The organism is Marinobacter sp. es.048 (assembly GCF_900188435.1).
In the GTDB taxonomy this organism is placed as follows: Bacteria; Pseudomonadota; Gammaproteobacteria; order Pseudomonadales; family Oleiphilaceae; genus Marinobacter.
Genome location: NZ_FYFA01000002.1, coordinates 863,142 through 920,812 on the forward strand (window position 1 = coordinate 863,142; position 57,671 = coordinate 920,812).

46 protein-coding genes and 1 pseudogene (2 of these 47 cut by a window edge) are annotated in these 57,671 nt (G+C 58.4%); 20 read left to right on the plus strand and 27 right to left on the minus strand.

Going from position 1 to position 57,671, the window contains the following annotated elements:
• The 3 genes in view from CFT65_RS14990 to CFT65_RS15000 are tightly spaced (at most 45 nt apart) and all read right to left on the minus strand, a layout consistent with a single transcriptional unit that may run on beyond the window.
• Window positions 1-1,201, minus strand: partial view of a response regulator gene (locus CFT65_RS14990; protein WP_088828882.1) — the 5' portion only. The gene continues 377 nt to the left of window position 1, outside the view; 1,201 of the gene's 1,578 nt are visible here — the first part of the coding sequence; its start codon is at window positions 1,199-1,201; the stop codon falls past the left edge of the window.
• 45 nt (window positions 1,202-1,246) lie between these two features.
• A complete protein-coding gene (fixJ, locus tag CFT65_RS14995; RefSeq protein ID WP_008170525.1) occupies window positions 1,247-1,873 on the minus strand; it encodes a response regulator FixJ in 627 nt (208 codons plus the stop codon).
• A 39-nt stretch (window positions 1,874-1,912) separates the two neighbouring features.
• Window positions 1,913-4,321: an ATP-binding protein gene (locus tag CFT65_RS15000; RefSeq protein ID WP_088828883.1), complete on the minus strand. Its 2,409-nt coding sequence runs from the start codon at window positions 4,319-4,321 to the stop codon at window positions 1,913-1,915.
• A 217-nt stretch (window positions 4,322-4,538) separates the two neighbouring features.
• On the opposite strand from CFT65_RS15000, the gene CFT65_RS15005 reads away from it, so the two are divergent.
• Window positions 4,539-4,916 carry a PilZ domain-containing protein gene (locus CFT65_RS15005; protein ID WP_088828884.1) on the plus strand — a complete coding sequence of 126 codons (378 nt, stop codon included), beginning with the start codon at window positions 4,539-4,541 and terminating at the stop codon, window positions 4,914-4,916.
• 15 nt (window positions 4,917-4,931) lie between these two features.
• Here CFT65_RS15005 and CFT65_RS15010 read toward each other — a convergent pair whose 3' ends face one another.
• The 3 genes from CFT65_RS15010 to pncC form a co-directional block, all read right to left on the minus strand.
• The gene (locus tag CFT65_RS15010; protein ID WP_172408500.1) at window positions 4,932-5,402 is read right to left on the minus strand and encodes a flavodoxin family protein; all 471 of its coding nucleotides are present in this window, start codon (window positions 5,400-5,402) and stop codon (window positions 4,932-4,934) included.
• A 20-nt stretch (window positions 5,403-5,422) separates the two neighbouring features.
• Window positions 5,423-6,469, minus strand: a complete 1,047-nt coding sequence (gene recA, locus CFT65_RS15015; protein ID WP_008170534.1) for a recombinase RecA — start codon at window positions 6,467-6,469, stop codon at window positions 5,423-5,425.
• Between the two features lie 163 nt (window positions 6,470-6,632).
• Window positions 6,633-7,133: a nicotinamide-nucleotide amidase gene (gene pncC, locus CFT65_RS15020; RefSeq protein ID WP_088828885.1), complete on the minus strand. Its 501-nt coding sequence runs from the start codon at window positions 7,131-7,133 to the stop codon at window positions 6,633-6,635.
• Between the two features lie 82 nt (window positions 7,134-7,215).
• Here pncC and mutS point away from each other — a divergent pair, with 82 nt between their 5' ends.
• Together mutS and fdxA are read left to right on the plus strand one after the other, a co-directional pair.
• Window positions 7,216-9,846, plus strand: a complete 2,631-nt coding sequence (mutS, locus tag CFT65_RS15025) for a DNA mismatch repair protein MutS (protein WP_088828886.1) — start codon at window positions 7,216-7,218, stop codon at window positions 9,844-9,846.
• 149 nt (window positions 9,847-9,995) lie between these two features.
• Entirely contained in the window at window positions 9,996-10,319 is a 324-nt protein-coding gene (gene fdxA, locus CFT65_RS15030) for a ferredoxin FdxA (RefSeq protein WP_088828887.1), read from the plus strand.
• 69 nt (window positions 10,320-10,388) lie between these two features.
• Here fdxA and CFT65_RS15035 read toward each other — a convergent pair whose 3' ends face one another.
• The 6 genes and pseudogenes from CFT65_RS15035 to CFT65_RS15060 form a co-directional block, all read right to left on the minus strand.
• A complete protein-coding gene (locus CFT65_RS15035) occupies window positions 10,389-11,027 on the minus strand; it encodes a LysE family translocator (protein WP_088828888.1) in 639 nt (212 codons plus the stop codon).
• Between the two features lie 56 nt (window positions 11,028-11,083).
• Window positions 11,084-12,118 (minus strand): hypothetical protein, encoded by a 1,035-nt coding sequence (locus CFT65_RS15040; protein ID WP_088828889.1) that lies wholly within the window; start codon window positions 12,116-12,118, stop codon window positions 11,084-11,086.
• A 139-nt stretch (window positions 12,119-12,257) separates the two neighbouring features.
• Window positions 12,258-13,208 (minus strand): DegV family protein, encoded by a 951-nt coding sequence (locus tag CFT65_RS15045; RefSeq protein WP_088828890.1) that lies wholly within the window; start codon window positions 13,206-13,208, stop codon window positions 12,258-12,260.
• A gap of 110 nt (window positions 13,209-13,318) precedes the next feature.
• Window positions 13,319-14,152 carry a metal-dependent hydrolase gene (locus CFT65_RS15050; RefSeq protein ID WP_088828891.1) on the minus strand — a complete coding sequence of 278 codons (834 nt, stop codon included), beginning with the start codon at window positions 14,150-14,152 and terminating at the stop codon, window positions 13,319-13,321.
• Between the two features lie 256 nt (window positions 14,153-14,408).
• Window positions 14,409-14,908, minus strand: a pseudogene (locus tag CFT65_RS15055) (hypothetical protein); the annotation flags it as partial.
• Between the two features lie 130 nt (window positions 14,909-15,038).
• Window positions 15,039-16,667 (minus strand): acyl-CoA synthetase, encoded by a 1,629-nt coding sequence (locus CFT65_RS15060; RefSeq protein WP_088828892.1) that lies wholly within the window; start codon window positions 16,665-16,667, stop codon window positions 15,039-15,041.
• A gap of 152 nt (window positions 16,668-16,819) precedes the next feature.
• Here CFT65_RS15060 and CFT65_RS15065 point away from each other — a divergent pair, with 152 nt between their 5' ends.
• Window positions 16,820-18,334 (plus strand): sensor histidine kinase, encoded by a 1,515-nt coding sequence (locus CFT65_RS15065; RefSeq protein WP_088828893.1) that lies wholly within the window; start codon window positions 16,820-16,822, stop codon window positions 18,332-18,334.
• Window positions 18,327-18,983: a response regulator transcription factor gene (locus CFT65_RS15070; protein ID WP_088828894.1), complete on the plus strand. Its 657-nt coding sequence runs from the start codon at window positions 18,327-18,329 to the stop codon at window positions 18,981-18,983. The genes CFT65_RS15065 and CFT65_RS15070 overlap by 8 nt, the downstream gene beginning before the upstream one ends.
• Window positions 18,984-18,989: 6 nt before the next feature.
• Here the strand turns inward: CFT65_RS15070 and CFT65_RS15075 are convergent, their stop codons facing one another.
• The gene (locus CFT65_RS15075) at window positions 18,990-20,405 is read right to left on the minus strand and encodes a PLP-dependent aminotransferase family protein (RefSeq protein WP_088828895.1); all 1,416 of its coding nucleotides are present in this window, start codon (window positions 20,403-20,405) and stop codon (window positions 18,990-18,992) included.
• Window positions 20,406-20,645: 240 nt separating this feature from the next.
• On the opposite strand from CFT65_RS15075, the gene CFT65_RS15080 reads away from it, so the two are divergent.
• The 3 genes from CFT65_RS15080 (at window position 20,646) to CFT65_RS15090 (ending at window position 23,650) form a co-directional block, all read left to right on the plus strand.
• Window positions 20,646-21,452 carry a PhzF family phenazine biosynthesis protein gene (locus tag CFT65_RS15080; RefSeq protein WP_088829578.1) on the plus strand — a complete coding sequence of 269 codons (807 nt, stop codon included), beginning with the start codon at window positions 20,646-20,648 and terminating at the stop codon, window positions 21,450-21,452.
• Window positions 21,453-21,495: 43 nt separating this feature from the next.
• Window positions 21,496-22,689 (plus strand): NAD(P)/FAD-dependent oxidoreductase, encoded by a 1,194-nt coding sequence (locus CFT65_RS15085; protein WP_088828896.1) that lies wholly within the window; start codon window positions 21,496-21,498, stop codon window positions 22,687-22,689.
• A gap of 91 nt (window positions 22,690-22,780) precedes the next feature.
• On the plus strand, window positions 22,781-23,650 hold the full coding sequence (locus CFT65_RS15090; protein WP_088828897.1) for a patatin-like phospholipase family protein: 870 nt from the start codon (window positions 22,781-22,783) through the stop codon (window positions 23,648-23,650).
• On the opposite strand, the gene CFT65_RS15095 is transcribed toward CFT65_RS15090, so the two are convergent.
• Window positions 23,647-24,573 carry a universal stress protein gene (locus CFT65_RS15095; RefSeq protein ID WP_088828898.1) on the minus strand — a complete coding sequence of 309 codons (927 nt, stop codon included), beginning with the start codon at window positions 24,571-24,573 and terminating at the stop codon, window positions 23,647-23,649. The genes CFT65_RS15090 and CFT65_RS15095 overlap by 4 nt on opposite strands.
• Window position 24,574: 1 nt before the next feature.
• Window positions 24,575-26,062 (minus strand): SulP family inorganic anion transporter, encoded by a 1,488-nt coding sequence (locus CFT65_RS15100; protein WP_088828899.1) that lies wholly within the window; start codon window positions 26,060-26,062, stop codon window positions 24,575-24,577.
• A gap of 165 nt (window positions 26,063-26,227) precedes the next feature.
• Here CFT65_RS15100 and CFT65_RS15105 point away from each other — a divergent pair, with 165 nt between their 5' ends.
• On the plus strand, window positions 26,228-27,508 hold the full coding sequence (locus CFT65_RS15105; protein WP_088828900.1) for an MgtC/SapB family protein: 1,281 nt from the start codon (window positions 26,228-26,230) through the stop codon (window positions 27,506-27,508).
• 4 nt (window positions 27,509-27,512) lie between these two features.
• Here the strand turns inward: CFT65_RS15105 and alkB are convergent, their stop codons facing one another.
• The gene (alkB, locus tag CFT65_RS15110) at window positions 27,513-28,163 is read right to left on the minus strand and encodes a DNA oxidative demethylase AlkB (RefSeq protein WP_088828901.1); all 651 of its coding nucleotides are present in this window, start codon (window positions 28,161-28,163) and stop codon (window positions 27,513-27,515) included.
• 112 nt (window positions 28,164-28,275) lie between these two features.
• On the opposite strand from alkB, the gene CFT65_RS15115 reads away from it, so the two are divergent.
• Together CFT65_RS15115 and djlA are read left to right on the plus strand one after the other, a co-directional pair.
• Window positions 28,276-31,101 carry an HD domain-containing phosphohydrolase gene (locus CFT65_RS15115; protein ID WP_088828902.1) on the plus strand — a complete coding sequence of 942 codons (2,826 nt, stop codon included), beginning with the start codon at window positions 28,276-28,278 and terminating at the stop codon, window positions 31,099-31,101.
• 49 nt (window positions 31,102-31,150) lie between these two features.
• The gene (djlA, locus tag CFT65_RS15120) at window positions 31,151-31,930 is read left to right on the plus strand and encodes a co-chaperone DjlA (RefSeq protein ID WP_088828903.1); all 780 of its coding nucleotides are present in this window, start codon (window positions 31,151-31,153) and stop codon (window positions 31,928-31,930) included.
• A 20-nt stretch (window positions 31,931-31,950) separates the two neighbouring features.
• On the opposite strand, the gene CFT65_RS15125 is transcribed toward djlA, so the two are convergent.
• Window positions 31,951-32,559, minus strand: coding sequence for a methyltransferase family protein (locus CFT65_RS15125; RefSeq protein ID WP_088828904.1), 609 nt, complete (start codon window positions 32,557-32,559; stop codon window positions 31,951-31,953).
• A 162-nt stretch (window positions 32,560-32,721) separates the two neighbouring features.
• Between CFT65_RS15125 and CFT65_RS15130 the strand changes: the two genes are divergently transcribed.
• The gene (locus tag CFT65_RS15130) at window positions 32,722-34,227 is read left to right on the plus strand and encodes an amidase (protein WP_088828905.1); all 1,506 of its coding nucleotides are present in this window, start codon (window positions 32,722-32,724) and stop codon (window positions 34,225-34,227) included.
• Window positions 34,228-34,354: 127 nt separating this feature from the next.
• Entirely contained in the window at window positions 34,355-36,223 is a 1,869-nt protein-coding gene (locus tag CFT65_RS15135) for a putative bifunctional diguanylate cyclase/phosphodiesterase (protein ID WP_088828906.1), read from the plus strand.
• Here CFT65_RS15135 and CFT65_RS15140 read toward each other — a convergent pair.
• Window positions 36,196-36,939, minus strand: a complete 744-nt coding sequence (locus CFT65_RS15140; protein ID WP_088828907.1) for a pseudouridine synthase — start codon at window positions 36,937-36,939, stop codon at window positions 36,196-36,198. The two genes, CFT65_RS15135 and CFT65_RS15140, sit on opposite strands and share 28 nt — an antisense overlap.
• Before the next feature lie 142 nt (window positions 36,940-37,081).
• Here CFT65_RS15140 and CFT65_RS15145 point away from each other — a divergent pair, with 142 nt between their 5' ends.
• Window positions 37,082-38,707, plus strand: coding sequence for a methyl-accepting chemotaxis protein (locus CFT65_RS15145; protein WP_088828908.1), 1,626 nt, complete (start codon window positions 37,082-37,084; stop codon window positions 38,705-38,707).
• Here the strand turns inward: CFT65_RS15145 and CFT65_RS15150 are convergent.
• Together CFT65_RS15150 and CFT65_RS15155 are read right to left on the minus strand one after the other, a co-directional pair.
• Window positions 38,704-41,787, minus strand: coding sequence for an efflux RND transporter permease subunit (locus tag CFT65_RS15150; RefSeq protein WP_088828909.1), 3,084 nt, complete (start codon window positions 41,785-41,787; stop codon window positions 38,704-38,706). The genes CFT65_RS15145 and CFT65_RS15150 overlap by 4 nt on opposite strands.
• 5 nt (window positions 41,788-41,792) lie before the next feature.
• Entirely contained in the window at window positions 41,793-42,875 is a 1,083-nt protein-coding gene (locus CFT65_RS15155; protein WP_088828910.1) for an efflux RND transporter periplasmic adaptor subunit, read from the minus strand.
• A gap of 311 nt (window positions 42,876-43,186) precedes the next feature.
• Here CFT65_RS15155 and ilvG point away from each other — a divergent pair, with 311 nt between their 5' ends.
• Both ilvG and CFT65_RS15165 read left to right on the plus strand, forming a co-directional pair.
• Window positions 43,187-44,887, plus strand: coding sequence for an acetolactate synthase 2 catalytic subunit (ilvG, locus tag CFT65_RS15160; protein ID WP_088828911.1), 1,701 nt, complete (start codon window positions 43,187-43,189; stop codon window positions 44,885-44,887).
• A complete protein-coding gene (locus CFT65_RS15165) occupies window positions 44,884-45,162 on the plus strand; it encodes an ACT domain-containing protein (protein WP_088828912.1) in 279 nt (92 codons plus the stop codon). The genes ilvG and CFT65_RS15165 overlap by 4 nt, the downstream gene beginning before the upstream one ends.
• A gap of 394 nt (window positions 45,163-45,556) precedes the next feature.
• On the opposite strand, the gene cynS is transcribed toward CFT65_RS15165, so the two are convergent.
• Genes cynS through CFT65_RS15185 form a run of 4 tightly spaced genes read right to left on the minus strand, consistent with a single transcriptional unit; the run spans window position 45,557 to window position 49,243 of the window.
• On the minus strand, window positions 45,557-46,000 hold the full coding sequence (gene cynS, locus CFT65_RS15170) for a cyanase (protein WP_012138527.1): 444 nt from the start codon (window positions 45,998-46,000) through the stop codon (window positions 45,557-45,559).
• 27 nt (window positions 46,001-46,027) lie between these two features.
• Window positions 46,028-46,936: an ABC transporter ATP-binding protein gene (locus tag CFT65_RS15175; RefSeq protein WP_088828913.1), complete on the minus strand. Its 909-nt coding sequence runs from the start codon at window positions 46,934-46,936 to the stop codon at window positions 46,028-46,030.
• 55 nt (window positions 46,937-46,991) lie between these two features.
• The gene (ntrB, locus tag CFT65_RS15180) at window positions 46,992-47,819 is read right to left on the minus strand and encodes a nitrate ABC transporter permease (protein WP_008170590.1); all 828 of its coding nucleotides are present in this window, start codon (window positions 47,817-47,819) and stop codon (window positions 46,992-46,994) included.
• A 2-nt stretch (window positions 47,820-47,821) separates the two neighbouring features.
• Window positions 47,822-49,243 carry a CmpA/NrtA family ABC transporter substrate-binding protein gene (locus CFT65_RS15185; RefSeq protein WP_088828914.1) on the minus strand — a complete coding sequence of 474 codons (1,422 nt, stop codon included), beginning with the start codon at window positions 49,241-49,243 and terminating at the stop codon, window positions 47,822-47,824.
• Window positions 49,244-49,553: 310 nt separating this feature from the next.
• Here CFT65_RS15185 and CFT65_RS15190 point away from each other — a divergent pair, with 310 nt between their 5' ends.
• Window positions 49,554-51,470 (plus strand): sigma 54-interacting transcriptional regulator, encoded by a 1,917-nt coding sequence (locus CFT65_RS15190; RefSeq protein ID WP_088828915.1) that lies wholly within the window; start codon window positions 49,554-49,556, stop codon window positions 51,468-51,470.
• A gap of 52 nt (window positions 51,471-51,522) precedes the next feature.
• On the opposite strand, the gene CFT65_RS15195 is transcribed toward CFT65_RS15190, so the two are convergent.
• The 3 genes from CFT65_RS15195 to CFT65_RS15205 are packed head-to-tail and all read right to left on the minus strand — an operon-like array spanning window position 51,523 to window position 54,658.
• On the minus strand, window positions 51,523-52,704 hold the full coding sequence (locus tag CFT65_RS15195; protein WP_088828916.1) for a thiolase family protein: 1,182 nt from the start codon (window positions 52,702-52,704) through the stop codon (window positions 51,523-51,525).
• 16 nt (window positions 52,705-52,720) lie between these two features.
• A complete protein-coding gene (locus tag CFT65_RS15200) occupies window positions 52,721-53,872 on the minus strand; it encodes an acyl-CoA dehydrogenase family protein (protein WP_088828917.1) in 1,152 nt (383 codons plus the stop codon).
• A 24-nt stretch (window positions 53,873-53,896) separates the two neighbouring features.
• Window positions 53,897-54,658 carry a 3-hydroxyacyl-CoA dehydrogenase gene (locus CFT65_RS15205; protein WP_014576485.1) on the minus strand — a complete coding sequence of 254 codons (762 nt, stop codon included), beginning with the start codon at window positions 54,656-54,658 and terminating at the stop codon, window positions 53,897-53,899.
• Window positions 54,659-54,762: 104 nt separating this feature from the next.
• Between CFT65_RS15205 and CFT65_RS15210 the strand changes: the two genes are divergently transcribed.
• From CFT65_RS15210 to CFT65_RS15220, 3 genes are all read left to right on the plus strand, one after another.
• The gene (locus CFT65_RS15210; protein ID WP_008170603.1) at window positions 54,763-55,206 is read left to right on the plus strand and encodes a MerR family transcriptional regulator; all 444 of its coding nucleotides are present in this window, start codon (window positions 54,763-54,765) and stop codon (window positions 55,204-55,206) included.
• A 25-nt stretch (window positions 55,207-55,231) separates the two neighbouring features.
• Entirely contained in the window at window positions 55,232-56,401 is a 1,170-nt protein-coding gene (locus CFT65_RS15215; protein WP_008170605.1) for an isovaleryl-CoA dehydrogenase, read from the plus strand.
• 207 nt (window positions 56,402-56,608) lie between these two features.
• Window positions 56,609-57,671, plus strand: the 5' portion of a protein-coding gene (locus CFT65_RS15220; RefSeq protein ID WP_088828918.1) for a carboxyl transferase domain-containing protein. It continues 545 nt past the right edge of the window; 1,063 of the gene's 1,608 nt are visible here — the first part of the coding sequence; its start codon is at window positions 56,609-56,611; its stop codon lies beyond the right edge, outside the window.

Below are 57,671 nucleotides of genomic sequence, written 5' to 3' on the forward strand. Positions count from 1 at the left end.
GAACGTCCGGCATAGCCTCAGGAACCGACAGTTCAATGGCACCTTTGTTGTTACGCATATCCACTTCGGCAAACTGGCGGGTATCTTCCAGCAACGCAGGCACTGACAGCACTTCTTTGCCCGTGGCCGGCTTTTTCATGAATCGACGGATTCGACGAATAATCTCGCTGGCCCGATGGGACTGCGCCTCAATCTTGTCCAGGGTCTCCTGGAGCAGACTCATGTCTGCATTTTCCTTTGCCATCATCCGCTTGGCGACGCGGGCATAATTGGTGATGGCGGTCAGCGGCTGGTTCACCTCATGGGCAACGCCGGCAGCCATTTCGCCCATGGTGGTCAGGCGGGAGGTATGGGCCAGCTGCTCACGCTGTTCCTGAACCAGTTGCCGGGCATCCTCCAGCGCCTTTTCGTTATCCAGTTCGGCGCTGATATCCCGGAACACGACAACGGCACCATGGAGCTCGTCAGAGTCCAGTTTCGGGGTCGAACGGTACTCAGCGGGAAAGCCGGTTCCATCGGCCCGCAGCATACGAATATCCCTCTGGTTCTCCGCTACCCCCTGCTGACAGGTGGCCTTTACCGGGAGGCTGTCCGGATTGTCCCCGGCAGTTGCAAAGTGAGTTTCGAAAAAATCACGGCCAATCAGCTCTTCCACCGGGCATCCTACAATCGACGCCGCCGCAGGATTTGCAAATTCGATAATGCCATTCTCATCGAGGCCGTAGATGCCCTCGCTGATGGAATTGAGAATCCGGGCCTGATCGCTCTGCAGTTCACGATTGCGGGCCTGCAGCTCCCGCTCAAGACGAATCACACTGGCGTGGGTTTTCACCCGGGCGATCACTTCCTGGGACTGGAAGGGTTTGGAGATATAGTCGGCGCCGCCGAGAGAGAAGCCTTTCACCTTCGCCTGCAGGTCATCCAACGCAGACAGGAAAACAACGGCACAGTCTGCCGTCTGGAGATCCGCCTTGAGGCGCTCACAGACTTCATAGCCATCCATCTCCGGCATCATGATATCCAGGAGAATAACTTCGGGCTGATGGCGGTGGGCAAGGTCGAGGGCCTTTTCGCCTTCGTTGGCAATGAGCAGCCGGTAACCTTTATCTTTCAGGGTCTCATAGAGGACTTTGAGGTTCTGCGGGTTGTCGTCCACAAGCAGAACCGTAACCTCCGAGTTCTCGCTGACAGGTTCAGTCATAAATGTCGGGCCGGTTAAAAAAGTAACCGTATGATGCCGCCGGGATCACCCTGCGTCGATAAGGTCCTTTACGGACAGGACCATACGAACGAGATGTGCGAGGGAATGGGTACCCATCTTGTGCATAACGCGGGAACGGTGGATCTCCACCGTGCGCTGGCTTATCTCCAGCTCAATGGCAATCACCTTGTTGGCCTGGCCGGCAATCATCCGGTCCATGATTTCGTGTTCCCGGGGGGTCAGGCTCTTGATGCGACGGATGATCTCCTGCTTCTCATCCAGTGACTTGCGCTGCTCCAGGTCCTGTTTGAGAGCTGCCTCGATTTTCTCCAGCAGCGCCTCCTCACGGTAGGGCTTCTGGATGAAGTCCACAGCACCCTCTTTCATGGCGTCGACGGCCATAGGCACGTCACCGTGCCCGGTCACAAAGATGATCGGCAGAATGGAGTGCTTTTCATTGAGCTTTTTCTGGAGCTCCATACCGTCCATGCCGGGCATGCGGATATCCAGCACAATGCAGCCTGCCATCTTGTCGGAATAGTCCTTCAGGAAAGCGGTTGCACTCTCATAGGTCTTGACCGGCTTGCCGTCGGATTTCAGCAGCAGCTCCAGGGAGTCGCGGACTGCTTCATCGTCCTCTACCACGTACACGGTTTGCTGGATATCAGTCATGGGTGTGTTCTCTCCTGTCCGTTTTCTTATGATCGCCGGTCAGTGAATTGACGGGTCTTTATGGTCGTCACGGGCATGTTCCTGGCGCTCGTGTTCCCGCATTTTTTCAAGTCGTTGCTGGATAATGCCAAAAACGCTCTGCTTGGGGTACCTGCCTTTGTCATCGGCCTTGCCCGCAGGCTTGCCAAGCAGCAGGGTTATGGCCTCTTCAACATGGGCGACCGCATACACCGCAAACTGCCCCCCGCGCACCGACTGCACCACTTCACTGTCGAGCATCAGGTTCTGCACATTGGTGGAGGGCAAAATGACACCCTGGCTGCCTGAAAGCCCGCCCTTGAGCTGGCAGGTGGCGAAAAAGCCTTCCACTTTTTCATTCACGCCCCCAATGGGCTGAACCTCACCAAACTGGTTGACCGATCCCGTAATCGCAAGATCCTGTCGAACCGGAATGCCGGAGAGGGACGAAATCAGCGCGCACAGCTCCGCCAGAGAGGCGCTGTCTCCGTCCACTTCACCGTAGTTCTGCTCGAAGGTCAGACTGGCCGACAGATGCATCGGGTCATTGACCGCAAAATGGGAAGCTAGCCAGGAGCTCAAGATCATTACGCCCTTGGAGTGCAGATTGCCACCGAGCTTTACATCACGCTCAATATCCATCACCACGCCATCTCCATAATAGCAGGTAGCGGTAACACGGTTGGAAAGTCCAAATTCAAACCCGCCCGTGGAAAGAACCGAAAGCGCATTTACCTGGCCAACACACGTACCACTGGTAGTTACGAGCGTCGTACCGTCACGGATGGAATCGTAGAACTGATCCCGGATCCGGCTGCTGCGGTATTTTGCACTTTCCAGCGCACGCTCCACATGCAGATCCTGAATCAGCTTGGCCCCGGCCTGGCGGGCCCAGAAATCGGATTCTCGCAGCAGGTTGGCAATATCCGCCGCGTGCAGGGACAGTCGATCCTGGTGCTCGGCCATACGGGCACTGTGCTCAATAATCCGGGCAACAGCCTTGTTTGAACAGTGCAACAGCTTCTTCTCACTCACCAGGCTGGCAATAAACTTGGCATAGAGCAGTTGGCTGTCATCAGAACGGTACATCTCGTTCTCGAAATCCGCCGTAACCCGGAACAGCTCGGCAAACTCGGAATCGTATTCCTGTAGCAACATCCAGGTTTCTCGATCACCGAACAGAACAATCTTGACGTCCAGGGGAACCGATTCCGGTTCAATTGAGATGGTTCCGGAGAGCGTCAGTTCCCGTTCCAGGGAATTTATCTGTATGGACTTCGAACGCAGGGCACGCTTGAGGCCGTCCCATACAAACGGTTGCTCCAGAACCTTGATGGCGTCCATCAACAGATAGCCACCGTTGGCCCTGTGCAGGCTGCCCGGGCGAATCAGGGAGAAATCCGTGAACACCGTGCCCTTGTAGGTGACGTTCTCAACGTAACCGAACAGGTTGTGGTAGGTGGGGTTATCCTCCACCACCATCGGCACTTCGTTGGTTTTCTGATGCACCAGAACATTGACGAGGTAACGGCGGGGCATCTTCTTGTCGAGGGACGCATAAGCAATCGCTGCCTGCTCCTCGTTATCGTCGAGGAATATCTCCAGGTTCTCCACAAGGTCCGCCCGAACCGCTTCAAAGTAGGCAACCACTTCCGGCAGATCCTTATATTTCTCGATCAGCTCATCAATCTGGTGGCCGGAGATACCTTCGAGAGTTTCCTGGTTCAGGGCCTGCTGTTTATCGGCGTACTCCTGCTCCCAGTCCGCCAGTTTGCGCAGGGCCTGCCGGAGCTTTTTCTCGAGTCTGTTGATGGCATCTTCGAACTTGTCGCGCTGCTCCTCGGTAAGTGCCTGGAACGATTCTGCGGTATGAGGCTCATCCCCGTTCATGGCAACCAGCCGGTAACCACCCGGCGTGGTCACGGTCAGGCTCACCTTTTTGCGCCGGGCCTGGGCTGCAACCTTCTCCAGCTCGTCTTCCTGCTTCTTGCCGTACTCGTTCTTTAGCTGTTCCGAGCGTTCCAGAAAGCTGTCACTGTCAAAGGTCTGGGGAATCACCTTGACCAGACGACTCATCAGCTTTTCCATATCCTGCTTGAGCTGGGTTCCCTTTCCTGCCGGCAGCTGCAACAGCTTCGGAATACGCGGCTCTTCGAAATTGGCCACATAGCACCAGTCATGGCTCTGTTGATCGGTATCCACATGGTGCTCCAGGTAGCGCAACATCATGGTGCGCTTACCCAGGCCATTTCGGCCAACGGCATAGACGTTGTAACCGCCATGGGGCATTGCCAGGGCAAAACGCACAGCTTCCTGGGCGCGGTTCTGGCCGACGATTTCAGCCAGCGGCTCCAGTTGTTTGGTGGTTTTGAACGGCAGATCTTTCAGAACACAGGCTTTGTAAAGCTGGTGCAGAGACAGTGACTTCAAGGTTTGGTCCTGTAACGGTTAACACATTGGCCGGTCATTGTAGATTCTGAGGTCGGCTCTGTCGCGTTCAGCACGAAGATTTCTGGAGTTGCGCACAGTGCGCGGTATTTTGTTAGGCAGTTCACAATTCCGTTGCCGGTTATTTTTCAGCCAGTCTTTGCGGAACTACACTTCACTTCCCAACTATAAATACAATGCACGCAACGGACGCCAGCGTATGACCAGTGATTCCGCGGAACGCAGAATCAAGGATCGTTACCCCGCCTCCTGCCTGAAGGTTCAACTTCGGGAGCGTGGCTTTCTTGGTCGTGGCAAACAGCCCACACCGGTGACTTGTCTTGATCTCAACCGGTACGGAATGGCAGTGCTTTGTCCCAGACCGGTAGAACCGGGAGTCCGTCTGTTCATGGATTTTGACGGCAAGTACATCAACGAATCGCGGGTTTGCGCCCGGGTGGTGGAGTGCCAGCCTTACCAGACCGGTTATCGCGTTAGCGTCCAGTTCAGCTATTGCCTAGACAAGAAAGGTTATTCACGCGCGGTCGACAACGCACTGTCGCGGATTGAAGGCCTCTACAACCGGTTTGCGAGCTGAGCCAGTCCCTCAGGCTCACACCAAACCGGCGTCAAGGCTGGCGGCGACATACATCCCCAGCTCACGGCACTGCCCCTCAAACTCATCCCGATACTCGCCCCTGCAGATCAGGGGTTCCTGCATCAGTTTCCAGCGCAACCCGGTGGTAATGCTTTCGATGGCCCGATTGGTACCGGTGCCGTCATGTCCAGCGCGGATATAGCAGGCAAACGGCAACCCCTGGGTTTTCTCGAGGCAGGGATAGTAGCTGCGATCAAAGAAGTCCTTCAGGGCACCGCTCATATACCCGAGATTCTCAGTGGTACCGAGAATAATGGCGTCGCAGGCGAGAACGTCTTCAGGGCCAGCGTCCAAAGGTGCCAGAACGGTTACTTCAACGTTCTCGATGTCTTCGTGGCGGGCACCCTCCTCCACGGCTTCTCGAAGGCGGAGGGTGTTCGGGGAGGGGGCATGGGCAACAATCAAAAGTTTTTTCATGTCATCCATACGTCCTCCCTGCATCAAGCTTAGAGCAGTTCGCCGTTGGCTTCGGCGGGCTCTTCTTTAGCGTCTTTCTTCGGTTCAGGCTTGGGCATCAACTTGTCCCGAACCTTGGCTTCGATCTCGTTGGCAATGTCCATGTTTTCTTCCAGGAACTTGCAGGCGTTGGCCTTGCCCTGACCGATCTTGTCGCCATTGTAGGCGTACCAGGCCCCGGATTTGTCGACAAAGCCTTCCTTAACGCCCATATCGAGGACTTCGGCCATGTGGTAAATGCCCTTACCGTACATGATCTGGAACTCGGCCTGCTTGAACGGCGGTGACACCTTGTTCTTGACCACTTTCACGCGGGTCTCGTTACCAACCACTTCATCACCGTCTTTCACAGCACCGATGCGGCGGATATCAAGGCGAACAGAGGAGTAGAATTTCAGCGCGTTACCACCGGTCGTAGTTTCGGGCGAGCCAAACATAACGCCGATTTTCATACGGATCTGGTTGATGAAAATCATCAGGCAGTTGGCGTGTTTGACGTTACCGGTCAGCTTACGAAGCGCCTGGGACATCAGTCGCGCCTGCAGACCGACGTGGCTGTCGCCCATTTCACCCTCAATTTCCGCTTTCGGCGTCAGGGCGGCAACCGAGTCGACGATGATGACGTCAACCGCATTTGACCGAACCAGCATGTCGGCGATTTCCAGGGCCTGCTCACCGGTATCCGGCTGGGACACCAGAAGGTCGTCCACATTGACGCCCAGCTTCTCGGCGTAAACCGGATCAAGCGCGTGCTCGGCATCCACGAATGCGCAGGTTTTGCCGGCTTTTTGTGCTTCGGCAATCACCTGCAGGGTGAGCGTCGTCTTACCGGAACTTTCCGGACCGTAGATTTCGCAAATTCGACCATAAGGAAGACCGCCAATACCCAGGGCAACGTCCAGGCCGAGGGAACCGGTGGAGACCGCAGGAATGGCTTCGCGGGGCTGATCGCCCATTTTCATGACGGCGCCCTTGCCGAACTGGCGCTCAATCTGCCCAAGTGCTGCGCTCAATGCTTTCTTGCGGTTGTCTTCCATCAGTGCAAACCCTCTGTCGCCTGGCCGCCATCCTCAGGAAAAGGCTGGCAGCGAAATAGTGAATCGGGAATCCGTACAGCTCAAACAGTCAATTCCCTGTATATTTGAACAGTATTAAAACATAACCCGCAGAGGAGACCAACCCCTCCGGATGTGAAAGCCGTCAGACTTCGCCGACAAAATCGTTAACCTCTTGAAGGGCAAAGAGAACGGCTTGCCGACGAACCTGATCGCGATCGCCATCAAAGTGTTTTACCACCGCCACAGTGGAGGCCGGACTGCTACCCCAGGCAAACCAGACGGTGCCCACAGGCTTGTCTTTGTTGCCACCGCCGGGCCCTGCCACACCACTGATCGCAACGGCAACGTCAGCATCTGTTGCCACCAGGGCACCGGCAACCATTTCCCGTACCACCGGTTCGCTGACCGCACCGTGTTCATCCAGCGATTTCCGGGTTACGCCCAGAAGCCCCTGCTTGGCCTCATTGCTGTATGTGACCAGGCCACCCAGTACATAAACCGAGGAGCCGGCACGATCGGTCAGTACCTTGGCAACCCAGCCGCCGGTGCAGCTCTCCGCCGTAGCAACGGTACGGCCGGTTCTCAGCAGTCGTTCACCAAGGCGATTGCCTGCCTCTTCCAATTCCTGATCACTGGCCAGCATAATGACCTCCTTCGTTTCATCACGGCGGTTATTTTCTTACAATTCACGCCTTCATCCAAAGCAAGGCTACCCGGACCCGTTCATGTCAGCAGCTCAGACCGATCTTTCCAAGCACACCCCAATGATGCAGCAGTACCTGAAGATCAAGGGTCAGCACCCCAACGAACTGGTGTTCTACCGCATGGGGGATTTCTACGAGCTTTTTTACGAAGACGCCAAGAAAGCAGCCGAGCTGATGGACATCACCCTTACGGCCCGGGGCCAGTCCGGGGGCAACCCGATCCCCATGGCAGGCATCCCCTATCACTCATCTGAGGGCTACATTGCCCGGCTGGTTCGGGCAGGTCAATCCATCGCCATCTGCGAGCAGATTGGCGACCCTGCCACCAGCAAGGGACCGGTTGACCGCCAGGTGGTCCGGATTGTCACACCGGGCACCCTGAGTGACGACGCCTATCTGGAGGATCGCCGTGACAATCTGCTGGTGGCTATCTATAACCACCGGGAGCAGTTCGGTTTTGCCTCGCTCGATATTTCAAGCGGGCGTTTTGCCGTGTCCGAGCTGGAAAACCTGGAAGCCCTGCAAGGGGAGCTCCAGCGGGTACGCCCGGCGGAAATTCTGATCAGCGAGGATTTTCCTTACCAGGAAGTTCTGGAGGGCTTTACCGGAATAAGGCGCCAGGGTCCCTGGCTGTTCGAGTCCGATACCGCACGCCGTGTGATCACCCAACAGCTGCAGGTGAGGGACCTGACCGGTTTCGGCTGCGAGGACCTCAATCTGGCCGTCTGTGCCGCCGGCTGTCTGCTGCAGTACGCAAAGGAAACCCAGCGCACCGCCCTGCCCCACATTCGCAAATTGACCCGTGAACGGCGCGATGAAGCGGTGATTCTGGATGCCGCCAGCCGCCGCAACCTGGAAATCGACACCAACCTGATGGGTGGCCACCAGTACACCCTGGCCTGGGTGATGGACCGCACCGCTACCTCCATGGGAGGCCGGGAACTTCGGCGTTGGCTGAATCGCCCCCTGCGGGATGTGGACATTGTCCGCCAGCGTCAGCAGGCAGTGTCCGCGCTTCTGGACGGGTTTCACTACGAACCGGTACACGACCTTCTGAAAACCGTTGGCGACATTGAGCGGGTACTGGCACGAGTCGCCCTTCGGTCAGCGCGCCCGAGAGACCTGGCACGGCTTCGGGATGCTTTCCAGGCCCTGCCAGACCTCCAGGAAACACTGAAACCTGTCAATTCCCACCATATCGTCAAGCTGGCGACCACCATTGGCGAATACCCGGAACTGGCGGATCTGCTGGAGCGCTCCATTATCGACAACCCTCCGGTGGTGATCCGTGAGGGCGGTGTAATCCGGGAAGGCTTCGACGAGGAACTGGACGAGCTGCGCAATATCAGCGAGAACGCCGGCCAGTATCTGCTGGATGTGGAAACCCGGGAGCGGGACCGCACAGGTATCAGCACTCTGAAGGTCGGATACAACCGGGTGCACGGTTATTACATCGAAATCAGCCGGGCCCAGTCCGACCAGGCGCCGGTGGACTACATTCGCCGGCAGACCCTGAAAAACGCCGAGCGATTCATTACGCCAGAACTGAAAGAATTCGAAGACAAGGCCCTGAGCGCCAAGAGCCGAGCCTTGGCCAGGGAAAAAGGCCTGTACGATGAGGTACTGGAAACAGTGGCCGAACAACTGGCACCACTGCAGGATGCCGCGCAGGCTCTTGCCGAACTGGATGTGCTGAGCAATTTCGCCGAGCGGGCCACCTCCTTGCGCTTTTCGGCGCCGGAATTCAGCGAATCTCCGGGCTGCGATATCGAGGAAGGCCGCCACCCGGTGGTTGAACAATTGCTCGATGAGCCTTTCGTACCCAATGATCTGTTGATGGATACCCAGCGCCGCATGCTGGTGATCACCGGCCCGAACATGGGCGGTAAGTCTACCTACATGCGCCAGGCCGCGCTGATTGCATTGCTCGCCTACACCGGCAGCTTCGTTCCCGCCAACCGCGCGGTGATCGGCCCGGTAGACCGGATTTTCACCCGGATGGGCTCCTCGGATGACATTGCCGGCGGGCGGTCAACCTTCATGGTGGAAATGACCGAAACCGCCAACATCCTGCACAACGCCACAGAGCACAGCCTGGTATTGATGGACGAGGTGGGTCGCGGCACAAGCACCTTTGACGGCCTGTCCCTGGCCTGGGCCACAGCCGAACACCTGGCCCGGGAAATCCGCTGCTACACCCTGTTTGCCACCCACTATTTCGAGCTGACTCAACTGGCCGATGAGCTGCAGCATGCCGTTAACGTGCACCTCACGGCCACCGAGCACGACGACAGCATCGTGTTCCTGCACAACGTGCACGATGGCCCGGCAAGCCAGAGCTACGGGCTTCAGGTGGCCAAGCTGGCAGGCGTGCCCCAGGATGTGATCCGTAACGCCAAAACCCAGCTTTCCCATTTGGAAGGCAGTGCCTCGCCAGCGGCTCCGGCAGCTCCAACTGGTGAACAGAGCACTGAGACGCCCCGGGCCAAACCGGCCACTCAGGTTAACGAACCCGTCTACCAGGGCGATATGTTCGCAAGCCTTGAACCCAGCGCCGTGGAAGAGGCCCTTAAAGAGATGGACCTCGACGGACTTACCCCCAGGGATGCCATGAACCAGCTTTACGAGCTGAAGGCGCTGATGAAGAAATAGCTTAGAATTGATCTGTGTAATAAGGTTATAGCAGTCGAACGCTTGCGGCTGTGCGGGTCGCTCCCTACAATATCGCGCACTAAAATATAACGGCGGCGCCAGACGGCGCTCCTGATGAGACTGACCACCACTGGACCAGGGATCTGACTATGGCGTTTATCGTTACTGATAACTGCATCAAGTGTAAATACACAGACTGCGTGGAAGTCTGTCCGGTAGACTGCTTCTACGAAGGACCGAACTTTCTGGTAATCGACCCGGACGAATGCATCGACTGCGCCCTGTGCGAGCCTGAGTGTCCGGCCGAAGCCATCTTTTCTGAAGACGAACTGCCTGCCGATCAGGTCCAGTTTGTGGAGTTGAATGCCGAGCTGGCCGCGAAATGGCCGAACATCACCGAAAAGAAAGATCCGCTGCCAGACGCTGAAGAGTGGGATGGCAAACCTAACAAGCTTCAGTATCTGGAAAAGTAAGCGTCCGGAACTGGAATAAAAAGGGAAGCCACGGCTTCCCTTTTTCTTTGTCTGAATGTTTTTATCGAGTCAGTTACTGGCCAGCTTGGCGCCCATGGCCACGAAAAACCCACCGGTCAGGCCGTTCAGCATCCGCTTCATCTTGGCGTTCATGCCAAGGCTCCGGAAGGTGACCACCACCCACGCAAGACCGCACTGCCAGAGCATGGCCAGCAGAAAATGCACGCCGGCCAACATCAGAGACTGTTGAAAGGCGTTACCGGCCGGATCCACAAACTGTGGCAGCAACGCCATATAAAACAGGGCGGTTTTTGGATTCAGAACATTGGACAAGAGTCCCTCGCGGAACGACGCCACAATGGGGACCTTCCAGCGAACAACCTTTTCCTCTTTTGCCTCAGGTGTATCGCCACGGCGAAGGGCCTGGCGCAACGAACCGATGCCGAGCCAGACCAGGTAACAGGCGCCCGCCCACTTCAGAGCAAAGAATGCCCAGGCAGTTTCCACCAACAGAAGAGAAATACCCAAAGCCGAGAGCGTGGCATGAATGAACAGCCCGCTGCAGATGCCGACGCTGGTGACACAACCATCCCGCAAACCACCCCGCCCGGTATTACGCATCACAAGCAGGGTATCAACACCCGGCGTAATGGTAAGCAAGGTAATGGCAACCAGATAGGCCCAGAACAGGTCCGAGATCAAAATCATCCCCTTTCAAACTCTTCAACGAAACTTTCCAGAAGAGCCCGACCCGCGTCGAAAATTCAGGCCTCTTGCTGGAGAATCTTGCGCGCGGCGGCGGATTTATAGAATGGTGCAAGCCGCCGGCGAATCAGTGCCTCAACATAGCCCTCTTCACGCAATACGTCTATAACCGGAATTGCGTAGGCATCAATCTCCGCCATGACGACTTCACGGCTTACCCCCATATCGCCCAGCAGGTCCGTGAGCGGCCGTTCGCCATATTTTACAAACAGATGGGAAACCACTGCCCGGGCACAGTTCTCGAAGTATCCAGTCTTGCGAAACTGCAGCCAGAACTCATATCCGAGCACCACAAATTCCTGCAGTTCCACGTCGCCGAGGCCCTCGCGCAGTTCCGCAATAGTGCGACCTTCCAGCGAAACCCAGGCGGCCATAACGCTGTCCCGCAGCTCGTCGTCAGACAGGGCACTGTGCAGGAACTGCTCACTGCGGCTGATCAAACCGGGCAGGCTGTCAGACAGCCAGGCCTTCAGGCGCCGCTCCAAGGTTTCATCCAGCCCCGGCACGGCCCTGTTGGCCATGCGCTTGCCGAACTTCATCATTGAACCAACGCCCGGTACAGACTTGGCGACCAGATTGTCCTCGTAGAGGTAGTTCATCAGGCCGTGGTAAACCACATTGGACACCAGCTCCTGATAAACCGGGTGCGCCATAATTTCACTGATCACCCGCTCCCGCTGCTGTCGGAGTTCCAGAGCTTCCTCCAGAAAGCCGGTGGCCTGTTCGCGGTTAATGATCTCACCCAGTGTGGTTTGCGACTGCACGTCGGCATTGAGCACCTCGGTCGCCATTTCCGCCGCCAGCTCCGGAATGCCTGCGTCCAGCTCCATATCCATTACGATGCGCTGGATAACGCCCATCACCTGCTCTTCCGAAGTGACCCGGTTCAGGGTTATCTCACCGGCATAGCCCCATAGCTCATCCAGCTCCTGCTCGAGAAACCTGCGCAGCTTTGCACCCTTGAGCGAGGCCAGTTCATGTTTCACGTGCTGTTCCAGCAGCTGGTTGGCGAGATCCGCTTTGCCTTTGGTCATGGCGTCAGTTGTCCTGTTGTTGAAATGAAACACGCTGACCAGAGGCTAACATGAAGTACAGGCTGGAAGGTTTGCCAAAACTACAGGTGAAGGGATGCGGCCGGGCCAGTCCGGTTCAGCCGCGAACTCTATGGGGGAATTACTGAAAATCGTTGAAGCTGTGCAGTTCCGCGGCCAGGGCCAGGCAGAGACTGCCCGGGCCGACATAAATACTGCTGGTGATGCCCATCTGGGATAGCAGAAGTTCCACACCGTTACGCTCGCAAGCATCCCGCAGGCGATTGAGCCCGGGCAAATCCTCGATTTCGGTCCAGGTCAGGCCACAGGAGAGACTGACATAAGGGGTCAGAAGCCCGGCTTCCACGCGGGCAGTGGCATAGTTCATCACCTTTTCCACGGCCACATCGAAACTGCGGGTTTTGGCCGCAGGCTGGCCTTCAGCGCCCTGTCCGAAAATGACCGGTGTAATGTTCAGTGCTTTACCAAGAAAGGCCACCAGCGCCGACACACTCTTGTCACCACGACGCCGTGCCCGCTCACGTATGTAGTGCAGATCTCTCGGAATCACGCAGGTGTAGATCTTGTCGCTAAAGGTTTCGACCTCATGGCGCAGAGCATTTTTGGAGACCTTCTGGTCGATCAGCTTGAGGGTGTGAGCGGCCAGCAGGCCCTGTCCGGCAAAGATCTGCTTGCTGTCGATCACCCGCATGAAAAACCGGCCGTCGCGACCAGCGGCTTCCCGGGTACCCTCATAATTCGCCAGGACACTGTTCATAGCCTCAGTGGCGTTCTGGAAAATCAGGCTTCGGTTTTTCGTGACCGTCTCACAGATAGCAACATCAAACTGGGTAACGATCTTCTCCATGAACAGGTCGTGGATCTGTTCAGCGGTGAAGGCGCGGGTCTCAGCCTGGTGCCCTTTCTGTAACAGACCGCTCTGGTAAAACTCCTGGGTCCGAACCGGATCATGCTTGTCTACATAGGTCTGGCCATCGATTACAGCGGTTACCGGCAGGACGAACAGGTCGTGCTTGCGGCTGAACTCGTAGGGTAAATCGCACGCAGAATCGACGATCAAACCAACTCGCATGGTGGGCCTCCAGCTCCGGGCAGCTTCTCGACCGGAAGCCCCCTTTATTGTCGTTATTCTTTATGCCACACAGTCTTACACACCGCGTTCAAAATTTCAGCAACCCGGCCCTATCGTGCTGCCGATGTCATATCCAGCTCACGAAGATTCTGCTCGAGCAGCTCGCGGTTGTCCTGCTGCCAGGGGTGGAAGCCTTTACGGAAATAGGCCAGGAATTCCGGCAGACACTTGCGGAGCACTCCGGGCTTGCCCCAGAGAAAATTAAACCCGCCAACCCAGGTGCGCAGGCTCCAGAGTTTGCCATCGGCTTTCAGCAGGCTACAGGTATTCAGAAAGGTGTACTTGAAGAAATTCAAGGTAACAAAGAGGAAGACGATCCGGCGAAGCCGTTCGTTGCCGACACATTCCCGGTAAACATCAAAGGCGACGGATTTGTGTTCGGTTTCCTCAATCGCATGCCATCTCCAGAGCTTTGCCATGGTCGGCGTGGCGCCCTCCATCCACTCCGGGTGGCTCAGGATGGCATTGGCGAGGACAGCGGTGTAGTGCTCGGCCCCACAGGTACCCGCCAGCTGGCGGCTTGGTGGCAGTTTACCCACCCACTCCATATGCTTGCGGAACCGTTGGTCCAGGGCATCAATATCGTAGCCCCGGGCCTTCAGGGCCTCGTTGTAATCCTTGTGCTCCCTGCTGTGCAGGGCTTCCTGGCCAATAAATCCGCGGATCTCCGCTTTAAGCTTTGGATCCTCGATCTTGTCCCGATAGAGCCTTACGGCATTAATGAACTGCTGCTCACCATCGGGAAATTGCAGGGAAAGGGCGTTGAAGAACGCGGTCCGGAAAGCATCGTTGCCATGCCAGAGCGTTTTGAGATCTTCACTGACATCGAACCGAAGATGCCTCGGCTCAACGGACACACCCTCGGGCGTGGAGCTGATGGTCATGACTGCCTCCTGTTTTTGTAGTGTTGTTATCGGTAATGAACAGCGGACAAAAATTCATCAGTCAAGGCAGTTTAAACCCGAAAACCTGAGGGAAGGAATACCTGAAAGGGAAAAATTAGACAGATTGTCACGAAATGACATTCTGTCAACAACCATGTTTCGGGGAAAAATTCAGGCATAAAAAAGGGAGGCACGAGGCCTCCCAAGGACACACAGGGGGTCAGCGCCTTCCGGTGCAGAGCCGGAAGACGCAGGTTTAGTGCTCTTCTGCGGCTTTCGCGCCCAGCGCTTCCGGGTCGGCGGTAAAGCCAAGCAATTTGGTGCGTTCAATCAGGAAATAGAGAACAGCGCCGACGGCCAGGCCCCAACCCGCACCGTATACGGCCAGAACCACGCCCATGGTGGCCGTGACTGCGGTCCAGATGGGTCCCGCCAGCCCGGGATAAGGCGCGAAGAAAGCGTGGCACCGTTACGGATAGCGGTTACCAGGTGCACGCGGTCGATGCTGTTGTCGATGTCTTCGTCTTTGCGCAGACGATCAACACGATTCATGAGGGACTGGCCAACCACGATATCGCCGAAGGCAATCACATAGGCGATCACTGCCGTGGGAATGGCGTACAGGCAGACGTTGGCATCCGGGAATCCGACGGCGAACGGCAGATAGTTCCACAGCTCATCAAACGCGGGTTTGGTGATGCCCCACTCCACATTGGGCACCTCGTATTCGCCAGTGGCAAAGCCAACCAGCATGGCTGTTCTTCCCCGTTCTTTCGGTGAAACATTTGCATAAAAAGGTCTCCGGGCTCACGCGGCGCGTGGGCCTGGCAGCGTTGTTTTTCCGGTTAAAGCCGGCTGCGCCGGAATGGCGCAGCCGATCGGGGGATCAGTCCAGCTCTTTGGCCTGATCCCTCAGCACGAACTTCTGGATCTTGCCCGTGGAGGTTTTGGGCAGCTCCGAGAAGACGATGGTCTTGGGTACCTTGAATCGTGCCAGGTGCTCGCGACAGAAGTTGATAATGTCTTCCTCGCTAACCTGTCCAGCTTCAGGCTTAAGGGTCACAAAGGCGCAGGGGGTTTCGCCCCATTTCTCGTCTGGCCGGGCAACCACAGCCGCTTCAAGAACAGCCGGATGGCGGTACAAGGTATCCTCCACCTCAATGGTGGAAATGTTCTCACCACCGGAAATGATGATGTCTTTCAGCCGATCCTTGATCTCCATGTAGCCGTCTTCGTGCCAGACCGCCAAGTCACCGGTGTGGAACCAGCCGCCCCGGAAGGCTTCTTCGGTGGCCTTGGGGTTTTTGAGGTAGCCCTTCATTACGGTATTACCGCGCAGGAAGATTTCACCGATGGTCTTGCCGTCTTTCGGCACCGGCTCCATGGTATTCGGATCGCCGACCATGGTGCCTGCCAGGGTGTGGTACCGAACGCCCTGGCGAGCCTTTTTCCGGGCACGATCGTGCAGCGGAAGTGCATCCCATTCAGTCTTCCACGCGCAAACGGTCACCGGGCCATAGACTTCAGTAAGGCCGTAAACGTGAGTCACCTGAATACCCATCTCTTCGATGGCACCGATAACCTGTGCGGGGGGCGCCGCACCGGCCGTCATGGACTTCACGTCGTGATCGATGCCCGCCTTGGCGGATTCCGGCACGTTCAGCAGCGCGTTGAGAACAATCGGAGCGCCGCACATGTGAGTAACCTGATGGTCGCGGATCAGCTGAAGAATCTTCTCCGGATCAACCCGGCGCAGGCAGACGTGAGTGCCGGCCATGGCGGTAATGGTCCAGGGGAAACACCAGCCGTTGCAGTGGAACATCGGCAAGGTCCACAGATAGACCGGGTGCATGTCCATGGACCACACCGCCTGGTTACCAATGGCATTGATGTAGGCGCCACGGTGGTGGTAGACCACACCTTTCGGATTGCCGGTAGTGCCGGAGGTGTAGTTCAGTGAAATCGCATCCCACTCATTGTCAGGGAAGCTCCACTCAAATGCCGGATCGCCCTCCTGCAGGAAGGCCTCATAATCGAGATCGCTTACCTGGACACCTTCGCCATACTCGGGATCGTCAACATCGATCACCAGGGGTTTCGTGTCCAGACGGCTGACGGCATCTCTGACCACCTCACCAAATTCCCGGTCGGCAATCACAACCTTGGCCTCTCCATGCTCCAGCATGAAGGCAATGGCCTCGGCATCAAGGCGCACATTCAGGGTATTGAGAACCGCGCCGATCATCGGTATCCCGAAGTGGGATTCCACCATGGCCGGAATATTCGGCAGCATGACCGCAACGGTATCGCCGCGTCCGATGCCCCGCCCTTTCAGGGCCGACGCCAGACGGCGGCAACGTTCGTAGGTCTGCGCCCAGGTGTAACGAATCGCCCCGTGAATAACCGCAGGGTACTCCGGGTATACGGTGGCGGTACGTTCGATAAAATCGATGGGAGATTGGACGGCGTAGTTGGCGTCAACGGGCGCCAGGCCCTGATCAAATATCGAGGTCATTGCGTGGTCCTCTTGAGTGCTGTTGTTCTTATGGCGTATTCAGGAATATCGCTAAACTAGCTATACTTCGGGCTGGCCAGAATAGTATTTGATAGAATAAATACTAGAAATTATACCAACGTATTATAGTTAACTTACTATAAAGATCAGCCATGAACGATATTTCCCCTTCAAGTGTATTTAGTTTGCACGACGCCGACCCGCAACCCGGATTGGTCCTGGACGGGGCGGGTAAAGTCCTGGAGGGGAACCGAGCAGCCTGGGATCTGTGCCAGATAGCCGGTCTGACTTCGCCTCGCTCGCTTCTGCCAATCAACGCCCAGGCACTGGTGAACTCCTCATTGGATCAGAACCGGGCTATTGAAAACGTGGAATCCCGGATTCCCTCGGAGCTTACCGAAACCATCCTGATGTGGACTTTCATTCCCGATGTCGGAGCCGCCCGGGTTCTGGCACGGGCGCGGGACGCCACGCAGGATGTCCTGACCCAGGAAGAGGCAACCCGCTCCAATCGTCTTTACCGGCTGATAACTGAAAACACCACTGACCTCATATCCCGCCATGCGCCGGACGGACGCTTTATCGACGCCACGCCCGCTTCCTGGCGGCTGCTGGGCTACTGGCCGGAAGAATTGCGGGGCAAACCGCTCGAAGAGGTCTTTCGCGGCAATCATGTAACCCAGAAACTGGCGGAGACCCGTAACCTGCTCCGGGATGACGGCTACGCCACCATGACCCTGGAGATCATCCACCGGGACGGATCCCGCCGCTGGTTCGAGATTGCCAGCCGGGCCATCCGGGAGACCTACACCGGCGCCGTGATTGAGGTCATCAGCGTATCCCGGGATATCACCGCCCGAGTGGAATCCGAGGAGAACAGTCGCCGGTTGGCCGACGAACTTGCCCACACCGCCAGGCTTGCCACTCTCGGGGAGCTTGCCTCCAGCATTGCCCATGAGATGAATCAGCCACTGGCCACCATCGTCAACTTCGCGAGCGCCAGCCAGCGTTACCTGAAAAGCGCCCGCACCAACCCTGAATGCCTGGACCGTGTGGACGATGGCCTACAGAAGATCGTTCACCATGCCAACCGCGCATCGGAAGTGATCAAACGCCTGCGGGCTTTTTTACGCAAAGGGCAGAAGCGCACCGCGCCAATTGCCCTGAACGATGTCGTGAGCAACGTCGCCCGCCTATGTCAGTGGGAGGCCGAGAAGAACAATGTGGAGATCCGCGAGAGATTGGCCTGCTGCGCGCCGGTCATCACCGCAGATCCGGTGCTCCTTGAGCAGGTATTGATCAATCTGATCCGCAACGGCATTGAAGCCACAATCGAAGCCCGTGATGAAAAAATCCAGGGCCCACCTGCACAGATTGTCATAACGACCTGCATCAACGATCAGAATGAAACCCTTATCGAAGTCACTGATGAAGGCCCGGGGCTGGACGAACAGGGCATCCGCCAGATGTTCCAACCGTTCTACACCAGCAAGCCCCAGGGACTGGGCCTTGGCCTGTCCATGAGCCGATCGATTATTGAAGGCTTTGGTGGCTTTCTGGATGCCCGCCCGGCCGCAACTGGCGGCCTGTCCCTTATCTGCCGTTTCCCGGCGAGCCAGAACCAGAAGTACAAAAACACAACCATGGAGAACCAGCCCGATGACTGACCACGCCGTCCCGGAAGCTACCACCGTCTATGTTGTTGACGACGACGCGGGCATGCTGGAATCCACCCAATGGCTGCTGGAATCGGTCGGCCTGAGTGTGGAGGCGTACAGCGACGGTCGCAAATTTCTGGACGCCGTTGGCAACACGAAAGCCGGCTGTGTGGTTCTGGATGTGAGGATGCCGGGGCTAGGCGGCCTGAACGTTCAGGAAGAGCTTCAGAAACGAGGACTGGACCTGCCCATCATCTTTGTCTCTGGGCATGCCGACGTGCCCATTGTGGTCAGGGCGTTCAAATCCGGCGCTTTTGATTTTATCGAAAAGCCTTTCAACGAACAGCTGCTGCTGGACAGCGTTCAACAGGCCCTTCAGGAACACCAGCAATCCGGCCCACAGCTGCAGGGCGATGAGGCAACCGAAGCCTTGCTGGACACACTCACCCGGCGCGAGCGGGACGTGTTTATTCCGCTGGCCCAGGGCTACACCAGCCGGGAAATCGCCGACCAGCTCGAGGTAAGTGTAAAGACGATTGATCTCTACCGGGCGCGGGTGATGAAGCGTCTGGGTGCGGATCGACTGCCGGATGTCACCGGCACAGCCATCGCCGCCGGGCTGCTCGACCCGCTGGACCTGCGCAACGAGAAACGCTGAACGGCCCTAACGTTTGCCGACCTGGACATCGTGCGCCAACACCCCCAGCCTGGCTACAGCCTGCTCTATACGTTCACTCCAGGGGTTGGCACTGTTCAGTCTCAGGCAATTTTCGTATTTATCGGCGGTGGAAAACATTAGCCCCGGTGCCACATTGATATCTTCCGCCCTGGCCCTCTGGTATACGTCCGTGCCGGAAACGCCGTCGGGCAGCTGCACCCAGAGTACGAACCCACCCTGGGGTCGACTCACAGCCGTAACTTCCGGGAATGCCCGGGCCACAGCTGTGCGCATTCGTTCTGTGGACTCTCGATAGTGCTGACGAGCTGACAGCAGATAGCGATCGTATCGGCCCTGCTCCAGAAAATGCGCCACCGCCATCTGGGGAATCGACGACGTTGCCAGGTTCACAAAATACTTGTGCTGTCTGGCGCTGGCCATATGTCGCCCCGGCACCATCCAGCCAAGCCGCAGGCCCGGTGAAATCGTCTTCGAAAACGAGCTGCAATAAATCACATTATCCGCGCGATCAAAGGCTTTGGCCGGTTTGGGCCGGTCCCCGGTGTGATGAAGGTCGCCGTAGATGTCGTCCTCGATAAGCGGAACAGCCGCTGCCGCCAGCATGGAAACCAGCTGCTTCTTACGCTCATCCGACATTTGGGCGCCCATGGGATTGCTGTGATTGGTCACCACCACACAGGCTTTCAGGGGCCACTGCTCCAGTGCCAGCTGCAAACCTTCGAGGCTCAAGCCTTCGGAGGGATGGGTCGGGATCTCGATAACCTTCAGCCCCACCACTTCCAGAGCCTGTAGGATGCCGGGGAAAGACGGCGATTCCACCGCCACAATGTCCCCGGGCTGGGTCACCGCCCTGAGTGCCAGGATGATCGCCTCCTGGGCACCGTTGGTGGCGAGCACATCATCCGGCGTTACCGGCACCCCGAGGGTTGCCATCCGCTGGGCGATCTGCCGCCGGAACGATTCCTTACCGGGAAAGGCATAGTCCAGTGTTTCCAGGCCCCTTCGTGCCGCCCAGAGCGTGCTGTGCTGGATCTGCCGGAGCGGGAGGTAATCAGGATGGGGAATCGCCGTGGCCAGAGGCACCATACGCTTTTGTTCGTCGGCGCACAGGTCCAGGGTCATCTCCCGGGCGCTGACCGGTACGGGACTGCTGCGATGCCGGCGCATCACCGGCTCAGGTGCATCCACGGTCGGCAAACGTACAAAGTAGCCGCTGCGTTCCCGGGCCTGCAGGAAACCCCGTGCTTCCAGGGTCTGGTGGGCCTGAAGGATGGTCGAGATACTCACGCCAAATTGCCGGCTCAGCATTCGCACGCCCGGTAGCCGTTCGCCGTCCCGGTACACCCCTTCATGAATCAGACCCTGAAGCTGATCCGCCACCTGATTGTAGAGAATGCCCATTGCCCGCCCCTCGCTTGCGGCTATTTATCTCGATACTGATCTATTGCACCAGAACCAGAACCTTTCTGTGCAGTACAGATCGCTTCCGATATGACCGGTACAGACATCATCAAAACCATTCTGTACCGGTTCAAAAACAGATTATCTGAATCTGTTATGGCAGTCAGATCATTTCCTACAATAAGCTCGAAATCAGATGATATTTCCAAACAGGCCAGCGCTTTCCGAGGAGAAGAGACCGTGACTTTACCCATCTATCAGGTTGATGCGTTCACCAGCGATGTGTTCGGTGGCAATCCGGCGGCCGTCATGCCGCTGGGTCAGTGGCTGCCAGATAACCTCATGCTCTCGCTTGCCATGGAGAACAACCTCTCCGAAACAGCCTTTTTCGTGCCTCTTCCGGCCGGCGAGGACGCAGATTTCCATATCCGCTGGTTTACGCCGGGCACAGAGGTGCCACTATGCGGCCACGCCACCCTGGCCAGCGCCTGGGTCATCTTCAACAAACTTGGCTGGGACAAAGAGCAAATCCGTTTGCGCTCCAAAAGCGGCCCACTCTCCGTCCGACAGGCAGAGGATGGCTGGCTGGTATTGGATTTCCCGAATCTGGCCTACGAGGAACAGCCCACGCCCGCCATGGTTCGGGAAGCCCTGGAAGGTGTGCCAGATAACGCGTTCTTTGTTCCAAACGACACCAATTACATGGTGGTTCTGAAAGACGAAGAATCGGTGCGATCCGCCCAACCGGATCTGCGCAAACTCAAGCAACTGGGCAACCAGGGGCTGATCATCACCGCACCTGGCACTGACTGCGATTTCGTGAGCCGATATTTCGCTCCTGGCGCCGGCATTGATGAGGACCCGGTAACCGGTTCCATTCACAGCGTACTGGTCCCCTACTGGTCAGATAAGTTGGGCAAGACACAACTGGATGCTCGTCAGGTCTCCGCCCGGGGCGGTGTACTTCGTTGCGAGTTGAAGGGGGATCGGGTCGACATCGCCGGCCAGGCGGCCTTCTACATGGAAGGCTCCGTCTTCCTGCGTTGAGACTGATATACTGCCCGCCGTTTTGATTCAATGGGCGGGCAGTATGGCAGCGGGTTCAGCATCACAGTACGACGTAATCATCATCGGCGCCGGCGCAGCAGGCCTGATGTGCGCGGCTACCGCCGGCTATCGCGGCCGGAGCGTACTGGTGCTGGATCACGCCAACAAACCGGGCAAGAAAATCCTGATGTCCGGCGGCGGGCGCTGCAACTTCACCAACCTGAACAGCACACCGGCCAACTTCCTGTCGGACAACCCTCACTACTGCATTTCCGCGCTCAAGCGCTATACCCCCCAGGATTTTCTGGAACTGGTGGATCGCCACGGCATCGAGCATGAGGAAAAAGCCCCTGGCCAGTTGTTCTGCAAGGACAGCGCCAAGGACATCCTCAACATGCTGCTGACCGAATGCGAGTGGGCAGGGGCGGAAGTGAAAATGAAGACAGCGGTCGACCGCATTACCGAAACCGACTCGGGCTACCGTTTGCGCGTCGGATCCGGCGATCTCACCTGTGAATCCCTGGTGATCGCCACCGGAGGTCTGTCGATCCCCACCATGGGCGCCACCGCTTTCGGTTACCGGGTAGCCGAGCAGTTCGGCCTGGAAATACTTCCCACCCGCGCGGGTCTGGTGCCCTTTACCTTGCAACCGGAGTTGAGAGAGCAGCTCGCGCCTCTATCCGGTGTCAGTTGCCCTGTCGATGTTCAATGCCACGACCAGCACTTTCGGGAACCTATGCTGGTGACTCATCGCGGGCTCAGCGGCCCGGCCATGCTCCAGATCTCCAGTTTCTGGGAGCCGGGTGACAGCCTGGCCATCAACCTGCTGCCGGCCTGCCAGATCAAGGACGACCTTCTGAGCCTGCGGAAAACCCGGCCGCAATCCACCGTTGGGCACTACCTGGCCCAGCACCTACCAAAACGGTTTGCCCAGGCCTTCAACGAACTCCACGGCTGGACCGGCCCATTGCAGGGCTACAAGAACAGCGATATTGAACAGGTTGCCGACGTTCTGGGCCAATGGTCGATCAAGCCAGCTGGAACCGAAGGCTACCGAACGGCAGAGGTCACCCTTGGTGGCGTCGATACGCGCCAGCTATCGTCCAAGACCATGGCGGTGCTGGAACGTCCAAACCTGTATTTTATCGGTGAGGTAGTGGATGTCACCGGCCACCTCGGCGGGCACAACTTCCAGTGGGCCTGGGCCTCGGGTGTGGCTGCAGGCAACAGCGCCTGAGGGTTCACCCGGATCCAAAACCCGCCGTAAAACTGGTAGCCTCAGTTCATGTATTGGCCTCACCGGACATCAGAACAAAGAGGGGGAATGGATGCTCCAGACCCATAGTGAAAACAAAACCAGCAATGCCCTCGTCGTCGAGGGTGGCGCCATGCGCGGCATCTTCGCCGCAGGCGTTCTGGATGCCTTTCTTGAGAAGCGCTACCAGCCGTTCACTGAGGCTTGGGGCGTCTCCGCCGGCTCAACCAATCTGATCGGCTACCTCTGCGGCCACCACGGCCGGAATCACCGGGTGATTACCGACCACGCCTGCCGGCCAGAGTTTATTAACTGGGGCCGTTTCTTCCAGGGCGGGCATTTGTGCGATGTTCACTGGCTCTGGCACCAGTCCTTCCAGGAAGTACCGCTCGATCTGGAACGCTACCTGTCTGGCACCACCAGACTCTGGGTTGCAACCACGTCGGTAGTGACCGGTGAAGCCCGGTATTTTCCCGTCGACGATCAGAACATCCACGACGTTCTCACCGCCTCCTGCTCGATTCCTCTGGCCTACCGTGACTACCCGAAAGTGGAGAACGAGCCCATGAGTGATGGTGGAATTGCCGATTCCATTCCGGTTACGGAGGCTTACCGCCGGGGTGCCCGGGACATAACGGTCGTGCTTTCCCGACCGCTGGGCTATGCGAAAAAGCCATTGGCGTTTCCGGCGCTCACCAAGCGAATGTTCCGGGAGCAACCGGGACTCGCCGAGGCCTTGATAAAGCGGGGCGAAAGATACAACGAGACGTTGGAATTCATTCGGAATCCGCCGGACGACTGCCGGCTTCGGATTATCGCGCCACCGGAGGATTTTCCGGTGAGCCGGTTGACGACGGATCTGAACAAACTGGATCTGGGGTATCAACAAGGCCACCGCGCGGCGATGGCCTATCTGGCCGAATTGGCCCAGGAAGTCGCCTAACGAAGAACCACCAGGGGCTTCTTGGCGGTTTTGAGCATCGTGGTAGTTGTACTGCCCACCAGGAACTGACGGATGCGGGAATGGCCGTAGGCGCCCATCACCAGGATGTCGATATCGTGTTCCTCCTGGTAGGCGTGCAACGCAGGCTCCACATCGCCGGCCCGGATTGCCAGAGTGATCTCGGCTTCCAGGCCTGCCAGCATTTTCTCGGCTCTCTTGAGCTGCTCCCAGCGGTCGTTGGTATCCGGCCCAACCATCACCAGATGCAACGGCATACCCTTCAGAACCGGGCTGCCAGCCAGCAATTCCACGCCCTTGAACGCCGTGGCGCTGCCATCAAAGGCCAGCATGGCGCTGCGGGGCTGAGTGTACTCATCCGGCACCAATAGAATCGGGCGATGCATGCTGCGAATTACCGTCTCCAGCTGGCTGCCAATGTGGGTATCACGCTCGGAGCTGCTTTCACCGTGCAAACCCATGACCAGCAGGCGCGTCTGGTTCTCCAGCGCCAGAAGAGACTCGGTCAGGTCGCCGTGGCGCTGACGCTGGACCACTTCACCGATACCGACCTCACTGACCCGCTTTTGTGCCTCATCCAGCATGTGGTGTCCGTGTTCCAGCGCCAGCTTGGCGCGCTTGCGATCCAGCTCCGCCAGGTCTTCGAGCAACTGTTCCCGGCTGCCCAGACCAATGTTGCCAGCCAGATCCGGCTCCGCCGGATATCGTTCCTCGTCGAGCACGTGCAGCAGCATCATGGGTGTTTCCATGTGCCTGCTGGCCCAGGCGGCGTAATCGCAGACCGCCGGTGCGGCCTGGGAGCCATCAATACAGGCAACTACTCGTAACATCTCAACCTCGCCTTCATGATCCTTGTGATTGTTATTCTGGCCGCGATCGCTGTTGGATTCCCTGGTCTGTGTCATTTCAGTGCCCCATCAGCTGGTCAACGGCGTCCGGCTTGTCGTGCACGCCAAAGCGGTCAACAATCGTGGCACTGGCTTCATTCAGCCCGATAACCTCAACTTCCGCGCCTTCACGGCGGAATTTGATCACCGCCTTGTCCAGGGCACCGACTGCGGTGATATCCCAGAAGTGCGCCCGGCTCAGGTCAATAACCACATTATCGACTGCTTCCTTGAAATCAAAGGATTCCGTGAATTTTTCCGAAGAGCTGAAGAACACCTGGCCCACGACCCGGTAAGTGCGGGTATCGGTGGTTTCATCCAGCTCGGAGGTCACCAGCATATAGTGGCCCACTTTGTTGGCAAAGAACAAAGCTGCCAGCAGAACGCCGGCGAGTACGCCAAAGGCCAGGTTATGGGTGGCAACTACGACAATAACGGTTACCAACATCACAATGTTGGTGGAAAGCGGATGTTCGCGCAGATTGCGGATGGAATCCCAGGAGAAGGTACCAATCGATACCATGATCATCACCGCCACCAGGGCCGCCATCGGGATCTGGACCAGCACGCTGTCCAGCAGTAGCACCATGATCAGCAGGAAAACTCCGGCCGTGAGAGTGGAAAGCCGGGTCCGGCCGCCGGACTTCACGTTAATAATGGACTGACCGATCATGGCACAGCCAGCCATACCGCCAATCAGACCAGAACCGATGTTGGCAATGCCCTGGCCCTTGCACTCACGGTTACGGTCACTGGTCGTGTCCGTCAGGTCGTCCACAATGGTCGCCGTCATCATGGATTCCAGAAGGCCCACAATGGCCAGCGGAATCGAATACGGCAGGATGATCATCAAGGTTTCCAGGTTAAGAGGCACGTCCGGCCACAGGAATACAGGCAGAGTATCCGGCAGATCGCCCATATCGCCAACCGTGCGGATGTCCATGCCGGTCACGACGGCAACGGCGGTCAGAACGACGATGCACACCAGGGGGGACGGTAGAACTTTGCCAACAACGGGCAGCAAGGGAAACAGGTAGATGATACCCAGACCCGCGGCAGTCATCGCATAAACGTGCCAGGTCACATTGGTCAGCTCGGGCAATTGGGCCATGAAAATGAGGATGGCGAGAGCGTTTACAAAACCGGTCACCACCGAGCGTGACACAAAGCGCATAAGACTGCCGAGCTTGAGATAGCCAGCAATCAGCTGCAGCACACCGGTAAGCAGAGTGGCCGCCAGCAGGTACTGCAGGCCATGCTCTTTAACCAGGGTTACCATCAGTACCGCCATGGCCGCCGTCGCGGCGGAGATCATCCCGGGACGGCCGCCCACAAAAGCGATGATGACTGCAATGCAGAAAGAGGCGTAAAGTCCCACTTTGGGATCAACACCGGCAATGATCGAGAAGGCAATGGCCTCCGGGATCAGTGCCAATGCCACGACAATACCGGCGAGCACATCGCCACGAATGTTCGAAAGCCAATTGGCTTTTAAGGAATTCACCATAATCTCGGATTTCCAGCTTGCTACGAATTCAAAGGTCGCGAAGCTTATCAGCCCCCTTACAGGAAAGTAAGGTCGCTAGCGGTATCTTCTTAGACGCCTAACGACCGGCTTCCTGTGCTGCTATCATCAGAACATTCATTGATTAACAAGAGTTTGCACCAGCCCATGGATGACGTTGCTTCCCAGTTTTTGATCGGAAACCAGACCACCCTCAATCTTGCGGTTGCGCTTCTGCTTGGCGCCATCATCGGACTGGAACGGGGATGGGATGCCCGGGAACAAAAATCCGGTGAGCGGATTGCCGGCATCCGTACTTTTGCCCTGGTGGGCCTGCTCGGCGGTATCTCGGCACTATTAGCACAGGAGATCACCGAGTGGGCGTTTCCCGTGCTCTTGATCAGTGTGGTGGCCATGGCCATCGTGGCCTACAGCGAGCGGCTTGAACACATCCGCAACTTCAGTATCACTGGCATGGTTGGCATGTTACTGACCTTCTGCTTCGGCGCGGTGGCGGTGGCAGTAGACCCGATTATCGCCACAGCGGCGGCGGTTGTAACTGCAATCATTCTGGACAACAAGGAAGAAATCCACGGCTGGGTGAACAAGCTCAAGGAACATGAACTGGATGCAGCACTAAAGCTGCTGCTGATTTCCGTGGTCATGTTGCCGTTGCTGCCCAACGAAAAGATGGGCCCTGGCGGCGTTCTGAATCCCCGGGAAATCTGGTGGATGGTCGTAATGATCGCCTCCATTTCCTTTGTCGGCTATTTCGCCATACGGGTGGCCGGCACCCGCAAGGGAATCCTGTTTACCAGCCTGTTCGCGGGGCTGAGCTCTTCCACTGCTCTTACACTGCATTTCGCCCGCCAGGCCTCGAAAACTCCGCAGCTCAACGCCCAGTTCGCCACCGGTATCCTGATTGCCTGCGGCACCATGTTCCCGCGTATTCTGGTCTATTGCCTTGTGATCAATCCCGATCTGCTGCCAAGCCTGATCTGGCCTGTGGTCGTGATGACCGCCCTGCTCTATGGGCCCGCGCTCTTTATCTGGAGGAAAAATGACCGAGAGCTCCAGGTAAGCCAACCAACCCTCAACCAGAACCCGCTGGATTTGACCTCGGCGCTGGTTTTTGGCGCATTGCTCACAGCCATCCTGCTGATGGGCGAGTTCCTCGGCAATTGGCTGGGTGAGGCGGGTATCTATTTCCTGGCAGCCACCTCCGGTATCGCGGATGTGGACGCGATCACCCTCTCACTGACCCGCATGTCCAACAACAGCCTGGCCATGGGCACGGCCGTCATCGGCATTGTGATCGCTGCCGCCACCAATAACCTGGTGAAGTCGGCGCTTGCGGGATTTGTCGGAAATCGCCAGACCGGATTGCTGGTTGGCCTCCCCATGGTACTCTCGCTGGCTGCCGGGCTGTTGGTCGCCTGGCTGCAATAATGCCTTACCTGGCCCGCCGGAACGTCAGGTTGTAACGGTACCCTCCGGTCAGCGGGTGCTCTCCGGCCTTGAGGGTCAACAACCCATGGTAGCGCATCCGGGCGGGACCGCCCCAGACCACCACGTCACCATGGGCGAGTGGGACCCGGATGGGGCGCTCGCTACGTTTGAGACCACCGAACTGGAACACCATGGGCAGGCCGAGAGAAACCGACACTATCGGCTGGGAAAAGTCTTGCTCGTCCTTGTCCTGATGCAGCCCCATTTTCGCTCCAGGCTGGTACCGGTTGATCAGGCAGGCGTCTGGCTCGAACCCCGCAAAACCAGCGGTTTCGGCGGCGCTTCTGGCCAGTTCCCGGAAAGCCGCAGGCATGGCAGGCCACGCCCGGCCAGATTCAGGATCTTCCGCCTGATACCGGTAACCACGGCTATCGGTGACCCAGCCCAGTTGCCCGCAACAGCTCATTGCAGCAGACATGGCATGGCCGCCGGGGGTCTTCATGTGTCTGAAAGGTGCTTCTGACGTAACCGTGCCAATGCCTTCCATGAGCATTTCAGCGTTCGGCAGCGCGAACTGTCGCAGTACCACCGCCCCATCCATCAGAGGCTCGACGATCTGTTCTGGTGGCTGTTCGCCAAACAGGTCCTGGGTCATAACTACCGATTCCCCCTGAAAAAACTGAAAAAGTGCCGGGCAGCGTCTAGTCTTTCACTAGGCAGGTCTCACTCTGCCGTCTTACGCCAATCTACACCCGTAAGGATCATCCATGCATCGAAAACGCCAGACGGCCCAGGTTTCGCTGGCCCTTCTGATTGCATCGGCTATTACCCTCGGCATGCTGGTCCTCACCATTGTGTTGATAGGCCAGAGTTTCCGAGGCATGGAGACAGCCAAGGTCTCCGCAGCTGGCGCCACCGCGCGACAACTGGCTATCAGTGTTGATGACCGTATTCAGGCCATCACCGCGCCACCTTCCACCGCCCTTGCGGTGCTCAGCCATGACAGCCTCGCAGGCGCGCAGATGCTTGCAAAACGTCTTGACCGGCTTCCGGTATTGGCCGACATACTGACCAGCAGTAAGATTGTCAGCGCCGTCTATGCCGGTTACCAGAACGGAGACTTTATTCTCCTGCGCAAGGTTCGCAGTTCCGGAACCCTTCAATTTCCGGAGGCGCCGGACGAAACCCGTTTTCTGCTCCAGACCATCACCCATGAGGATAGTGAAACACCGGGACAATGGTATTTCTTCAATGCCGACATGCAACTGATTGAACAAAGACCGGTACCAGAATACAACTTCGATCCTCGTACCCGCCCCTGGTTCAATGCCGCCAAAGCATCCGATACCACAGAGCTGTCCGCTCCCTACGCGTTCTTCACCACTCAGGAAACCGGGATCACCCTTTCCCGACGGGCATCAGAGGAAGCCGGCGGGACAGGTACGATTTTCGGTATTGATGTGACCGTGACCGACCTGAGCACCCAACTGGCAGAGCTTCGCCAGACACCGAACACCCGCATTGCCATTGTTAACCAGGATCGGGAAGTTCTCGCGGATTCGGGGAACGCTAAAGAGCCCGGGCCGGCGATTTCCGGGGCCCTGGACCGATTGGGAGATCGCATGGAGGGCAGCTCTGTGACCCGATTCAGTGCTGACGGCAAAGACTGGTATGGAATGACCGAGCCCCTGAGCGCCCTGCAACAGGAAGGGCTCAGCATTGCCGTGGCGATTCCGTCGAACGAACTGCTGGCTGATGTCTGGGCGGCCCTTGCCAGGCAAACGGTGATCGCGGGACTCATTGCCCTGCTGCTTCTGGTGATCGGCTGGTTCCTGGGCCGTCGTGTGGGGCGTCCACTGGAGCACCTCACCGATCAGGTCAGCCGGCTTTCCCGGTTCCGTTTTGATACCCCGGTCAGATCCGATTCGCACATTCGTGAAGCACGCCAACTGAGTGTGGCGCTGGACGATATGGCGAAAACTATCCGAAGTTTCCAGAGTATCGCCACCGTACTGAACCGTGGACAGGACCTGAATCATCTGCTTCAGGACATTCTTGAGCAGATTATCCATATTGTTGGCCAGGAGCGCGGCGGCATCTACCTGTTCACGCGCCAGAAGAACCAACTCTCATTGGCCGTTAAACAGGATCTTCAACTGCCGGACACGATCTCGAATGTGCTAGCGGAATTCGACGATAACGACATCATCCGCATGCTTCGGCAGCAAATCCCGGGGCATCCGGTGTTTGCCGTTCTGCGCAACCGTCGCAAACAGCTGATCGGTGTCCTGGCGATCGAAATGGAGGTGGGTGATCACACCCAGCTGAGTGACGACCTGATCGTCTTCGTGGATGAAATTGCAGGCTCTGCCGCCGTTGCCATCGAAACCCGGGAACTGATCGAAAGCCAGCAGGCGCTGCTCAAGGGCATCATCCGATTGGTGGCAAATGCCATTGACGCAAAATCACCCTACACCGGCGGCCACTGCGAGCGGGTACCCAAGCTCGCCCAGATGCTGGTGGATGAAGCCATCGCCAGCCAAGACCAGGCCTTTGATTCGTTCACCATGACTGAAGAGCAGCTTCAGGAATTCCATCTGGCCGCCTGGCTTCATGACTGTGGCAAGATCACCAGCCCGGAGTATGTGGTCGACAAGGCGGTCAAACTGGAGACCATTCATAACCGCATCCACGAAATCCGCACCCGATTCGAAGTGCTGCACCGGGATGTCGAGATCCGGTATCTGAACCGTGTGCTGTCAGGCGACGAGGAGGCGGCCGCCGGCCAGGAACGCCAGGCTTCTCAGGCCCGACTGCAGGAAGAATTCCGTTTGATAGCAACGGCCAACCAGGGCGGTGAGTTCATGGCCGAAGAAAATATCGAGAAGATCCGCAGCATTGGCGAGCAAACCTGGGTGCGCCATTTCAGTGACCGACTCGGCCTCTCGCCAGACGAGAAAGATGCCCTTGGGAATCATTCGGAGCCGCCGCTGCCCTGCATCGAACAGTTGCTTGCCGACAAACCGGAACATCTCCGGCCATGGGGCGAACAAATCCCCCCGGTTCGAAAAGACGACCCGAGGAACCGCTGGGGTTTCGACATGGAATTGCCGGAACACGCCTACAACAAGGGCGAACTGCACAACCTTACAGTGGCAAAGGGCACACTGACGGACGAGGAGCGCTTCAAGATCAACGAACACATTGTGCAGACCATCTGCATGCTCGACGCGCTGCCACTGCCCGACCGGCTGGCGAATGTCCCGAAGCTGGCGGGCACCCACCACGAGCGCATGGACGGCCAGGGCTATCCCTGCGGCCTGACAGCAGCGCAGATGGGCATACCTGAACGGATCATGGCGGTTGCCGATGTGTTCGAGGCACTGACCGCCGTAGACCGCCCTTACAAAGAGGGCAAAACCCTCACCGAATCCCTTACCATCATGGCTCGCATGGTCGAAGACGGGCACATCGACCGCGAGGTGTTCGAGCTGTTCGTCCGCTCAGGCACATACAAGCGCTATGCCCGCCAGCACCTGCAACCCGGGCAGATCGATCACGTCGATGAAAGCCTGTTCATGAAGCCGGGCTGAAAAACACGTATATTCTATGGGCTGATTCATTCCTGTTAAGGACTTATTAATGCTGTTTGCAATCATTATTGGCGGTCTGATTGGCTACGCCTTTGGCAAATTCCCGGGCTTTCTGATAGGTGCGGCGATTGGCGCCTTTCTCTTGAACCTTCTCAAGCGCCGCCTGATTGGCAAGCTCCAGAGCATCCAGTCAGGCTTTATTGACTCGGTCTTTGCGGTAATGGGCGCCCTGTGTAAGGCAGACGGCGTTATATCCAGGGATGAAATCCAGATGGCCGAAGCCATGTTTGTGCGCTTCCGCCTGAATGAAGACCAGAAGGCGAAGGCAAAAGCCGCCTTCAACCGGGGTAAGGAGCCAGACTTCGATCTGGATGCCGAGCTAAACCGGTTCCTCCAGACCAGTGGCCGTCAGCCGGCGTTTCTGCAGATGTTCCTGCAGGTCCAGGTATCGGCCGTGGCTGCGGATGGCAAGGTGCACCCTGCTGAACACGAAATGTTGGTGAAAGTCGCCCGTGGACTGGGGCTGCCCGAGAGCCAGGTGGACCAGCTGGAAGCCATGCTCCGTGGTGCCCATACCAATCGGGCCGGCGCTGGACAACCTTCCTCGGCCGATCAGATCAGCGATGCCTACAAGGTACTTGGCGTCTCGCCTTCTGCCAGCGACGCTGAGCTCAAGAAGGCCTATCGCAAGCTGATGAGCGAAAACCACCCGGATAAACTCGCGGGCCGGGGGTTACCAGAGAGCATGCGGGAGATGGCGGAAGAACGCACCCGCGAAATCAGTCATGCCTACGATGTGATCAAGGAAGCGCGAAAAAAATCGGCGTAGTGCTTTCTTCCGCTATCGCATCAGAGCCAGCGGGGTACCCTCACCCGATAACGCTCGTAGTCCTCCCCGAATTTAGCCGCCAGCGCCTTCTCCTCCTCCCGGGCCTGGCGGGTAATCACCAGCACACCCGCCACCAGGCATACGAGGGAAAACACGCTGGGTAACGCCAGGAAAAAACCGAGCTGCCCAGCCATCACGGCCAGGAACAAGGGGTTTCGGGAGCGGCCAAATGGCCCGCTTGTCAGCAGTTTGCGCTGATCCTTGCGCGGGTCTATACCAGAGCGCCAGTCCTCGTGCATGTAGGCCTGCAGGTAATTGACGACGGTGAACGAGGCGATCAGCAGCAGTATGCCGGCCAGCAACACTGGCCAGTAATAGAGCGGTCCGAAAACCCCCAGCCAGCCGTCGATGTCGGCAAAAATCCGCACCAGGCAGATGCCCAGGATGAGCGCACGAAACACGTTGAAGGTATGTCGATGCCACCAGGGCCCACTTCCACGCTCACCATAGTTGATGTACGAAAAGTGCATACGCTGAGACAGCCCGATGCTGCGGCCGGCAAACTGCAGACCGATCATCAGGAAGAAAATGCCGAGAAAGTGGCGTACGAGGGGTTCAATAAATTCCATCAGGATCGCTTAAAACGGGTTCAGACCGACAGCTTATTCTCTGAAAAGGTCTGTGAAAAGGCCCTGCACCGGCTCCAGACCGCTCAGCTTACCTAAAATGACATGTCATCACGTTTTTAAATGCAGTAGAGTAAGTGGATCATTTTCATGGAGAGTTTGGTTATGAACGCCTCTGGAACCCCGCAGTCTTGCCATGGTTTTTGCAACGACGCAATGGGACCTGATGATGCCACCACCCTTGCGGAACGGGTCCGCCGCCGGGAGATTTCGATCACGGAACTCACCCGCGCCGCCATCGCCCGCGCACAGGCTACCCAGCCGCTGATCCATGGCGTGGCATCGGCGGATTACGATCAGGCCCTCCAGACTGCTTCAAAGCTGGATGCAGCCAAACAAACCGATTCCTATCCCCTGTTCCGCGGCGTTCCCACGCTGATCAAAGACAACACCCACGTGTCAGGCATGGCCACACGACACGGCTCCCTGGCAGTGCCTAGCGTTCCTGCGTCCGATACCAGTCCATTTGCCCAACAGCTGCTTGCCCAGGGTTTTCTGTGCCTGGGCAAGAGCACCCTGCCAGAATTCGGCTTCAACGCCACAACCGAGCCTGCTCATGCACCGGCAACACGTAACCCGTGGAACGTGGCTTATTCCTCAGGAGCCTCCTCAGGTGGTTCAGCCGCCCTGGTCGCGGCCGGCGTGGTTCCCATTGCGCACGCCAATGACGGTGGAGGATCCATCCGGATTCCGGCCGCCTGCTGCGGGCTGGTCGGCCTTAAACCCACACGGGGACGGTTGATAGATAACGAAGCGGCCGCCTCCCTGCCGATCAACATTATCAGCGAGGGCGTGGTGACTCGCTCGGTGCGGGATACCGCCAATTTTTTCGAGCAGGCCGAGACTTATTACCGCAATCCCAAACTACCGGCGGTTGGCCGCATTGAGGGCCCGTCGGGCCGACCGCTGAGAATTGGTCTGGTGCTGGATTCCATCAACGGCCACAAAACCGACGACATCACCCGACAGACCGTCGAAGAAACGGCGCTCAGGCTGGAAAAACTGGGACACCAGATTGAACCTGTTCCCGTTCCTGTGCACAGCGCCTTCCCTGATGACTTCGCCCTCTACTGGGCACTGCTGGCCTTCGGCGTCAGGGCCAACGGGAAAAAACTGCTTCACCCGGCCTTCGACAAGCACCGGACAGACGGCCTGACCAACGGGCTCGACAAGATGTTCAGACGCCAATTCTGGCGCCTGCCCAGCGCACTCTGGCGCCTCAAACGCTCCCGGCACGACTACGCTCACGCCATGGCAGGATTCGATGCCGTGCTCACGCCGGTGCTTGGCCATACAACACCCACCCTTGGCCACCTGAGCCCCGACGTGCCTTTCGATACCCTTTTCGAACGACTGCGCGAGTATGTCAGCTTCACCCCTCTGGCGAACGCCACGGGCGCACCGGCAATCTCGCTGCCCATGGGGCACACGCCCGATCAATTGCCAGTGTCTGTTCAGTTCATGGGGCGTCACGGAGGTGAACGCACGCTACTGGATATCGCCTTCACCCTGGAAGCCAACCAGCCGTGGCCGCTGCTTTGCGATTTCAGCCGAAACAGTCTCAGCAGTGGAGAGCGGAACGCCAGGGACTCACTGGCCAATACCGTTTGAAGTTGGACACTTATAAGAACAGCTGCCATATTCTTTAGGAAGCTCAGGGATCAACTTAACTCTCCACCGAACCGAGACTTGGGGCCGTTCGTATTTCAAGTAAAGGGACAACACATTGAGCCCGGCCATGCGTGACAGTGAAGTCCTCGTGACCCACCACAAGGCGCTGATGGAGCTGAGCCACAATACCAGCTTTATCGAGATGCCCCGCCCCCGGAAGCTGGCAGCCCTAATGGAGCTTTGCACTCGGCTATTGGGCGTGAAGCGGGCGAGTGTCTGGCTGTTTCCTCCGGAACGTGACCGGATCACCTGCGAGCGGCTGCACGACAAAGAGCTTCCCGGTTGCAACAGCTGCGTTGCGCAGAATGGCGCAGAGTTCAACCTGTTCCGCTCAGATCACCCCGAATACTTCCGCGCCATCACCGAAGAGCGGGTCATTGCCGTGGACGATGCCCACAATGATTTCCGTACCCGTTCTTTCGACCGCGACTATCTTTCTGTGCAGAACATCCACTCCATGCTCGACGCGCCCATTTTTGACGGCGAACAACTCAGCGGGGTTGTCTGCCTCGAGTCGGGTGTGCGCCGTGACTGGTCGGTCCCGGATATCTCCCTGGCTGCCGCCATCGCGGACACGATCAGCCTCATGAACACCCATGAGGCATGGCTGAGATCCAAACGGGCCCTGGAATACGTCAGTCGCTACGACTCCCTCACCGGCCTCGCCAACATTGATTCGCTGCGCGACCGGCTGAACCATCTGGTGCGCAAGATCAAACGTCGGGGGACCGGCAGTCTGGCCCTGCTCTGGATCGACGTTGACCGGCTGAAAACCATCAACGATGGTCTGGGGCCCCAGGCAGGGGATCAGGTCATTGCCGATATTGGCCAGCGCCTGCAAGAAATCCAGTTGGCGGGTAAAGACTTCCTGGCGCGCATTGGCGGGGATGAGTTTGCTCTGGTCATTCGCAACTACACCCTGCCGAGCTTTCTGGATGAAGTGATCCGGGAGATCCAGGGCCGTATTCGCCAGTCGATCCGGATATCCGACCAGGATCTGAATGTCAGCGCCAGTATGGGCATCTGCCACTTCCCGGGCGATTGCCACGAGCCAGAGGAACTGCTTAGAGGTGCAGAAGCTGCCATGTACCATGCAAAACGGCAGGGGGGGGACCGTTCCACTCTGTTCGATTCGGAAATCCAGATGACAGCCCGCTCCCGGTTTGCGCTGGAAAGCGAACTGCGGGAAACACTCAAAACCGATGGCCTGGATGTCTTCTACCAGCCAATTATGGACCGCACGGGAACTCAGCTGGAAAGCGCAGAGGCCCTGGTTCGCTGGCAGCACCCGCAGCGTGGCAGGCTGTCGCCGATTGAATTTCTGGACGTAGCTCGCAGCGCCGGGCTGATGTATGAACTGGGAGCCTGTGTCCTGAAAAGCGTCTGCGCAGACTGGCGCGACGCGAAAGACCGGAACATCCTGATGTCTACAGTCTCCGTCAACCTGTCAGCCGAGCAGGTATTGGTCCCAGAGTTACCTGAGCTGGTAAAGGAGATCTGCCAAAACCAGGATATGCCGGTCAGTGCACTGCAGTTCGAAGTGACGGAAGACTCAATCCAGGGCGATTTCAGCGTAATCGGCAGGGTTCTGGAGCAGCTGGTAGAGGCTGGCGCCGAGCTCGCCATCGACGATTTTGGCACCGGTTACTCATCGCTCTCCCGGCTCAAGAGCCTGCCCTTCTCCCGGATCAAGATCGACCGCTCGTTTATCAATAATCTTCCGGATGACGAGAACGACTGTGCCATTACCCTGTCGATTATCGGTCTGGCCAGAGGTCTCGGCTTGTCAGTGGTCGCGGAAGGCGTGGAAAGCGAAGCCCATGAAGCCTGGCTGTTCGAAAAAGGCTGCGACTACCTTCAGGGCTACCGTTACAGCAAACCGCTTCCCTATTCGGAATTTATCAACCGCTATCTCCCAGGCGGATCCGGCAGTTGAAACCCTTGAAATACCGATAACACTTCAAGGAAGCTTTCCTCCGGTGGGGCACTGATCGTAAGTGGCTCACTGGAAGCGGGATGACGAAAAGCCATGCCTGTCGCCGCCAGCATCAAACGCCCCTTACCAAAACGTTCGGCGAAGTAACGGTTGTGCCGGCCGCGGCCGTGATTGGCATCGCCAATAATCGGGTGATTGATGTGCTTCATGTGCCTGCGTAACTGATGCTTCCGACCTGTTTTCGGGCACAATTCGACAACCGCGTAGCGACTGGTCGGGTATTTTTCGATCTCTACGGGTATCTCGGTAGTCGCCAGCGTGCGGTAGTAAGTATGAGCGTCCCGCACAGGCTGCTCCTCACCTTTCAGGCGCCGGTCCTCCGGTTCCTCTCTCAGGGGATAATCAATCTCCCCTTGCTCCGGCGGCCAGCCACGCACCATGGCCAGGTAGGTTTTTGCCACCTCGCCGGCCATCATCGCCATACCCAGTGTGCGGGCCGTATCGCTGTCCCGGGCAAACACCAGGATACCGGAGGTCGGACGGTCCAGGCGGTGCACCGGATAAACATGCTGCCCCCCGTTAAGCGCCCGGGCGTATTGCAAAGCAAACTCGGTTTCATGTTTGTCGATGGGGCTTCGGTGTACCATCAGCCCGGCTGGTTTGTGGACGATCAGAAGGTAATCGTCCCGATAAAGAACACTTAGTGGATTGCCCATCAGAAGCCTGTCATAAAAAATTCATAAACGGATCGATATTAAACCTAATGGTTTCAGTTGCCATGCCGACTTTATATTAAGCAAATACTAAAAAACGCCACGACAAACGATCTGTCACCCACAACTTTTTCGGAAAGTATCGATGAGCTGGTATTCCAAAAGCATTCTCAACCGGGTTCTCCTGGTCGTTCTAACCGCCAATCTGACTGTCGCAGCGGTGGCGGTCATCTACCTGAACTTCTCCCTTAAAGTCAAAGACGATTTCAACGACCTGGTCAGCAACCGCATGGTCACGGCGCTCGAATCCCAGGATGTGCTTTCGGATTTCAAGACCCAGGTTCAGGAGTGGAAAAACGTTCTGATCCGGGGATCAGACCCGGACCAGCTGGACAAATACTGGGGCCGGTTTCAGAAGCGCGAAGCGTCCATTCAGAGCCAGCTTGATGACCTGATTCCGCAGATTCAGGAGCCCCAGGCAAAGTCCTTGATGTCCGATTTCAAGAAGGCACACCGGGAAATGGGACGAGCTTACCGCAAGGGGTTCGAGGCATTCACCCGCTCTGGATTCGATCCGAACGCAGGCGATGTCGCGGTTCAGGGGATCGACCGTGAACCCGCCAGGTTGATTGAAGATGCTGCAACCGCGGTTCGGGAAGACAGCCTTGCCAGGGCCGGCACCCTTAACTCCATTGTAACCGAGCGCAGCTGGCTGGTGGCAGGTCTTCTGATCGCCGCCATCATTCTTGGCACCATAGCCCTGATCGTGATCCTGCTGTCGAGTGTGGTTCGTCCCGCGCAGAAACTCACCTTGCAGATCTCCCGTCTGGGCGAGGGAGACCTTTCGGATCCGGTCACGATGCAACGCTCCGACGAATTGGGCCAACTGGCCAATGCTGCCCGAAACCTGCACCGCTTTCTCAGCGATACCGGAACCCAGCTTAGCGAGAATGCCCGGCAACTGAACGATACCGGAGAGCTGATCGGCCAGAACGCCGACAGCGTCGTTAGCCAGTCCGACCTGGCTCACCAGCGTATCGACCAGATCGCTACAGCCATGAATGAAATGTCGGCCACCGCCGAAGACGTGGCCAGTCACGCCGCCTCGGTAGCAACGGAGGTAAGTCAGACTTCCGCTGAAACCGCCAACGCGGACACCCAGATCAATAAGGCGACAGAAAGCATGCGCCGTCTGACGGACCAGATCCGCAGCTCCTCTGAAACAGTCAACCAACTCGCCAACGATGGAAAAAAGGTGGGTAACGTCATGCAGGTCATCCGCGAGATTGCGGACCAGACCAACCTGTTGGCGCTGAACGCCGCCATTGAGGCGGCCCGCGCGGGTGAGGCAGGACGCGGTTTCGCTGTTGTCGCCGATGAGGTCCGCAATCTGGCGGCAAAAACTCAGGAAGCGACTGTTGAGATCGACCAGATCATCAGTGCCATCGGCGGGGCCTCCCAGGATGCCACCGAATTCATGCAGGCCTCGGGCGTAGTGGCTCAGGAAAGCAGTGAGGCAGTTGAAGCGGTGCGCAACACCCTGGCTGAAATCAACCGTCGGATGGTCAGCATCAATGATGCAACCACCCAGGTAGCGACCGCAGCCGAAGAGCAGACCAGTGTCTGTGAAGACATCAACCGCAATGTCACCGATGTGGCAGAAACGTCAGAGGCCATGCACCAGGCAGCTGAGAACAACCTGCGCACCGTGCCCGAACTGGAAGCCATGGCAAGCCGGGCCCAGGAGTTGGCGAACCGGATCAGGCACTAAACGCGGCGAAACCGGCTGGTTAGCCTCCCGAAGGCCTGGCCAGCCCGATTACCCAGCACCAGCAATGACGGCGTCAGCAACAGCGTCAGCACGGTGGCGAATGCCAGCCCGCCGGCGATGGCACTGGACAGCTGTGTCCACCACTGGGTTGATGGTGCACCAAGACCCAGGGAGGGAGTCAGAAGGTCCACATTGACGCTCAAAACCATGGGCATCAGGCCCAGCACGGTGGTTATGGCTGTGAGCATTACCGGCCGCAGACGCAGGCAGCCGGTCTCCAGGGCGGCCTCGTAGGCCTCAACACCATCCTTGCGCATCTGGTTGTAGGTATCGATGAGAATGATGTTGTTGTTCACCACAATGCCCGCCAGGGCAATGGTGCCCATACCCACCATCACAATGCCAAAGGACTGTCCGTTCACCAGCAGGCCCAGCAGGACTCCGGCCGTCGACAGCACAATGGCCGAAAGAATCAGGAAAGTCTGGTACAACGAATTGAACTGGGTCACCAGTATCAGCAGCATAAGGCCAATGGCCACCAGAAAGGCTGTGGCCAGGAAGTTGGATGCCTGCTGCTGATCTTCATTCTCGCCGGCAAATGTCACCGAAATGCCCTCCGGTGGTTCTGGCATTTCAGCTTGCAGAGCGCGCAGCAGCTCATCCACACGTCGACCCTGCGCCAGATCCGACTTGATAGTCACCGTGCGCTGGCCATCCACCCGAACAATGCTGTTGGTCTTGTCACCCGGGCGCAAATCCACGAACTCCGAGAGCGGAACCTGGCCGCGACGGGTGTGAATGGTTTGCCGCTGCAGATGATCCAGTTCCCGCCAGTTGTTGGGCACCCGCACCACAATGTCCACTTCATCGCGCACGTCTTCCGGGCGATAGGTGGCCAGCCTCAAACCATTTGTCACCAGACGCACGGCACTGCCGATACCCAGCACATCGGTACCAAAGCGGGCAGCGGCTTCCCGGTCAACCTGCAGCCGCCACTCGATACCCGGCAGGCTCCGGTCGTCTTCGATGTCCACGAAGCCACCCAGCTCACGCATGCGGTCTTTGATTTCGTCCACGTAGCCATTGAGACTGTTCGCCTCCCGGCTGCTCACCTGCAGCTCTATAGGTTTGCCTTCTGCGGGCCCACCCTCCTGCTTGCGGAATTCCAGCTCGATGCCGGGAATATCGGAGGTCATAGCGCGGAAATCGTCCAGAATCGCACTGGCCGGACGTCGGGTGAACCAGTCGGTAAACTGGAACTGCAAAACGCCCACCACATCCGGTGCCAGCTGGGAACCGGCGCTCACCATCGAACGGGCGTAAAGGGCCTTCACCTCGGGCATGCCTCGCAGACGCTGCTCCACTTCGCGCACGATGGCATCCCGCTCCCACACCGAGAGATCACCACGCGCCCTCACCTGCACCTGGGCGGAATCCGGCTCCACGCTGGGAAAGAACTCCACGCCGTGGTTGAAGCGGGCGTACGCAGCATAGATCACTGCGATAACGCAGAGCACGCCGATCAACGTCAGCCCTGGTGACCTCAGCAACAGTGCCAGCACCCGCCGATAGGTCTCCATCAGGCGTCCCGGCGAATGGCCCTGCCGCGATCGCCGTCCGCCACTGGTAATGCCCAGCACGGGCAGAAAGACCAGCGCCATTGCCAGGGAAGCAATCAGACAGATGATGACCGTCAGCGGCAGGAACTTCATGAATTCCCCCACCACACCCGGCCAGAACAGCAACGGCACGAACACCGCCAGCGTGGTTGCCGTGGAGGCAATAATGGGCCAGGCCATACGGCTGGCCGCCTCGGCCCAGGCGTGCTTTACCGTCTGCCCTTCCGACAGGTTCCGGTCCGCCAGCTCCGAGACCACGATGGCGCCATCCACCAGCATGCCCGCTACCAGAATCAGGCTGAACAGCACCACGATATTGAGCGTGAGCCCCATGCTCCAGATCACGAGAATGCCGGTCAGGAAAGCACCTGGAATCGTCAGCCCCACCATCACCGCAGAACGCGGACCCATGGCGGCGATCACTACAATCAGAACCAGAACGATGGCGGTAAGCACATTGTTCAGCAGATCACTGAGGATATCGCGCACTTCCTCGGATTGATCCATGATGTAGCGGATTTCAAGCGAGTCCGGCAACTGAGGCCTGGCCTCATCGATCAATTCGCGAACCTGGGCAATGGTCTCGATAATGTTGGCGCCCGAGCGCTTGGACACCTCCAGCACCAGCGCCGGCTCGCCATTGATGCGGGCAAAACCGGTCGGATCCTTGAAGGTGCGCTGGAGCATGGCCACGTCGCCAAACGTAACGACCGTGTCGCCATCCACCTTCACCGGCATGGACATCACATCTTCGATGGTTTCGATCACGCCGGGCACTTTCAGGGCCATGCGGCCGTTGCCGGTATCGAGGGAGCCTGCAGCGACCAGCTGGTTGTTGCGGGTTACGAGGGACGCCAACTGGTCAAAATCGATGCCGTAGCTCTCCAGAACCTGGGGATCGACCACGATTTCCAGCAGGTCTTCCCGATCGCCGCCAATCTCCACCTCAAGCACTTCCGGAATGGACTCGATGGCATCCTGGAACCGGCGGGCGATGGTGATCAGCTCCCGCTCCGACAGTGGCCCGGACAGACCGACGGACAACACCGGGAACAGGGACACGTTGATTTCGTTAACCCTCGGCTCATCTGCTTCCTGAGGCAGCTTGGTGCGAGCCGTATCCACTTTCTCGCGAACATCCTGCAGCGCTTTGTCCGGATCAAACCCGGCATCGAACTCCAGCATCACCGAGGCATGCCCTTCCGAGGCCGTGCCCCGCATCTCCTTGATGCCTTCCAGGGAACGCAATTCCTGCTCCATGGGACGAACAAGAAGGCGCTCGGCGTCCTCCGGGCTGATTCCGTCCAGGGTCATGGAGACATAGATCATCGGAATGGTGACGTCGGGGTTGGCTTCCTTGGGGATGGTCTGAAACGCGGCAACCCCCCCGAGAATCAGGAACAGCAGCGTCAGCAAGGTGGTCCGGCTGCGGTCGATGGCGGCAAAGATCAGTGCGCGCATGCGGTCTAGCCCCTGTCTTCAGCGGCGTCGACCGGCACGACCTGCTCACCGGTGCTCACGAACCCACCGCCCCGGGTAATCAGACGGATCTCATCCGGCAAACCGGTCACCCAGGCACCATCGGTAGACACGCTGAGTAGTTTCACTTCGCCGAACTCAACACGGTTCTCGCCGTTCACGTACTTCACTCCGGGACGACCGTCGTCACCCAGTGACAAATAGGCAGGTGAGATAAACATGGCCTGGACCTCGGGCAGTGCCACCCGCAGGCTGGCGCTGCCGCCAGCCAATCGTTTGCGATCCGGATTCTCCACCGCGATTTCCACGGCAAAACTCCGGGTTTCCGGAGAAGCGGCGCTGGCCACAAAAGTCACGATGCCAGAGAGACGGCTGCCATCCAGCAGGTCCACACGAACCGCCTGGCCGGTTGCCACATCACCCACCGACTGCTGGGGAATCTGCGCCGTGGCTTTCAGGCGATTCACCCTCACCAGTTGAAACAAAGGTGACCCCACCTGCACCAGATCGCCGGTGTCCACCGACTTGCGATTAATGGTGCCGTCGAAAGGCGCTTCCGGGGTGAGGTGACTGATTGCCTGGCGGGCGCTGGTAAGTTCGGCATTGGCCGCAGCCAGTTCGCTTTCCAGAGCCAGGACCTCGGATTCCGCCGCAAGATTGCTGGCCCGCAGCCGGCGAGCGGCTGCAAGATCCGCCTCCAGTTTCCGGACCCGGGACTGCCAGCGCAAAACGGCTGCACTCCTGCCTTCATCGGCAATCTTAAGCAATGTCTGGCCTTCCCGGACCTGCTCTCCAAGCCCGACTGCCAGGGACTCCACCCGCCCGGGCACCTGGGCGCTCAGCATCACCGAACTCCAGGGTTCCAGCTGACCCTGGAGCATAAGCCCCGGCTCGTGGAGCCGTGCCGAAAGCGTTTCCACTTGCACGGTCGTGAGCTGATCATCGCCGCTGTCCTGACGCTCCGGCGCCTCGTCACTGGCCACCTTCACCTCGCCAGTCGCCATCCAGATCACCAGCGCAATCACGATCAGAAGTGACAGTCCGAGAGAACCCCATTTTGCTTTCGTCATTGAATGCTCACTGTTCCTGAATCGAGGGTGGCAGAAAAAACCGGCAATTAACGGTTGCATCCGGCTAAAAACGTGGGGTAGATTCTACACAGAATCTTTTTACGAATTCAGAGCAGACTGTCGATTTTATGAATCTCAACGCAGTGATTGTCCTTGTGAAGCTAGTCCTGGTGGTCGTGGTACCGTCCGGGGGCTTCTGCGTGGACAAGCGGGTGAGATAGCGACAAACCTGACAAGACACCAGAAACCCCCGGCACCGAAAGGTCCCGGGGGTTTCTTTTTTTACGGCAAAAGAAAAGGGAAAAACGACCATGAACGGCGCACAGCACATTCTTGAAGCGTTCCACCGCCATAACATCAGCACGGTCTTCGGGTATCCGGGCGGCTGCATCATGCCGCTATACGACGCGCTGGTGGACGATGTGGGCGTGGAGCACGTGCTGTGCCGCCACGAGCAGGGATGCGCCCTGGCGGCCGATGGCTATGCCCGGGCCAGCGGCAAGCTGGGCGTGTGCATTGCCACCTCCGGTCCCGGCGCCACCAACCTGATCACCGGTGTTGCCAATGCCCACCGGGATTCCATTCCCATGCTGGTCATCACCGGCCAGGTGCCGTCTGGCCTGATCGGCACCGACGCCTTCCAGGAAACCGACGTACTGGGCATGACCCTGGGCATCGTAAAGCACAGTTACCTGATCGACGATGCGGACAGCCTGCCCGCCATCATGGAAGAAGCCATCGAACTGGCCCAGAGCGGTCGCCCCGGGCCGGTCTGGATTGATATCCCCAAAGATCTGTTGCTGAGCGAAGTAGCCGATGCGCCCTTCTCTCAGCCTGAGCTCTGTGAAACGGGTTCACCAGACCTGACGGAAGCCCTGGCGATGCTGCGCACCGCCCGAAAGCCCCTGCTGTATAGTGGCGGCGGCATCAGCCTGGCTCACGCCGAGGACAGTTTCCGGGCCTTTGCCGAATCCTCCGCCCTGCCGGCGGTTGTAACGTTGAAGGGCATCGGCAATCCGGGCAAACACAACCCCTACAACCTCGGAATGCTGGGCATGCACGGCTCACGCGCCGCCAACAAAGCCGTAGACGAGTGTGACCTGCTGCTGGTCATCGGCGCCCGGCTGGACGATCGTGCCACCGGCAAACTGGACGGCTTCGCCCCCAATGCCAAGTTGATCCACATCGATGCCGACGCCGCCGAAATCAACAAACTGCGCGCCGCCGATCTGGCCATCCGCGGCGATCTGAACGCCATCCTGAAATCATTGGCGGGCGCATTGCAGGCGGACCCACTGGTCATCAGTGAGTGGCAAAAACAGTGCCGCACCTGGCGCACCACTGGCAGCTTCCAGGCAGCCGACAACGAAGAACCCCTGGCCCCGATTACCGGCCCGGCCTTTATCCGCCAGCTCTCACGGATTGCCCCGGACGACACCGTGATCGCCTGCGACGTTGGCCAGCACCAGATGTGGGTGGCCCAGCACTACGAATTCGACCATCCACGCCACCACCTCACCAGCGGCGGCCTCGGCACCATGGGCTTCGGCCTGCCCGCGGCCATCGGCGCCCAGTTTGCGGATCGCAACAGCACGGTGATCAACGTCACCGGAGATGGCTCGTTCATGATGAACGCCCAGGAACTGGCCACCATCCGCCGCTACAACCTGCCGGTAAAACTGATCGTCATGGACAACCAGTGCCTGGGCATGGTCCGCCAGCAGCAGGAACTGTTCTACAACAACAGGGAAAGCCAGATAAACCTGGACGACAACCCTAACTTCGTTGCCATGGCCCGGGCCTTCGACATCCCGGCCCTGTACATCGAACGCACCGACCAGATCCGCCGCGGCATCGAAACCATCCTGGCCTACAACGGCCCGATGCTGCTGCACGTTGCCATCAGCCGTGAAGAGAACGTCTGGCCCATCGTAAAACCTGGCGCCAGCAATACCGACATGATCGACGAAACCGCCCGCACCGCTAAAGCCAGCAAGGAGCAAGTTGCATGAACCCGCAAAGCCAACCTTCGACACCCAGCTACACCATCAACTGCCGAATGACCCAGGAAGCCGCCGCCCTGGAGCGGCTCTGCCAGGTGGTCCGCATCCGCGGGTTCCGGATTGCCACCATGGCGGTCGAAACCGCCGGCGAGCATATGAACATCGCGTTGACGCTGGAGGGCACACGGCCGATTGCCATGTTGCAGTCGCAACTGGAGAAGCTTCACACCGTTGCCGAGGTTGCCCTCGCGGCTGGATCTGTGGCCCGGTCTCGTTCGGCCTAAGCTCGGAGTTGTGACCCGTTCAGCCTGAGATTTGGCGGGCAGAGTTTTTTTGTAGCCTGAGGTTTGGCGGGCGGGTACGGGGGTGGGGGTATCTTTTCTTCGGGGAAAACAACTCGCTGCGCTCAGACATCTTTTCCCTGTCAGAAAAGATACCCCCACCCCCTACCGACGGGCAACAACGATATGTCCAAAGAAAAAGACACCAAAAAGTCTTTAACTTGGTGAACCCGCGTTGCACGTCGGCGCGGGGTGGTAGGTGGATTTTTCGCCGGAAAAAGATGTCTGAGCGAAGCGAGTTGCTTTTTCCAAGAAAAACTCCACCTGCCACCCCGCAAGCCCGCCCATCAACCAACAGGCTACAAGGACCGGACCTCCGAGGTTACAGGACCTGCGATTACCAGGCTTTATAAGGCAGGAACTTCCCGTTCATGGTAACCACGACACGGTCGCCCTTCGGATTCTCTTCCTTCTCGATGTCCATGGTGAAATCGATGGCACTCATGATGCCGTCGCCGAATTTTTCGTGGATCAGTTCTTTCATGGTATCGCCGTACACACCCACCACTTCGTACAAACGATAGATCAGCGGATCCTGCGGAACGGCACCGTCCCAGGCTTTCTTGGGGCATACCTGCAGGGCCTCTGCCACCGGCTTATCAAGACCGAGGATTTCGCACAGGGCAAAGGCCTTGTCTTCGGTGAGGCTGTTCATACCCAGGGCTGCTGAGGTGGTGAATACCGGGGACATGCCGATGGTTTCAGCGATGGATTCCCAGGTCATACCCTTGGAAACTTTGGCTTCCAGGATTTTTGCGGTCATCAGTTCTTTGTTCATCATGGCTGTTTCCTCTCTTCAGTTTTGACGTCAGGCATTCACCGCACGGGCGGCAGTTTCGGATTCGGTTTCAGATTCGTCAGACGCCGGCCCTGACTGGGCAACGCCTTTGGCGGGTTCCACGATTTTCGGGGTACCGTCTTTTTCCGGCAGTGCCGAGCCGCTGCGGTTGACCAGGAAGTCCACCAGGTAGTCGCGGGTTTTGTGGTAGGCCGGGTTCTGGAAGATGGTGGCCCGGGCCCGCGGGTGCGGAATGTCCACTTTCACGCTTTCGGCGATGCGGGCATTGGGGCCGTTGGACATCAGGAAAATGCGGTCGGATAACAGGATCGCTTCGTCGACATCGTGGGTGATCATGAACACGGTCTGGCGGGTTTCTTCCCAGATTTTCACCAGTTCGTCCTGAATCACGCCCCGGGTGAGCGCATCAAGCGCACCGAACGGTTCATCCAGCAGCAGGAGTTCCGGCTGGGTGGCGAAGGCACGGGCGATACTTACCCGCTGGCGCATGCCGCCGGACAGCTGGGACGGCTTGCGGTTGAGGGCGTGGTCCAGGCCTACCATCTTCAGATAGCGCTCGCTGTGCTCTTTCACCTTTTCCTTGGACCACTCGGGCCAGCGGGCGCGTACGGCGAAGACGATGTTGTTCAGGGTGGTTTTCCAGGGCAGCAGGCTGTAGTTCTGGAACACCACGCCGCGCTCAAGGCCGGGGCCTTTAATTTCCTTGCCGTTCATCACCACGTTGCCGGCGTTCGCTTCGTCCAGGCCTGCCAACACGTTCAGGATGGTGGACTTGCCGCAACCGGAGTGGCCGATGATGCAAACAAACTCACCTTTCTCCAGGGCAAAGCGGATATCCTCGAAGACGGTCAGTTCACCGCCCTGGCCGTCCGGGTAAACCTTGGATAGGCCATCTACTTCCAGGAATGATTTACTCATAACAGGTCTCCATTCGGAGGGTTGAGGCCGGCACCGGTAACCGGCGCCGGACCGCTCATTCTTTGTATTCCACCAGTTTCTGGGCCTTGCCCAGGGCCAGGTCGAGCAGCATGCCAACCACTCCGATCATCAGGATAGAGAAGATCACACTGGCCAGATCCAGGTTGTTCCATTCGTTCCACACGTAATAGCCAATGCCAGTGCCGCCCACGAGCATCTCCGCGGCCACAATGACCAGCCAGGCGATGCCGATCGAGATCCGCATACCGGTCAGGATCGTGGGTGCGGCGGCCGGCAGGATCACGGTAATAGCAGTGCGCAGGGGCCCGAGTTCGTGGGTGCGAGCCACGTTGACCCAGTCCTGCCTCACGTTTGCCACGCCAAAGGCGGTGTTCAGCAACATTGGCCAGATCGAGCAGATGAAGATCACGAAGATCGCCGAGGCATCCGAATCCTGGATGATGAAAAGCGCCAGGGGCATCCAGGCCAGCGGCGAGATCGGCCGCAGCACCTGGATATAAGGGTTCAGGGCCTTGTACATCAGCGGCGACATGCCGATCAGGAACCCGACGGGCAGCGCAATGGCCATGGCCGCCAGGTAGCCGGTCAATACCCGGTACACCGAATAGGCCAGCTGAATACCGATACCCTTGTCGTTGGCGCCGGCGTCATAGAACGGATCAGACAACTCCGCCCAGGCCAGCTTGATCACCGCCGAGGGTGGCGGCACTCGGGATTCCTGCTCTACTCCACCCATCAGCATTTCGTATTCGGTCAGTCCTGTCTGGGCCTCTGGGGGCTGGGTTGCCATTTCCCAGAGCCCCAGGGCCAGAATCAGGAACGACACCGACAGCAGTGCTGCCCGGACGTTCAGGGAAGCCATGGTTACACCCTCCCGATGTCGAAGCTGCGTGCGTATTCTTCGGCACGATCAGAATCGAACGTCTTGCCCATGATGGTGTGGGTCTTGTAGGTCTTGTCCGGGGCGGTATAACCCAGTTCTTCCATGATCTTGCCGGTCTCGCTTGCCAGGTAGACCTGCTCGGCAATGCCCTTGTAGTCCACGTCACCCTCGATATAACCCCAGCGTTTCATCTGTGTGAGGATCCACACGCCCATGGAGTGCCACGGGAACGGGTCGAAATCGATGCGGTCCGGCACGTCTTTCACTTCGCCAAGACCATCGGCGTAGTAGCCGGTCAGCACCTGCTGAATCACCGGTAAGGGCTGGTTCAGATAGTTCTTCGGCGCAATGGCTTCGGAGATTTCCTTACGGTTATCCGGATTGTTGGAGTACTGCGTCGCGTCGATGATGGCGCGCAACAGGGCTCCGTAGGTATTCGGGTTCTGGGTGGCGAACTGCTTGCTGCAGGCAAAGGCACAACAGGGGTGGCCTTCCCAGATGTCCTTGGTAAGCATGTGGATGAAGCCCACCTTCTCCCAAACGGCACGTTGGTTGAACGGATCCGGAGACAGGTAGCCATCGAGGTTACCGGCACGGAGGTTGGCAACCATCTCGGGTGGCGGAACCACACGGATCTGCACATCCTTGTCCGGGTCGATACCGTTTTCCGCCAGGTAGTAGCGCAGCAGGAAGTTGTGCATGGAGTACTCGAACGGCACGCCAAACTTGAAGCCTTTCCACTGCTTCGGATCCCGCTTGTCCTTGTGGTCCACGTGCAGAACAATGGCCTGACCATTGATGTTCTCAACCGCCGGCATGATGAACGGCTCCGGTGTGGAGCCCGCACCCATGGTCATGGCCAGGGGCATGGGTGTGAGCATGTGTGAGGCGTCGTATTCGCCCGCCAGGGACTTGTCCCGGGCTACCGCCCAACCGGCGGTCTTGGTGACGGTCACATCCAGGCCGTACCGCTCATAAAAGCCCATGGGGTGAGCCATGATGATGGGTGTCGCGCAGGTGATCGGTACAAAACCAACGTTCAGCTTGGTCTTCTCAAGCTTGCCCAGGGACTCCTTCACTGCGGCCTTGGCCTTTTCCATCGGGAACACGCTGCCCAGAACGGCAGCCGCAGTGCCCGCGCCCATCATTTTCATGAAGGCGCGCCGGCCGTGTTCGTTGTGACCAAACACCGAGCGCACCACCGCGCCCTCGATGGCGCGATCCATCATCGCTTCTGAATCCAGATGCTCTTCCGCTACGGCCTGCTGGCCAGCGGCGGGCTTGAGGTCGAGGGAAATGGACGGGGTGCTGTCGCCGGGTTTGCACTCGGGGCAGCCACAGGTCTTGGCATGAATCAGGGACTTGTCACCGTCAAACGGATTTCCAAGGCTTTTCGTGGTCATGGCGCACTCTCCTGGGTTTGGGACCTAAGTTTTGGGTCATTTCTGCACTATCACGGTGCAACAACGGTGCGGCTCGGGCCCGAGGCTGGAAATGGTCGGGTCAGCTCCGCGTTCTGAGAGAGCTGTTGCAGGGTTCGTGCCAAGTCCGATTATTTTTTAACTAGCTGTTTTTATTAAATAAAATCCAAACTCCTGCAAACAGGGCGACTATGAAAGTTCGTAATTAACGAATTCTCGTAGTCTTTACTGCGATTTTTCGTAGTTGGCACAGGGTTTGTTTTGTTTTCACGGACTGACCCAGGACATCGCCATGATTACCGAAGCCATCAATACCCCAGACGTTACCGGAAACTGGATCGACCACCTGCCGGAGGCTGCACTGCTGGTAGACGCCGGCCGGGATCTGATTCTGTCCGCCAATAGCGCCATGGGCCGGATGATCGGCACAGACCGGCAATCCCTCATCGGCACACCCTGCACCCATTTGTTTACAGACCAGCGACCTCTGCTGATTGCCTTCACCGAGGAAACCCTGTTTCGCAGCCTCGGCTGGAGCCGCGACTTTTTTCTCCAGCACCGTGACGGCCACACAGTGGAGCTGGAAATCTCCTCATCCCGGGTCGGCGAGGCGGAAACCCAGAATGTGCTGCTGCTACTGAGGGACCGACGCCAGCTGCGAACTCTTCGGGAACGCCACGATGCCAACCACTACCATCGGGGCGGCCTGCTTGAGTGGCGGCGGGTCGAAGAGCTGTTCAAGGACATGGAGCGGGAAAACCAGCTTATTCTTCATGCTGTCGGGGAAGGCATCTACGGGGTGGATGCCGAGGGGCGAGGCACCTTCGCAAACCCTGCAGCCGAGCGGATGCTGGGATGGCGAATTGACGAGCTTATGGGGCGGGTGCTGCATCGCGTGGTACACCACTCTCACGCGGATGGCAGCCTGTACCCCCTCAAGGATTGCCCGATTTACGCCGCCTTCCGCGATGCCAGCGTGAAGCGCGCTGGCGAAGACTGGTTCTGGCGCAAGGACGGCAGCGGTTTCCCCGTGGAATACACCAGCACGCCGATTCTGGATAACGGCCACCCAGTGGGCGCCGTGGTGGTGTTCCGGGACATCTCCGCACGCCAGGAGGCCCAGAAAGAGCTACAGAAGGCGCTCGAGGAGGTGGAAACCCTCAAACATCGTCTGGAAATGGAGAATGCCTATCTGCAGGAGGAACTCAGCGCCGAATACCATTTCCACGAGATCTTCGGCCAGAGCGAGGCTATCAAAGCCACCGTGCGCCGCATCGGTATGGTGGCGCCCACCGATGCCAACGTTCTGATCACCGGGGAATCCGGCACAGGCAAGGAGCTGATCGCCCGCGCTATCCACCAGTCCAGTAGCCGGCGAGACCGCCCTCTGATTCGGGTGAATTGCGCAGCCATACCCAAGGACCTGTTCGAGAGCGAATTCTTCGGTCATATCAAGGGTGCATTCACCGGCGCCGTCAGCGACCGCGTGGGTCGATTCGAACTCGCCGATGGCGGCACCCTGTTCCTGGACGAAGTCGGTGAAATCCCGCTGGAACTTCAGGGCAAACTGCTCCGGGTTTTGCAGGATCAACAATTCGAGCGTGTGGGCGAAAACCGCACCCGTGCGGTGGATGTTCGGGTGATTGCCGCCACCAATCGGGACTTGAAATCGGAAGTTCAGGAGAAGACCTTCCGGGAAGACCTCTACTTTCGCCTGAACGTCTTCCCCATCGAGTCAGTGCCGCTACGCCGACGCCTGGAAGACATCCCCATTCTCGCCCAGGAATTCCTGAACCGCGCCTGCCAGAAATTCAACCGGCCATCGCTGGCATTGAAAGAGCGTGACGTGGAGACCCTGAAGGCCTACCACTGGCCGGGCAATGTGAGGGAACTTGAGAACGTGATTGAGCGCCAGGTCATCACCGCCGACGGTCGACTGGATCTGGACCTGCCGGGGCCGGAATCCGCAGCCCGGACCACCACGGCAGAAGCGCCCCCCGCGAGGCATTACAGCGGCGAATTGATGACGGAACAGGAATTGCGGGAGCTGGAAAAACAGAACCTGACTCAGGCCCTGACCATGAGCAGCGGCCGCGTCTTCGGCGATGACGGCGCGGCCGCCATGCTGGGCATAAAACCGACCACCCTGACCTCGCGTCTGAAAAAGCTGAAGATCGAGCCCAAGGCGTTTCAGATCAGGAAGGAGTAGGCCGGATTGCGCCTGCGGCTAATCCGACCTACTGGGTTACAACGAGAAGCAATCAGATCAATTCAATAGCAACGGCCGTACCTTCGCCACCACCAATGCACAACGAAGCCACACCACGCTTCAGGCCACGCTGTTTCAGGGCATTCATCAGGGTAACAATGATCCGCGAACCGGAAGAACCGATCGGGTGCCCCAGGGCACAGGCGCCGCCGTGGACGTTGACCTTTTCGGCCGGAAGCTTGAGCTCATTAATCGCCGCCAGGGTCACCACGGCGAAGGCTTCGTTGATCTCGAAGAGATCCACATCGTCCACGGTCCAGCCTGCTTTCTTGAGCACCTTCTCGATGGAACCGATGGGCGCCAGAGTGAACTCGGCCGGCAGTCGGGCATGAGTGGCGTGGGCCACGATGCGGGCCTGAGGTGTCAGGCCACGGGCGTCGGCTTCGGCGGCGGAGGCCAGCACAAGGGCGGAGGCGCCGTCACTGATGGAACTGGAGTTGGCCGCAGTCACAGAACCGTCTTTGGCAAAGGCCGGTTTCAGGTGCGGGATTTTCTCCGGTTTGGCGTTGCCCGGCTGCTCGTCGGTGTCGACTTCGGTGTCACCGCCGCGACCAGATACGGTTACCGGAACAATCTCGTCACGGAACCAGCCGTTTTCGATGGCCGCCAGGGATTTCTGCAGGGAACCAATGGCGAATTCGTCCATGGCCTGGCGGCTAATGTCGTACTTGTCAGCGGTACGCTGGGCGAAGACGCCCATCAGGCCGCCTTCGTAGGCGTCTTCCAGGCCGTCCAGAAACATACTGTCCATCACCTGGCCGTGGCCCATGCGCATGCCGCTACGGGCTTTGGGCAGCAGGTACGGTGCCTGGCTCATGTTTTCCATACCGCCGGCAATCATGATGTTGTTGGTGCCGGCCTTGATCTGGTCGTGGGCCATGATCACGGCCTGCATGCCGGAGCCGCACATCTTGTTGATGGTGGTGCAGCCGGAGCTATCCGGAATTCCAGAGGCGCGCGAGGCCTGGCGGGCCGGGGCCTGGCCCAGGCCGGCAGGCAGTACGCAGCCCATGATCACTTCCTGGACATCTGCCGGCTGAAGACCGGAGCGCTCAATAGCCGCCTTGATGGAGATGGCGCCAAGATCCGGGGAGCGCACGGAGCTCAGTGAGCCCATCATGCCGCCCATCGGGGTTCGGGCTGATCCTGCGATGACTACGTCGTTGTTGCTCATGGTTTTCCTCACTTAATCAGGCTTTGCCCAGCACAGAGCGGGCAATAATTTCTTTCATGACTTCCGAGGTGCCGCCATAAATGCGCTGCACCCTGGCGTCGATAAAGGCCCGCGAAATCGGGTATTCGGTGGTGTAACCGTACCCGCCAAACAACTGCAGGCAGCCATCGGCCACGCGGCACTGCATTTCGGTGGCGCTGTACTTGGCCATGGAGGCGGTCGGCGCATCGAGTTCGCCGAGGTCGTAGTGGTCGATGCACTGGTCCACGAACGCCTTGTTAACCCGGTAGTCGGTTTCCATGCGGGCGATCTCGAAACGGGTGTTTTGAAGTTGGGCCAGTTTCTGGCCGAACAGTTCCCGCTCCTGGGCATAGGCGATGGTCAGGTCCAGGGAGCCACGGGCGGCAGCTACGCCGAGGGCACCGATCACCAGACGTTCCCGGGGCAGTTCCTTCATCAGGTAAACAAAACCCTGCCCCTCTTCACCAAGAAGCGCAGACGCCGGGATGCGCATGTCGGAGAAGAACAGCTCGGAGGTATCCCCGGAATGCTGGCCGATCTTGTCCAGGTTGCGGCCTTTGCTATAGCCCGGCAATGAAGTATCCACCAGGAACAGGCTGATGCCGCGGGCGCCGGCTTTCGGGTCGGTTTTCGCGGCGACGATGACCATGTCGGCGTGCTGACCGTTGGTGATGAAGGTCTTGGAGCCGTTCAGGATATAGTCATCGCCATCTTTCACCGCACTGGTGCGGATGGCCTGCAGATCACTGCCGGCGCCGGGCTCGGTCATGGCGATGGCGCCAACAGCCTCACCAGAGACCAGCTTGGGCAGCCACTGCTGCCGTTGTTCTTCATTACCCATGTGGCTCAGATAGGGAGCCACAATGTCCGAGTGCACCATCACGTTAGTAGAAAGCGCGCCGAATCCCATGCGGGCAAGCTCCTCACCCACCACAACAGAGAACTGGAAAGGCGCGCCGATGCCGCCCCACTCTTCGGGCACATCCACACACAGCATCCCGGCGTTGCCCAGAGTGTTCCAGAGCTCGCGAGGCACCAGCCCGGACTTCTCCCAGGCTTCGTAGTGCGGCGTCACTTCCTTTTCCAGGACCTTGATGACGGAGTCCCGGAACATCGCCAGTTCTTCTTTATCAACGGACACGGTCATGTATGTCTCCTGCAACTGAATGCTTTACTTGGGCGCCATGCGAAGCGCGCAGTCCAGACGAATCACTTCGCCATTGAGAATCGGGTTGCGCACCATCTGGTCCACCATCATGCCGAACTCTTCCGGCTTGCCGAGGCGCTTCGGGAACGGCAGCGTGGCTGCCAGGCTTTCCTGAACTTCCTCGGGCATACCCGCCATCATGGGCGTCATGAACAGGCCCGGTGCAATCGTATTTACACGGATGCCTTCGCGAGCCAACTCACGGGCCGACTGCAGGGTTAGCGATACCACACCGCCCTTGGACGCACTGTAGGCAGCCTGGCCAATCTGGCCCTCGTACGCAGCCACTGAAGCCGTATTTATAATCACACCGCGCTCGCCATCGGCGTTCGGTTCACGCTGGGCCATGTCCGCCGCTGCCAGCCGCAGAATGTTAAAGGTACCAATCAGGTTGACCTGAATAACCTTGCTGAAGTTCTCCAGGGGCATCACGCCCTCGCGGCCCAGAATCTTCGAGGCCGTGGCAATGCCGGCACAGTTCACGGCAATACCGCAGGGGCCATGGGCCTCCCGGGCGGCATTAATGGCCGCTTCGGCGCTGTCGGGGGAGCTTACGTCACACTCAAGGAAAATCCCGCCGATGTCCTCGGCCACCTTGCGGCCTTGCTCCTTCTGCAGATCCAGGATCGCCACCTTGCATCCGGATGCCGCCAGTGCGCGGGCCGCACCCTCGCCCAGTCCGGAAGCACCGCCTGTTACAATTGCTGCCACATTTTTGAATTCCATCGTTCATTCCCCTTTTCAGGATTCTGTTCGCTAAAAATCGGACCCTAAAACTACTTTACGTTTACGTAAACTTTATCTAACCTAAGTCTAAAAAGGAAATCCCAATGGACATTAAACAGACATACAGCATCAGCGAGCTCGCCAAAGAGTTCGACGTGACAACCCGGAGCATTCGTTTCTATGAGGATCAGGAGCTGCTCAGGCCCACGCGGCGCGGGCAGACACGGATCTTCAGTTCGAAGGATCGGGTGCGTCTGAAGCTTATTCTCCGCGGTAAGCGAATGGGATTTTCCCTGGCGGAAACCAAAGAATTATTCGACCTGTGGGACGAAACCCTCAGCGGCAATGAAAAACAACTGCTGAAGATGCTGACCATCCTGGAAAACAAACGGGCTCAGCTGGAACAACAGAAAAACGACATTGCCCAGGCAGAAATGGAAATGGATACAGCCGAAGCCCGGTGCCGAGAGGCCCTGGCCGAGCTCCAGAAGAAAAAGAAACAGCAGGCCCCGGCCAACGAAGAAGCCAGGCAGACCGCTGAACACTAATGATAGAAATCAAAGGTAGCCAACGATGAAATCACAATACTCAGAGCTCAACTTCGGCCTCGGCGAAACCCTCGATATGCTCCGCGAGCAGATCAACGGCTTTGCTGCTTCCGAAATCGCACCCCGCGCCGAGGAAATTGACCGCAACAACGAGTTCCCCATGGACCTGTGGCGGAAAATGGGCGACATGGGCCTACTGGGTATTACCGTGAGCGAAGAATACGGCGGCTCCGACATGGGCTACCTGGCGCACGTGATCGCCATGGAAGAAATCAGCCGTGCCTCCGCCTCCGTTGGCCTATCCTACGGTGCCCACTCCAACCTGTGTGTGAACCAGATTCACCGCAACGGCACCGAAGAACAGAAACAGAAATACCTGCCGAAGCTCGTCAGCGGCGAGCACATTGGCGCTCTGGCCATGTCCGAGCCCAACGCCGGCTCCGACGTCATCTCCATGAAACTGACCGCCAAAGATGAAGGTGACCACTACCTCCTCAACGGCAACAAAATGTGGATCACCAACGGTCCGGATGCGAACACCTACGTCATCTACGCCAAAACCGACACCTCCGCCGGCTCCAGGGGCGTGACCGCCTTCATCGTGGAGCGCGACGCCCCGGGCTTCAGCCGCCACCAGAAACTCGACAAACTCGGCATGCGCGGCTCCAACACCTGTGAACTGGTCTTCCAGGACTGCAAAGTACCCAAGGAAAACGTCCTGGGTGGTGTTGGCAACGGCGCCAAAGTCCTCATGAGCGGCCTCGACTACGAGCGCCTGGTTCTCTCTGGCGGCCCGCTGGGCATCATGCAAGCAGCTATGGACGTGGTCGTACCTTACATCCGCGAGCGCAAGCAGTTCGGCCAGGCCATCGGTGAATTCGAACTGGTCCAGGGCAAAGTCGCCGACATGTACACCTGGATGAACACCGCCAAGTCCTACGTCTACATGGTTGCCATGTCTGCCGACCGTGGCGCGGAAACCACCCGTAAAGACGCCGCCGGCGCGATCCTCTACTCCGCCGAAATGGCCACGAAAATCGCCCTGGACGCCATCCAGCTGCTCGGCGGTAACGGTTACATCAACGAATACCCGACAGGCCGCCTGCTGCGGGACGCCAAGCTATATGAGATCGGTGCCGGAACGTCCGAGATTCGTCGGATGCTGATCGGTCGTGAGCTGTACCTGAACAAATAACGCGCAGCTTCAAGCCAGTAGCCGTCCTCAGCCGTTTAAGCCGGGGAAGGCTTGCACCCAAAGTACAACGAGGGACTGGCAGGGTGTCTTTCCGGGAATGTCGGCGGCCATGGATGGCCGACGTCAAGCGCACATGGATGTGCTCGTAGCGGTTCCCGGAAAGATTCCCTGCCAGTCCCGCCGCCCCGAACCTCGAGGCCCGAAAAAATGACAATACTTCAAAGCAAGATTAATCCCAGGTCCGAAGAGTTCCAGGCCAACCAGGAATCCATGGCCCAGGCCGTAGCCGACCTGCGCGACAAAGTTTCCACCATCCAGCAAGGCGGCGGCCCCTCCTACCAGGAGCGCCACATCGCCCGTGGCAAGCTGCTCCCCAGAGAGCGCATCAACCGCCTCCTGGACGACGGCTCCCCGTTCCTGGAAATCGGCCAGTTCGCCGCCTACAACGTCTACGATGAAGAAGTCCCCGCTGCTGGCGTGATCGCCGGCGTGGGCCGCGTCTCCGGCACCGAATGCATGATCATTGCCAACGACGCCACCGTAAAAGGCGGCAGCTACTACCCGCTGACCGTCAAGAAACACCTGCGAGCCCAGGAAATCGCCCTGCAGAACCGCCTGCCGTGCATCTATCTGGTCGACTCCGGCGGCGCCAACCTGCCCCGCCAGGACGAAGTCTTCCCGGATCGTGACCACTTCGGCCGTATCTTCTACAACCAGGCCCGCATGTCTGCCGACGACATCCCCCAGATCGCCGTCGTCATGGGCCTGTGCACCGCCGGTGGCGCCTACGTGCCCGCCATGGCCGACGAATCCATCATCGTCCGCAACCAGGGCACCATCTTCCTGGCTGGCCCGCCGCTGGTGAAAGCCGCCACCGGTGAAGTAGTGACCGCCGAAGACCTCGGTGGCGCCGACGTACACTGTAAAATCTCCGGTGTTGCCGACCATTATGCCGAGAACGACGCCCACGCCCTGGAAATCGCCCGGCGCAGCGTCTCCAACCTCAACCGTCGCAAGCCAACGGATGTGGAAATCCGCAAACCCAGGGCACCACTGTACGACGCCGAAGAAATCTACGGCATCGTTGGCTCCGACCTGCGCAAGCAGTTCGACGTGCGTGATGTTATCGCCCGCACCGTCGACGGTTCCGAGTTTGACGAATTCAAACGCTACTACGGCCAGACCCTGGTCACCGGCTTTGCCCATATTCACGGCTACCCGGTGGGCATCATCGCCAACAACGGCATCCTGTTCAGCGAAGCCGCCCAGA

What these genes read in the sequence shown, in the direction of transcription:
- CFT65_RS15040 (WP_088828889.1), bottom strand. Translation starts at nt 12,118, where the DNA reads ATGACCAAAGGCAAAGCGGATCTCGCCAACCAGCTGCTGGAACAGCAC.
- CFT65_RS15105 (WP_088828900.1), top strand. Translation starts at nt 26,228, where the DNA reads ATGGATGACGTTGCTTCCCAGTTTTTGATCGGAAACCAGACCACCCTC.
- fixJ (WP_008170525.1), bottom strand. Translation starts at nt 1,873, where the DNA reads ATGACTGATATCCAGCAAACCGTGTACGTGGTAGAGGACGATGAAGCA.
- CFT65_RS15135 (WP_088828906.1), top strand. Translation starts at nt 34,355, where the DNA reads ATGCGTGACAGTGAAGTCCTCGTGACCCACCACAAGGCGCTGATGGAG.
- CFT65_RS15085 (WP_088828896.1), top strand. Translation starts at nt 21,496, where the DNA reads ATGGCAGCGGGTTCAGCATCACAGTACGACGTAATCATCATCGGCGCC.
- CFT65_RS15190 (WP_088828915.1), top strand. Translation starts at nt 49,554, where the DNA reads ATGATTACCGAAGCCATCAATACCCCAGACGTTACCGGAAACTGGATC.
- CFT65_RS15195 (WP_088828916.1), bottom strand. Translation starts at nt 52,704, where the DNA reads ATGAGCAACAACGACGTAGTCATCGCAGGATCAGCCCGAACCCCGATG.
- fdxA (WP_088828887.1), top strand. Translation starts at nt 9,996, where the DNA reads ATGGCGTTTATCGTTACTGATAACTGCATCAAGTGTAAATACACAGAC.
- pncC (WP_088828885.1), bottom strand. Translation starts at nt 7,133, where the DNA reads ATGCTGGCCAGTGATCAGGAATTGGAAGAGGCAGGCAATCGCCTTGGT.
- alkB (WP_088828901.1), bottom strand. Translation starts at nt 28,163, where the DNA reads ATGACCCAGGACCTGTTTGGCGAACAGCCACCAGAACAGATCGTCGAG.
- CFT65_RS15125 (WP_088828904.1), bottom strand. Translation starts at nt 32,559, where the DNA reads ATGGAATTTATTGAACCCCTCGTACGCCACTTTCTCGGCATTTTCTTC.
- CFT65_RS15210 (WP_008170603.1), top strand. Translation starts at nt 54,763, where the DNA reads ATGGACATTAAACAGACATACAGCATCAGCGAGCTCGCCAAAGAGTTC.
- CFT65_RS15010 (WP_172408500.1), bottom strand. Translation starts at nt 5,402, where the DNA reads ATGGATGACATGAAAAAACTTTTGATTGTTGCCCATGCCCCCTCCCCG.
- cynS (WP_012138527.1), bottom strand. Translation starts at nt 46,000, where the DNA reads ATGATGAACAAAGAACTGATGACCGCAAAAATCCTGGAAGCCAAAGTT.
- CFT65_RS15115 (WP_088828902.1), top strand. Translation starts at nt 28,276, where the DNA reads ATGCATCGAAAACGCCAGACGGCCCAGGTTTCGCTGGCCCTTCTGATT.
- ilvG (WP_088828911.1), top strand. Translation starts at nt 43,187, where the DNA reads ATGAACGGCGCACAGCACATTCTTGAAGCGTTCCACCGCCATAACATC.
- CFT65_RS15185 (WP_088828914.1), bottom strand. Translation starts at nt 49,243, where the DNA reads ATGACCACGAAAAGCCTTGGAAATCCGTTTGACGGTGACAAGTCCCTG.
- CFT65_RS15045 (WP_088828890.1), bottom strand. Translation starts at nt 13,208, where the DNA reads ATGCGAGTTGGTTTGATCGTCGATTCTGCGTGCGATTTACCCTACGAG.
- CFT65_RS15145 (WP_088828908.1), top strand. Translation starts at nt 37,082, where the DNA reads ATGAGCTGGTATTCCAAAAGCATTCTCAACCGGGTTCTCCTGGTCGTT.
- CFT65_RS15090 (WP_088828897.1), top strand. Translation starts at nt 22,781, where the DNA reads ATGCTCCAGACCCATAGTGAAAACAAAACCAGCAATGCCCTCGTCGTC.
- CFT65_RS15155 (WP_088828910.1), bottom strand. Translation starts at nt 42,875, where the DNA reads ATGACGAAAGCAAAATGGGGTTCTCTCGGACTGTCACTTCTGATCGTG.
- CFT65_RS15100 (WP_088828899.1), bottom strand. Translation starts at nt 26,062, where the DNA reads ATGGTGAATTCCTTAAAAGCCAATTGGCTTTCGAACATTCGTGGCGAT.
- CFT65_RS15095 (WP_088828898.1), bottom strand. Translation starts at nt 24,573, where the DNA reads ATGACACAGACCAGGGAATCCAACAGCGATCGCGGCCAGAATAACAAT.
- CFT65_RS15165 (WP_088828912.1), top strand. Translation starts at nt 44,884, where the DNA reads ATGAACCCGCAAAGCCAACCTTCGACACCCAGCTACACCATCAACTGC.
- CFT65_RS15005 (WP_088828884.1), top strand. Translation starts at nt 4,539, where the DNA reads ATGACCAGTGATTCCGCGGAACGCAGAATCAAGGATCGTTACCCCGCC.
- CFT65_RS15140 (WP_088828907.1), bottom strand. Translation starts at nt 36,939, where the DNA reads ATGGGCAATCCACTAAGTGTTCTTTATCGGGACGATTACCTTCTGATC.
- CFT65_RS15070 (WP_088828894.1), top strand. Translation starts at nt 18,327, where the DNA reads ATGACTGACCACGCCGTCCCGGAAGCTACCACCGTCTATGTTGTTGAC.
- CFT65_RS15035 (WP_088828888.1), bottom strand. Translation starts at nt 11,027, where the DNA reads ATGATTTTGATCTCGGACCTGTTCTGGGCCTATCTGGTTGCCATTACC.
- CFT65_RS15075 (WP_088828895.1), bottom strand. Translation starts at nt 20,405, where the DNA reads ATGGGCATTCTCTACAATCAGGTGGCGGATCAGCTTCAGGGTCTGATT.
- CFT65_RS15065 (WP_088828893.1), top strand. Translation starts at nt 16,820, where the DNA reads ATGAACGATATTTCCCCTTCAAGTGTATTTAGTTTGCACGACGCCGAC.
- CFT65_RS15205 (WP_014576485.1), bottom strand. Translation starts at nt 54,658, where the DNA reads ATGGAATTCAAAAATGTGGCAGCAATTGTAACAGGCGGTGCTTCCGGA.
- mutS (WP_088828886.1), top strand. Translation starts at nt 7,216, where the DNA reads ATGTCAGCAGCTCAGACCGATCTTTCCAAGCACACCCCAATGATGCAG.
- djlA (WP_088828903.1), top strand. Translation starts at nt 31,151, where the DNA reads ATGCTGTTTGCAATCATTATTGGCGGTCTGATTGGCTACGCCTTTGGC.
- CFT65_RS15050 (WP_088828891.1), bottom strand. Translation starts at nt 14,152, where the DNA reads ATGACCATCAGCTCCACGCCCGAGGGTGTGTCCGTTGAGCCGAGGCAT.
- CFT65_RS15150 (WP_088828909.1), bottom strand. Translation starts at nt 41,787, where the DNA reads ATGCGCGCACTGATCTTTGCCGCCATCGACCGCAGCCGGACCACCTTG.
- CFT65_RS15215 (WP_008170605.1), top strand. Translation starts at nt 55,232, where the DNA reads ATGAAATCACAATACTCAGAGCTCAACTTCGGCCTCGGCGAAACCCTC.
- recA (WP_008170534.1), bottom strand. Translation starts at nt 6,469, where the DNA reads ATGGAAGACAACCGCAAGAAAGCATTGAGCGCAGCACTTGGGCAGATT.
- ntrB (WP_008170590.1), bottom strand. Translation starts at nt 47,819, where the DNA reads ATGGCTTCCCTGAACGTCCGGGCAGCACTGCTGTCGGTGTCGTTCCTG.
- CFT65_RS15130 (WP_088828905.1), top strand. Translation starts at nt 32,722, where the DNA reads ATGAACGCCTCTGGAACCCCGCAGTCTTGCCATGGTTTTTGCAACGAC.
- CFT65_RS15060 (WP_088828892.1), bottom strand. Translation starts at nt 16,667, where the DNA reads ATGACCTCGATATTTGATCAGGGCCTGGCGCCCGTTGACGCCAACTAC.
- CFT65_RS15175 (WP_088828913.1), bottom strand. Translation starts at nt 46,936, where the DNA reads ATGAGTAAATCATTCCTGGAAGTAGATGGCCTATCCAAGGTTTACCCG.
- CFT65_RS15200 (WP_088828917.1), bottom strand. Translation starts at nt 53,872, where the DNA reads ATGACCGTGTCCGTTGATAAAGAAGAACTGGCGATGTTCCGGGACTCC.